Raw genomic sequence first — 57671 nt, forward strand, 5'->3', positions numbered from 1 at the left:
AACAACACATCAGCCTCAGCAGCGGCCACAGCCTGCTCGCGAGTGCACGCAAGGCGATACGCTTGTTTGCCTACAAAGCCGGGATGAAACTGATTGCAGCAAATGGGGATGTGGATATCAAGGCGCTACAACAAAACCTGCACCTGCTCGCCAAGCTAGACATCCACTACGACGCCGACCACATCCACATTACCGGCGCCAAACAAGTCTTGATCAACGGCGGCGGCAGTTACACCAAATTCGATACCAATATTGAGGACGGCACTACGGCCAGCAGGACGGTGCATGCAGCCAAACATCAGCGACTGGGACCGAATAATCAACCCATTCCAATTTCATCAAAACCAATATTGGAAATGAACCAGATGATATTTCAGGTTCACCACGCCGAGCAAAACTCAGCAGCTATCCCTGAGCCTTATCAGTTATACCGGGATGGCAAACTGATCGACAAAGGTGCAACCGATGCCTGGGGATGTTTGGTCGTCAAAAACCATATCGCCACGTCTCAATACGAAGTCGTTTTCGCCAACGGAGATCGTTTTGTTTTACCTGTACACCAGGAATCGCAAAACGCGCACCGGGTGGCAAATCAGGGGAAACGTGTCGCTATTGATTCCCCCTCCAAATCCTGACAACGCAAAAAAATTCTCCATTTACTTTCGGAATTCGAGCCACCATGAAACCTGATCTCGCGAAAATACTGATTCCATCCCGGCATCCTGTGGGCGAAGACAATTGCAGGGCTACGATTACACGTCAATGGTTACTGGAGCAACGTCATTTGTCGGGCGATCACGCTATTGTGCAGAACAGCCACCTGGATTTTTTCATTTGTGCTTCAGAAGCGTTCCCCGAGATTGAGGCTGACATCAGCCGCGCCACCAAAAGTGTTGATCTGATTTGCTTTGGCTTCGATCCAGCCATGGAAATCAGCCTCAGGCACGGCGCTACCTGGCCACGCGGCAAACGCTATGGAGACCTGTTACTGGAGGTAGCAAATCGCGGTGTCGTTGTGCGTTTGCTAGTCTGGTATGCGGGAGACGGTCATTTAATCGAAGCTGCTGGAAGAATGGCAAATAATCTGCCCGGCCACCCTGCCTGGTCGTCAGTGCAAGACAAAAAAAGTCCGGACTATGCAATCAGGCGTTATCGCGAAGACTGGTGGGACAATGCGATGCAAGCGTTGCCGCGTTCTTCATCCAATCCCTTCACCCGGTGTAGCAATCTGCATGTGCGCCACCGCGCCTTGCCCCTGATCGACACCATGCTCACGGTTGGCCCCAGCGACCTGACCAACATACAGAAGATGTCCCTGGTACGTGTCGGCACACATCACCAAAAACCAATATTGATCGACTACGAAGTACCCGAAGCCGCTGTCGGCTATGTGATGGGTTTGAATTCACTCACAGACTACTGGGATACGCCGCGTCATCGCTACGACGAACCACTGCGCGGTAAAGCATGGGAAGGTAGTGCCGATAAAAAGAATCCCATGCTAGGCCTGAAGCCTTACCGCGACTATGCCATCCGCGTTGAAGGGCCGGCCTTAGTCGATCTGAACCGTAATTTCACAGCCGCCTGGGATAGCGCAGAAAAAAACTGGAACCCACACCACCAGGACTTCGGTGCACCTGGCTCCCTGGTGGCGCATCGTATGTCCGTCAACAAAGAGCGCCTGGTGGCGCGCGCTGCACCGAATTGCAAACAAGTTCAGATCCTGCGCACCGATGCAATCAGTGGAGATCAAACCATACAGGAATTGTATTGGCTGGTCACGAATCAGGCACGTCAGTATCTCTACATAGAAAATCAGTACTTCCAGAACGACGAATGGGCTGCACTGTTGAAAGAGCGCAGACAAATCACACTGCGCGGGCTGAAAAATAACTGTGGCATGGCAAAAGAAGATATCCCACCTTTGCACGTATTTATCGTAATTCCTGAACCCGAACAAGATGGCATGATACCCGCCACCTATGACACGATAGCCGCACTCGGTCAGGGTCAGCAAATGGCCAAGTATGACGCGGGCGTCAAACAATTTCGTGAACTTACACCCGGGCCCGACGATAGGATGTTCGAACTTGCAAAAAAATACCTGCGCAGCATAGGAAAGCTAGACTCCCCTTTATTGAATGATATGAAGGATTCAGCAAAAAAACCTGTCGTCACGAAGGCAGATATGGACAAGCTGGGCATCAAAGTATTGATCGCAAAACTATACACCCAGGACCAGCGTACAGCAGCCACTCGTGAAATTTACATCCATAGCAAACTACTCATCGCTGACGATGTGTTCTTTACGCTGGGCAGCGCCAATCTGAATGTGCGCAGTATGTGCTGCGATGGTGAAATCAATATCGCAGGCACCGACCCTGCATGGATCAAGACCATGCGCAAGCGGGTCTGGTCCAATATTGCTGGTGAGCTGGATGGGGGTGATGGGAGTTTATATGCAATCCAACAAACACATAAAAATTGGATTAAAACGATGGACAAAAACGCCTCCGTCGTTACCGACAAAACAGGACGACTCGATGCTCACATCGTGACTTTTTCGGACGACAGAGGTGTCACCCTGTCTCCACGCATCAGTCAACGCGACGAAACACTCATTCCGGATACGGTGCAAGCATGACACTCCATTTTACACATCCTGCTTGGCAGACCACACGCCAGCTAAGCAAAGCTATCCTGGTTTCTTTCTTCTTACTCTTGAGTGCACACGCTATGGACATGTCACTGCCCCGCAATCATATGCCCGAATTATTTCATCCCCATCGCACCCAGTTTGCCTGTCTGCATGAAGCCGAGTTTGTCCCAGCAATAGATCCGCAAGCAGAACGCTGGTACCAGGAAGCCGAAGGCATGCGCGATCCGAAATTTTGGAACGATGAAATCGACTGGTCACGCGTTATCACCTTGTATCGCCAGGCGGCAGAGCGCAAACACTGGAAGGCTATGATCGATCTGGCGACCCTGTATCAGGATGGTATCTGGGATGGGGACAAGCCATTAGTCGAACGTCAGCCTCAGGCAGCTATGGCATTGACTGAAGAGGCAATGCGCTTAGGCATACCGCTGGCGTGGGCAGTGATGGGGAATTATTACCGCAGTGGCTTTCTGGTTCCCGTCAATCCCACCGCAGCCTGGGCTTTTTGGCAAAGAGCAGCCGACATGGGTAGCCCTTATGCACAAACACGGATTGGTAAATCCTTGCAAACTACCGTTGACCAACCAGAGAAACTATACTGGGCGAATAGAAAAATCGGTCTGCAAATGCTGGAATGCGCGTTCGCTCAGGGTGATGGCAATGCCGCCTACGAATTAGGGCTGCAATACGAAGCCATATTGAAAGATAATGCTAAAGCGCTGCACTACTATCACGAGGGCGTCAAAATGGGTAGTGCTGCTTGCGCCAATTCCTTATTCGTAGGTTTCAGTTCAGTGGGCAAGAATGCCATCATTCCTGGTGCTGGCATCGATAATGATCGTGCACAACGTTACAATCTGATTGGTGATGCCTTGGCATTCAACCCCGCCATCCGCTTACCAAATCTCGATAAAGTGCTGCCTCTGCCACCAGCTAAACTCCCGGTCTGGAACGGCGACAAGCATCAATTAATCAATGCCGCCAAAGCCGTCGTCACCCCACCGCCTAAACTGCCGCCACATCCTGGCAGCAGCCGCAACAATACCCGCTATTACGTGCCACCTGGTATGACCCTGCCAGCTGAGCCGATCGAGGTCTTGGCCTACTGGCCTTATAAAGCGCCGCGCAGTGGCTACTGGTTATTGCAGCTACCGCCTGATCCCGCCTTAGCGGACAAGCCATGGCAAATGCGCACCGTCCACGAGCTGAGTCAACATCTGGCACCACGTCATTATCTCGAACGTGAAGTGCTCGGCATGCCCAATGAATGGACCGACTGGGACAGCGACATGCAGCAAGCGATCATGGCGATGTTTTGGTGGGAGTTAAGCCCGAATCAACGTATCAACAGCCGCTGGTCATATTTGGGTAAGGCGATACCTTTGCAGCAGCCCGCATTGAGTCCGCTGGTCGCACGCCAGCTTGCGCTCTGTATCGCGCCACCGGAGCAACAACTGATGTGTGATGGGAATCAGACTTGTCCGCAAACCGGTATCTGGCAAAGCAGTCTGGCAGCCAGTCATCCATGCAGCAAACGCTGGGCGGCAATGAGTGTGACCGCGCAGCAGGCCTATGTGCAGGCCGGGCAGCGTTTTCCGGTGCCACCGCAAACCGGAACAGGAACTGGCGCAGAAACCGTCATTCCAGCGGGAGAGCTGCGTTGGCAATGGCTGGGAAGCGCTACCGCAAACCAGATGCATGTGGATGGCAGAATGCACATCAGTTTGCCGCCACAGTGGCAGGATGGACAGGGCTAAAAAGAAAAAAGAGTGAACAAAAGGGGAGGACTTAGTGATGTATATACACATGAATCACCGGCTTCCACATTTTGCTTGGCGGACCGCACGCCAGCTATGCAAAGCCATCCAGGTTTCTTTCTTTTTACTCTTGAGTGCACACGCTATGGACATGTCCCTGCCCCGCAATCATATGCCCGAATTATTTCATCCCCATCGCACCCAGTTTGCCTGTCTGCATGAAGCCGAGCTTGTCCCAGCAATAGATCCGCAAGCAGAACGCTGGTACCAGGAAGCCGAAGGCATGCGCGATCCGAAATTTTGGAACGATGAAATCGATTGGTCACGCGTCATCACCTTGTATCGCCAGGCGGCAGAGCGCAAACACTGGAAGGCTATGATCGATCTGGCGACCCTGTATCAGGACGGTATCTGGGATGGGGACAAGCCATTAGTCGAACGTCAGCCACAGGCAGCTATGGCATTGACTGAAGAGGCAATGCGCTTAGGCATACCGCTGGCGTGGGCAGTGATGGGGAATTATTACCGCAGTGGCTTTCTGGTTCCCGTCAATCCCACCGCAGCCTGGGCTTTTTGGCAAAAAGCAGCCGACATGGGTAGCCCCTATTCGCAAACTCTGATCGGAAAATCCTTACTTACCTCAAAAGATCAGCCGGACAAATTACTCTGGGCAAATGAAAAAATCGGTCTGCAAATGCTGGAATGCGCGTTCGCTCAGGGTGATGGCAATGCTGCCTATGAATTAGGACTTCAATACGAAGTCATATTTAAGAATAAAGCTAAAGCGCTGCGCTACTATCACGAGGGCGTCAAAATGGGTAGTGCTGCTTGCACCAATTCTTTATTCACAGGTTTCCATTCTTCAGGCAGGAATGCCATCATTCCTGGTGCTGGCATCGATAATGATCGTGCACAACGTTACAATCTGATTGGTGATGCCTTGGCATTCAACCCCGCCATCCGCTTACCAAATCTCGATAAAGTACTACCTCTGCCGCCAGCTAAACTCTCGGTCTGGAACGGTGACAAGCATCAATTGGTCAATGCCGCCAAAGCCGTCGTCACCCCACCGCCCAAACTGCCGCCACATCCTGGCAGCAATCAAAAAACTTCAACGCTGAATTGATCAGCCATCCACATCATCCACAATACGCTGACCTTCACGATCCAGCTCGTCAAACTGGCGGTGATTGATGGCCCACCAGAATACACCGCCAATTGCGAACACAAGAACGATACTCAAGGGAACCAGCAGATACAGGATATCCATACACAAATCACTCATCAGTAAGTGGGAACGCGGGTCTGGGCAGCAAATACAGTCGCAATGCATTCAATACAACCAGCAAAGAACTCAGGGACATGCCAAGTGCTGCGTGCCAGGGCTCCAGCCAGCCGACCACTGCGGCAGGAATAGCGATCAGATTATAAACGATCGCCCACATCAGATTTTCGCGGATCAGACGGAAAGCCTTCTCAGACACACTCAATCCGAACATCAAATCATTGAGGCGGTTCGACATCAATAACAAGTCGCTGCGGGTTTGCGAGATCGCAGCGCCCTGCCCCATCGCAATCGATACATCCGCAATCGAGAGTACAGGACCATCATTCATGCCATCACCTACCATGACGACCCGGGCGCCATTTGTCTGTAAGGCTTTGACCACATTGTGCTTATCCAGCGGGCTCATACGCGCACGTGCATCCTTAATGCCACAAAGTGCCGCCAGGTTCTGCACGGCGTCTTCCGCATCTCCAGATAGCAGCATTACCTGCTTCCCACTTTTTTGCAAAGACTGTATCAACTGAGGCGCATCATCACGCATCACATCATCCAGCAGCAGAATCAGATGTACCTGTTCCTGATCGGCCAGTACGGTGACACTTTTTCCTGTCAGCTCAGGTGGCAAAACAAATGGAGCCGGCAAAGCTTGAGTCGCATAAACTGGCTGCCCCAGGCGAAAAATCACGCCATTCAGTTCCGCCTCAATACCAGCGCCAGCCACTTCGCGTACATTCTGTAACTGCAAGTGAACGCCCTGCCCCTGCCAGCCACTCAGATAATTGGCAATCGCCTTAGAAACCGGATGGGCAGATTCCGATGCCAGGCGAAATGCTAACTGGCGGGCCAGCACAGATGAGGTCAAATCCCTGCACTCTGCGACTTGCATGCGGCCTGCGGTCAGGGTACCGGTCTTGTCAAAAACAAAGTGGGTGGCTTCCGCCAGGCCCTGAATCGCCTTGCCCGACTTAAGCAGCAAGCCATGCTGTGCCATTAAGCCTATAGCAGCCGCCATCACGCCGGGTGTCGCCAGCGACAAGGCACAAGGACAAGTCACAACGATGACGCTGATGGCGATCCACAGTGCACGCGATGGATCTATGCTGGCCCAGGCGATGCCGGCAAGCAGCGCGACCAGCATGATGATCAATAAAAAACGGCTGGCATGCTTATCCGCCAGCAGCACGATGGCAGGCTTTTCAGCCGCAGCACGCTCCATCATCCCTATCAGACTGGCCAAGCGTGTTTGCTGTCCGACCTGAGTCGCCCGAACGACCAGCTTTCCACTCATATTGACGGCACCGGCAATCACCGTGTCTCCCACTGCCTTAGGAATCGCCAGTGATTCTCCTGTCATCAATGATTCGTCGCACTCACTGCAACCTTCAACGACGATGCCATCCGCAGGTATTTGTGCGCCGGGTACAACCAACACGACTTCACCCTCAAGCAACTGTGAGGCATCCTTTTCCAGCACATCTTTTTTCTGAGGAAAACCTGGCAAGACCCGGGCAATCAGGGGCTGCAGCTGGGTCAGTATCTTGAGTGCTGCGCCGGTACGTTTCTGTACTTTCTGCTCTATCCAACGTGCGCCCAGCAATAAAAAAACAAACATGATGGCCGAGTCAAAGTACACCGCCCCACCCTGATAAGTCGCCCATACACTGGCAAAAAATGTCAGCAAAATACCGAGTGACACTGGCACATCCATGCCGATATGACGGTTTTTGATGTCACGCCAGGCAGACTGAAAAAAAGGCAGCGCTGAAAACCCGACCACAGGAATTGCCAACACCATGCTGGCGATTTTGAGTAATTTATCCAGATCCGGCGTCAGATCACCATCTGCCGTAGGCACTGGCACCAGATAGGCGGGGAATGCATACATCATGACCTGCATCATGGCGAAACCAGCCACAAAAATACGCCAAATCGCTAGCTTGTTTTGCTGACGCTCAAATTCATCGGGTGACTGATTCGCTGGCAGCGCGCCGTATCCGAGCTGCACGATGGCCTGAATAATCTGCGACAGTCCGGTCTGCGCAGCATCCCATTGCACTTCAGCCCTGTGGGTGGCTGGATTAATTACAAAAGCATGGATGCCGGGAATTTGTCTGACACGGAATTCGATCAATTGTATGCAGGCAGCGCAATGCATACCGGACAAGGCCAGCTTATCCTGCAGGAAGTGTTCTGGAGCGGCGTCTGTGGCCTTGGTAGTGCTGGTTCCGGAAGGAATAGACATGCGGATTTTCAGGATGGATTCAATTCTTCTCTGGCACGCAAGTAAGCCGCTGTCATCTGATTTTTTTCGACTGCCTGCAGAATAGCAAGACAACCATGACAGCAGACAGCCTGGCGCGCATTGTCAAACTGGGTGTATAAAGTCTGGCTTGGCCTGGAACACTCGCCACAATGAAAGCAGACAACACTCTTCTTTTCAGCTGAGGGCAGCTGTAGGCGTGAAAGAAAATTTGAGAGTGCGCTGATCATCGTTAACAGGAAACCATGCAATCCAGTCATCTTACCTGAAGTCAGACAAAACCACTTGATTTGGAACAATTGCTGTCAGCAAAAATCGGGGGAATCGGGAAGAGAAAGCAAAAAGACGGGAGCATTGCGCTTCCGCCTTTTTGGGTGTTGCCAGACTATTTTGTGAGGATTCTTAGAAACCTCGAAGCCGCCAGAGTACACGGCACATCACTGCACAAATTGTATACAACAACTTAATACTTACGAGTAACAACAAATACAACTTAATACAACATTTACTACTACCACGTACATAACCGGATCAGTACCGGAGCCCAAGAAGCATACTGAGATAATCTGCTTTGAATATCGACCTCCCGTTTGAGCCAGCTACGAGAACACTATAATCCAGAGCTTGAATGCCTCAAAGAAAATTAAATCTATGCAGTGATACTCCGGGATTTAAAAAATCAACTAAACAGTTTCCGGTTTCAGTGCAATGATGGACGTTTGGCTGACAATAAAGTTGAAATTGCCCCATTTCCCAGCGAAGCACCAAATTTTTTCAGCATACGCTCAGGCAGGCCTTCTTTCTGCGTATAGTCGATCACATTTTCAGCTTTAATCACATCCCTCGCGACCGAATCAACCGTACCCAACTCATCCGCCAGGCCCATTTCAACCGCTTTACTGCCAACCCAGAACAGACCTGAAAAAGTCTCAGGCGTCTCCTTCAAGCGTGTGCCACGACCTTTACGTACCACATCAATAAACTGGGCATGAATTTCGTTCAACATTGCCTGAGAATACGCTTTTTGCTTGCTGGTCTGCGGCGAATAAGGATCCATCATGCCCTTATTTTCACCGGCGGTCATCAGACGACGTTCTACGCCCAGCTTATCCATCAAACCAGTAAAGCCAAAGCCATCCATCAACACACCAATCGAACCTACTACACTGGCTTTATTGACATAAATCTTATCGGCGCCAGCAGCGATGTAGTAACCACCAGAAGCACAAATTTCCTCAACAACCACATAGACTGGCTTCTCCGGATACTCTGCACGCAGACGCTGAATTTCATCATTGATCATGCCCGCCTGCACCGGGCTGCCGCCCGGACTATTCATACGCAGTATCACACCGACCGAAGCATTATCAGAAAAGGCACGATTCAAGGCTGGAATCACATCATGCGCACTGGCGCCGCCTTCGGACTCAATTTCACCGGAAACATCAATCAATGCTGTATGCGGCCCCAGCTTTTCTGCCGCATCATCGGTGTAATCGGAAAAGCGGTAAATGGCAAACATGACCAAAGTCAGCGTAGCCAGTTTAAAAAATATACTCCAGCGGCGTCTGAGTCGCTGCTCCTGCAAGCTTTCAAATGCCAGACGCTCCAACACCGAGCGCTCCCATTGCACATCCCTTTCTGTAGCGGGAGTCGCGTTATTTTGTGGACCAAACTCCTGACTCATAGTCTCCCTCCTCAGTTATGCCAACACTGGACGCACATAATCATCTGGCGTCCAAATGACTTTACCATCGACCTCAGTCACTGCCAGCTTACGCAGGCGACTACCACGGCAAGGACCGCCCGAACAATGTCCTGTTTGCGGTTCGTAAATAGCGCCATGGGTCGCGCACATAATGTACAAACCACTGGATTCCAAAAACTCGCCCGGATTCCAATCCAGCTCAACCGGCACATGCGCACAGCGATTCAGGTAAGCATGCACCCCACCCGCATAGCGGATCACAAAACCTGTTGCCTCATCGCTACCCGCCATCACGGAAAAGCGCACGCCTTTTCCGCCCTCTTCCAGTGCGTCAGACTGACAAATAAAAACTGTTTCCATAGTCATTCAATCGAATAATGGGTGGAATGGTAAAACTTAGGCATTTTCCTGCAGCCATTGATGCAGTTCCAAAATCGATTTAGCAGAGAAAATCGGATTCAGACTGAGCAATGAGCCGGCATCGTGCGCCCCAAACTCCACTGCAATAGCAGCAGCGCCTGCGTTGCTTGCCATCTGCAAATCATGGGTGGTATCGCCTATCATGACGGTACGTTGCATTTCCTGCCCCAGCTCTCTTGTTAATTCTTGCAACATCGCCGGATGCGGCTTGGAAAACGTTTCATCAGAACAACGGGTTGCATCGAAAACGGCAGTCAGATCAGCCGTGTGAAGCGCACGACTGAGGCCAACCCGGCTTTTACCCGTTGCGACTGCCAGAAAGTAGCCTTGCTGCGACAAGTCAGTCAACATCTCGCGCACACCAGGGAATAAGGGTAGCTCATGATCCTTGGCCAGATAATGGTAGCGATAACGCTCCACCATACGTGGATAGTATTTAGGATCAACGCCAGGAACCGCGACTTGCATTGCATCTGCCAGCGACAGACCGATGACGTAAGCAGCCGCATTCTGATCCGGAACCGGCAAGCCTAAATCCTTGGCTGCTGCCTGTATGCATTTCACGATGGTCGCCGTGCTGTCCATCAGCGTACCATCCCAATCAAAAACGATAAGATCAAATTGTTTTTTTGCCATTTTTACTCTGCACGGTATCGCGTTCGGCGATACCGCTGTTTTATTCATCATTAAGCGATCATACCATTACTAAACAATTAATTTTTCTGACAAAAACTATGCGCTCTGCAAGCTTTGCAAAAAATTTAAGCATTCTGCTGGTAAAGGCGCCTTGGCCGTCGTTGGCTTGCCTGTCTCTGGGTGGGCGAAGGTAATTTGATGCGCATGGAGGAACATACGTTTCAGGGCACCACGTTCGGCATTGGCTTTTTGCAAGGCTTTATTGAGCGGAAAGTCACCATACTTATCATCTCCAGCAATTGGAAAACCGCTGGTGGACAAATGCACGCGAATCTGATGGGTACGGCCAGTTTTCAGCTCCGCCTCGAGCAAGGCAAAATCTTTAAATTTACGCTGCAGAGTAAACACTGTGTGTGAAGCCATACCGTCGGCCTGCACCCTGACCCTGCGCTCACCTTCTGGAGTCGAGTATTTATGCAAAGCCAGCTTAATATGCTGTCTGGCATTTTTCCAATCACCGTACACCAGCGTGAAATAGCGCTTATCGGTCACGCCATCGCGCATTTGTTCATGCAAATTGGTTAATGCCGAACGTTTCTTTGCAATCAACAAGATGCCTGAGGTTTCGCGGTCCAGCCTATGCACCAGCTCCAGAAACTTGGCATCGGGACGGGACGCACGCAATTGTTCAATCACGCCATAGCTGACACCTGAGCCACCATGCACCGCCACACCCGCCGGCTTATCAATAATCAGCAAGTAATTATCTTCAAACACAATCGGAAATTCGAGTTTGGGCACGACCTGCGCCACAGTTTCTGCCACCCGTATCGGCGGAATCCTGACCACATCACCTTCCACCAGGCGGTATAACTGGTCGATACGCCCTTTGTTGACGCGCACTTCGCCAGAGCGCAGCACACGGTAAATATGGCTCTTGGGCACTCCTTTGCAAATACGCAATAAGAAATTATCGATGCGCTGACCGGCCTCTTCTTCCGAAATTGTGATCAGTCTGACCTGGGGCATCGCGCTTGAAGGATCGTTCTGGGAAACTTTTTGCACCTGTTTTTGATGCAAATCCCGATTAATTGTCGCTAAGTCCTTCATTTTGAATATATAATCATTTTCGCCTCAGCAATTACGCTGTTGGCAGTGTAAGAGAAATAAACGACTATTTTACACAGGGGCAAGCCCATCAGCCTCGCCAGTTTGCAAATATGATGGGAAAGATGTGTATGCAGGCGTGTTTTCAGGTCAGGGTAACAACCAAATGTTGTTATCGGGCTCAGTAAAACAGGTCTGGCTCAGAGAATTTGAAAAAACAGGATAAGTTGCGCAAGAGACGATGACTTAATTGCTGGTCAGCGTGCTTACGCATAGTAGTTGCAGGAAGTTAGCGATTCCGTCAGACACAACACAATAAGATGGTCTGACATCAAAGTTGCTCATCGCCTGGCGTGGTCGATTGTTAATGCACAAATTTGACAATACAGGACAACGCGGGGGACGTGTGCACTCGGTCATTTCCAGCGATTTACCGCGCCAGGCGCGAAGCAGAATGATATTGAATTAATAATTGCGTATCGTAGTTCAGTACGCTGTGCATTCTGCTGCGCCAAAGGCATTCCCCATCCCTTCAGATTCTCCGTCCTCGCATACATCCCGTATCAGTACAGTTGTGAGCCTCACGACTTGAGGCAGCAACAAAAGATGACCAACAGGTCACGGAGTAAAACATGAAACGTATGCTGTTCAACGCAACGCAGCAAGAAGAATTGCGCGTTGCCATCGTTAATGGGCAAAAACTCATTGATATCGACATTGAGACTGCTGGTCGCGAACTACGTAAGTCCAATATCTACAAGGGTGTCATCACCCGCATCGAACCCTCCCTCGAAGCATGCTTCGTCAACTATGGCGAAGAACGTCACGGTTTCCTCCCTTTTAAAGAAGTCGCCCGCTCTTATTTCAAAGAAGGGATAGACGTCCGTAATGCCACCATCAAGGAAGCATTGCGCGAAGGCCAGGAAATCATGGTTCAGGTGGAAAAAGAAGAGCGCGGCAACAAAGGCGCGGCACTGACTTCTTTCATCTCTCTGGCCGGACGCTATCTGGTGCTGATGCCTAACAATCCACGCGGTGGTGGCGTATCCCGTCGAGTAGAAGGCGAAGACCGTCAGGAACTGCGTGAAACCATGGACAAACTGGACCTGCCAACCGGCATGTCAGTGATTGCCCGTACCGCAGGCATAGGCCGTAATGTCGATGAATTGCAATGGGATCTGAACTACCTGATGCAATTGTGGCGCGCAATTGAAGGCGCTGGCAAATCGGCTCCCGGCGCATTTCTGATTTACCAGGAATCCTCACTGGTGATCCGCGCTATCCGCGATTACTTCCAGCCAGACATCGGTGAAATCCTGATCGATACCGATGATATCTATGAGCAGGCTCAGCAGTTCATGAGCCATGTGATGCCAGACATGGTACACCGCGTCAAACGCTACAGTGATGACGTGCCGCTGTTCTCGCGCTTCCAGATCGAACATCAGATCGAAACCGCCTACAGCCGCACAGTACCGCTGCCATCCGGTGGTGCGATTGTGATAGATCACACTGAAGCACTGGTGTCTGTGGACGTTAACTCGGCCCGTTCCACCCGTGGTGGTGACATTGAAACAACGGCGTTTAACACCAATCTGGAAGCCGCAGAAGAAGTCGCGCGTCAGTTGCGCCTGCGCGATCTGGGCGGTCTGATCGTGATCGACTTCATCGACATGGAAAACGCGAAAAACCAGCGTGAAGTCGAGCAGCGCCTCAAAGATGCACTGCGCTATGACCGCGCACGGGTACAGATGGGTAAAATTTCCCGTTTCGGCCTGATGGAATTGTCGCGCCAGCGCCTGCGCCCTTCCCTGTCTGAAGGCAGCCATGTGACCTGCCCACGTTGTAACGGCACAGGCCACATCCGCGATACTGAATCGTCCGCTCTGCAAGTCCTGCGCATCATCCAGGAAGAGGCGATGAAAGAAAATTCCGCCGCGATCCATGTCCAGGTTCCGGTCGACGTAGCGGCCTTCCTGCTGAATGAAAAACGTGGCGAAATCCTGAAAATCGAAACCCGTCACCGCGTCACCGTGATCCTGATCCCGAACAAGCATCTGGAAACGCCGCACTACAAACTGGATCGCCTCAAGCATGACGACCCACGCCTGGAAGATCATCATGCCAGCTATGCCATGGCTGAACAGGCAGACACCGATATCGGCTACAACAAGCGTCAGAAAGAAGACGTCAAGCCGCGCCAGGAAGCCGTCGTCAAGAGCATTACGCCTGAACAGGCCCCTATCGTCGAGCGCAAGGAAGTGGCACCGGCACCGGTGGCCGCACCTGTCAGCACACCGACACCTGGCTTCTTCAGCAAAATCTTTGGTTTCCTGTTTGGTAAATCCGAGCCAGCTGCAGTCGTTACACCGGAAGTGACTGAGGAGAAATCCGCAGAACGTGAGCGTCAACGCAGTGGCCGCAACAACCAGCGCAACCGCAATCGCCGCAATCGCGAAGAGCGTGAAGAACGTCCGGCCAGCGCGCGCGCCGAAAAGGCAGAAGCACCGAAAACGGCTGCACCAGCTGAAAGCCGTCCACCTAAAGCTGCCAAACCTCCGCGTGAAGAACGTGAGCCACGTGAACAGCGTGAGCCTCAGGAAGGTCGCCGCGAACGTCAGCAGCGTCTGCGTGAAGAGCGTAAAGAAGCCTTGCTGACTGAGGCCAAGCAGGAAGAGCCAGTATTGCAGAAACATGCAGACCCGGTTCCGCTGGAACTGATCCCGGCCAATACTCCGGTCAGCAACCCGGAAAGTGCGGAAGGCGAGCAAAGCGAAGAACGCCGTCGCCGTCGCCGTCGCGGCGGTCGCAACCGTAACCGTCGTGAGCGCGAAGCAGGCGACCTGAACGAGCAAAACGAAGGAAGCGAAGGCAATGAAGGCGCAAGCTTTGTGCCAGTCGCTGACGTCGCCATCGAACAGCAAGCTGCAGCCCAGGCAAAGACTGAAGCTGCCACAGAAGCAACTCCAGTGGCAACTGCTGCTGTAACTGCAGCAGAAGCAGCAGTCAACGCGCCAGTTACTCCAGTGACATTTGCTCCAGCAGCGCAAGTGCATGAAGCAGCGGCAACTGTCGTTACTGAGATTGCACCGGTAGTTGCAACGACTGAAGTAACAGAAGCAGCAATTGTTCCTGCAGAGACAGCAGTTGCAGTGACTCCGCCTGAAGCTGTCATAACAGCGCCAGCCGCCGAAGTAGCATTGGCAGCAGCACCAGCGGCAGCAATAGCAGCAGTTGAAGCGCTTACGTCAGTTGCCGTAACACAGGCAACCCCGGCAGCGCCAACAACTCCAGTTGCGCCAGTTGAGCCTGCGCCAGTGGTACAGCCTGAAATCAAGGCAGCGACTGCAGCTCCAGTTAAACAGGTGGAATCTATGCCAGTGGCTGATCTGCAAGCGATGTTGAGCGCAGCTGGCCTGGTACTGGCCAGCACCGATCCTGAAAAGCATCGCGCAGCCCAACAGGCAGCGGCCAACATTGTTGCTGCACCACGCGTTCCACGTGAGCGTAAGCCTTTGCCTGCGGCTTCGAATGAACCGCTGATCCTGGTTGAAACACGCAAACCAGGCTGATAAGGGGTAAGCTGCCTGTTTCAGGCAGCATCAGTTAAAAGGCCGGCACATTTCGATGTGACCGGCCTTTTCTTTTATTAGCCCCCCTGCCCCAGACCAGCGAAACCACTTTCAATGCAACTGCCTGTGCATACGACGCAAACCAAGCCAGACTGCGACTGCGATCACCGGCACCAGCCAGGCGGAGAGCAGATCGGGATTCAAGGCCCATCCGTATGCCTTCAAGCCCTTACCCACATAAGAAAACAAACCGACCAGATAATACGAAATCGCTGCGACAGACAAACCTTCAACCGCTTGTTGCAGACGCAATTGCTGGGCTGCGCGAGCATTCATACTCTGTAAGATCTTCCTGTTTTGCTGCTCCTGCAAAATACCGACCCTGGTACGCAGTAAGTCATTGGTATGGGCAATTCTTGCCGCCAATGCCTGCTGTCGCCTGACTACGGACTCGCAGGTCTGCATGGCCGGTACCAGGCGGCGCTCCATAAACTCCGCTATCGTCGGCAAGCCTTCGATACGCTGTTCGCGCAACTCATCGATACGCGCATTCACCAATTGAAAGTACGCTTTTGAAGCCGAAAAACGGTAACTGTTTTGCAGAGACAGCTTCTCGACCCGGGCCGCCAGATCGATGATTTGCGTGAGCATTTGTTGTTCAGCATCGGTATCAGCACCTAGCTGCTGCACATCCGAACTGAGCGTCATACCATTCATCAAACTGACCAGTTCACCTTCAATCACACTCAGCACGGGCAATGCAGCCTGCGCCTGAGGCAAGCCAAGCAAAGCCATCATGCGGTAGGTCTCAATTTCCAGCAAACGCTGGACTGTGCGCCCCGACTGCTGCCCCAAAAACCCCTGATCCCTGACAATAAACCGGCTATAACCATCGGCATGAATCAGGAAGTCAGTCCAGATCTGACCCCGGTCCAACACTTCACTACCCACCAGTACTTTGCCCTGAAACAAACTATCCAATCTGGTACTTGACCAGGTCTCCATACCCTCTTTCATCAACTCTATGTGAGCGGCCACCATCACTCTGCCTGCCAAGCCTTCAATCCAGGTCTGAGGCACATGGTGCAACGGCGTCTCAGCAAACAACTCCTGAGATGTGAACGAAAACCCCGCAGGGGGCGTCTGAGCATTATCGACAAAGGTGTAGGTAGCGAATTCAGTATGGCATTCCCACTTCAGGCGGAAACGGCCGAAATCGTGGAAAAAATATTTGGCCTCAGCGGCGGGGTTCGCTACGCCAAAGTAAGCACATAAATCCGCCAGTATCTGTTGCTGCAATAACTGAGCATTACTGGCTTGCGGAAATTCCTGCCCTGCGAACACAGCCAGATGACTGATGCGCTCCGGCGAACTCAGATACAACGAAGGGCGGGAATGAATTTCCGCAGCTAATGGAATACGCAGACTATGATTCATAGACATGGCAGGACCTCATTTGAGCTTAGCAATCATCTGAACTGATGCAATAACTATGCCGGGTAGTTCACGTCCAAAATGGTCAACTCCTCAACCCGGGCTGGCGTCTTCAGCATGACTGTGTCACCAGTACGTGACTTGGTCAGTGCGCGTGCAACCGGCGATATCCAGCTAATGCGGCCATTGAGCGGATCGAATTCATCGATACCGACTATGGTCACGGTGATTTCCACCCCATCCTGATTTTCATACACAACCGTCGCACCAAAAAAAACCTGATCACTGCCATGATGCACACGCGGATCCACGACCTCTGCCACATCCAGCCGCTTACTCAGGAAGCGTATGCGACGGTCTATTTCACGCAGACGTCGTTTTCCATAAATGTAATCGCCATTCTCTGAGCGATCGCCATTCGACGCAGCCCACGAGACTATCTTCACGACTTCAGGGCGATCCACGTCGATCAGCCGCAAAAACTCATCTTTCATACGCTGATGCCCTTGTGGCGTCATATAGTTTTTTGAACCGGCAGGAATAGCGGGCGCACCAAAATCATCATCCTCGTCCTGCTCAGTTTCTTTCACAAATGCTTTACTCATCATTACCATGTATCGAACTAGATCAAATTTATTGTCGTCTTCTTACCGCAGCTTCTGCATCCCTTATAAAATACTAAGTGAATATCAAATGACTGCAAGTAGCGCAGTCAGCGCGGCAACAATCCGCCAGACCCCAGGAATTATTGTATCCCTCACGATTTTATGTGAAACCGTGCCAGGGATACCGACTTAGAAACGGAAATATGCATGACTGAACACGCAGCTATTAAATTGTTGATCGTTGACGACCATCCGGTAGTCCGCGAAGGGATCAAAAGCATAGTCGCTGCCACCAACGATATTGCAGTTGCCGGTGAATCAGCCTCAGGGCTGGATGCTATCCGCCTGTCACGACAACTTGATTACAAGGTCATGTTACTCGATATCGCACTGTCTGATAAAAACGGTATCGAAGTACTCAAGCAAATTAAGTCTGAAAAGCCCGATGTGCAGGTATTGATGTTTTCCATCCACAAAGAAGAGCAGTATGCCATCCGCTCGCTCAAGGCCGGAGCAGCTGGCTATCTTAACAAGCAATGCGCCACCACGGAGCTGCTGCAAGCCATACGTCAGGTCGCGAACGGACTGAAATACATTACGCCTCAACTGGCCCAGGAACTGGCCAATAACCTGAATCAGGAACACGAAGACGCGCTGCATAAAACCTTGTCAGACCGGGAATTTCAGACGCTAACCATGATCGCTTCCGGAAAATCGGTCAGTGATATTGCCAAAGACTTATCTTTGTCTGTAAAAACCATCAGTGAATATCGTTCAAGGATTTTGTTGAAGATGAAATTGCGGCACAATGCGGAGTTAACTCACTACGCGATTAAAAATCAACTGGTTGAGTAATACTGCCAGACCCTGCGCGTTCATGCCGCCTGCCCTGATTGGCCTGTGCCAATCAGGCTTTGCCAATTGATAAGCCGGCTCGCAGGCAACCTGGTCATCCGCGTGTAGATGGGGCAATATGTCAACAAAAAATAATAATCCGCAATTCAAAACGCCAACTGATATCGCACGTGAGACATTTCGCCAGCTTGCGATACAGAGGATTGCGCCAACCCCGGATGCCTATAGTCAGTTGTACCATGAAATTGCCGGTACAGAAGCACCTGCTGCTCAGCCCAAACCTGCTTCACCTGCAGAAATCAGCGCCGCCACACCAGATGCTGGCATTGAACATGCCAAAAAGTTGCTCAGCAGCTTTGCCGATTATTTGCAAAATTCTCAAAGTGACTACACGATTTACGGTCAACGTCTGAGCCGTGCGGTCAGCAATGACAACTGGGAAGCTTACGAGCGCGAGTTACGTGCTGTCACCGAGCGCATGACCACCAAACCTGCACCGCAAATCAGCCTGGTTGACGATCCCTTACCCGCGCCAGCAACAGTTGCAAGCAACATTCCACTGGTGGATGAAGTTACCGTTGCGGATAATCGCCCTAAACTGCTGAAAGACTTGCTATACCGCACCCTGACGCTGGCCTTGAGTTCACTGCTCAAACCCAATCCACCGCTGGCCAATGAATCCGATGCGCTGGGACTGGCGGTGCGCGATGCAGAAACTGAAAACGAACTGAATCAGATTGGGGCAAGACTCAAACATCTGTGTTTCCAGATCGAACTGCAAAGTGGTGATACAGCAGAACAACAGGAATTATTGCTGCGTCTATTCGACCTGCTGTTGACTAACATTCATGACTTGCTGGATAACGATAACTGGTTGCGTGGACAGATAGAAGTGGTACAGAATCTGATTGCAGGTCCGATAGATCATCGCGCCTTACAGGAAGCAACCCGCAGCCTGAAAGATGTCATCTACAAACAAGGCAGTCTGAAGAACAGCATCGCCGAGTCGAAATCCTCAGTCAAGAACATGATGGCTGCATTTATCGACCGTTTATCAGCGATGGCAGAAAGTACTGGCGCCTATCAGAACAAGATGGATCTGTATGCAAGTCAGATCAGCAATGCCAGGTCTTCAAATGAAGTGACCGGCGTGATCGGCCAGATTTTACTGGAAACTAAAGCAGTCCAGAGCGAAACCCTGCGCTCGCGCGACATCATCGTCGCGGCACAAAAAGAAGTCGAAGAGGCAGAGGCAAAAATCAAGGATTTGGAAAGCAAACTCGCACATATGAGTGAACTGGTGCGTGAAGATCAGCTCACCGGCAGCCTGAACCGTCGCGGCATGGATGATATTTTTGAGCGCGAAGCCGATCGTGCTGACCGTCGCAACGCACCACTCTGCGTTGCCCTGCTCGATCTGGATAATTTCAAAAAGCTGAATGACACACATGGCCATGCTGCTGGCGATGAGGCATTGGTACATCTGGTACGTATCGTAAAACAAACCCTGCGTTCGATTGATGTCATCGCGCGTTATGGTGGCGAAGAGTTCGTCATCATCATGCCAGAAACAGAAATTGAAGAAGCAGCTCAGGCGATGACGCGTGTACAACGCGAACTGACCAAACACTTCTTTACTTCCAACGATCAAAGACTGTTCATTACGTTCTCTGCGGGTGTGGCATTGCGTGGCTTACGTGAACCTCAGGAACAGGTCATTAAACGCGCAGACAAAGCCATGTATGAAGCAAAACAGACTGGCAAAAACCGGGTGGTGAAAGCAAGCTGAAGCAGCACTTCGGGCAAGCTTGCTGTTTTTGTGGTTTGCCCGAAAACTTATCGCTTAACACGGCGTGCCTGGCAGATGTCAGTTACAAACAAAGTTAGCAATGCAAAATGAAATTTCCGCAGCCCCCATTTTCTTGCAGTATCACATTGAGAGATACTACAGCCTGAAAATATCAGCCAGAATATTCTTTTCATTAGCACGCACCTCCAGCTTGCCTTTTTCTCCCGTAAATACCAGACAATCACCCGGCGTTTCCTGATTAATGATGCTGGTTCCCTGGCTGATCACGCTGTTTTTTCTGACCAGACTACGTCCTATCACCGCCGTATTCGGATACAGGATCACTCCCTCTTGCAGCACTGGGGCGACACCGTGGTTTTTCCCTACTGTTGAATTTTGATACAAGACCAGATAATTCGCGTAGCTTGCCTTCGCCAGCACAATACCAACGGAATGACCGATAAAGAAAATTTCCGGCAATTCGATCTCATAAAAACAGTCGATGCCATTGAGCGACTTATTCAAATAAAACAGCTTGGTGCACAGCTGTTTATCCTGCCGGTTACGCCATATGGTATTCGACAAAAAATATAAAAAAATCGTGTACTGACTGGAATGCAGGTAGTCGAATTCGCCTGGTCTCCACATCCTGACTGCATTGATACACACCTCCAGACGCGCCAGCGCCTGATCCAGATCTTTGTCTATTCTGACCGACAAGTCCTGCTGACCATCTGGAAAAAAATGTTCCAGCTGTCGCACCAGATATTTCATTAAACCGCTGCGCTCCATACCCGGCAGACTGATCATATTTTTCCTTTCAACATAGACGGTAACTGTTCGCATACACTGCTTGCAGTCCACCCGAATTCATCAAGCATCTTTGCTACTGAAATCTGCCCGGGCGGCACATATGCCTCACTATTGGCAATCGTGGCTGCTATCGTAACGCCTGTGATCTCCGTAATAGCATCAAACAATGCAGCATTACTGGTATTGGTACCGCTGGCGACGTTATAAATCCCACCCGTTTCCGACCCGGCCAAATGCAGCAATGCGGATACCACATCATCGATCACCACATAATCACGTACAAACTGGCGCGAAGACTCGATACGCAGCGGCTCACTAACTGGCTGCTGCACGACTTTCTGCAGCAGAGTTGCGAGAAAACCCTCTGCATCCAGATCCTGGCTAACCACGCAGGATAAACGCGCAACGCTGGCCTTGTTTTTTCCAAGTTGTAAACACAGGGACTCGCCCAATGCTTTGGACAAATCAAACAAGTGACGTGGATGATGCGGGTTCAGTTGCAAAGCATCGGATTCTGCTAACAAACCTGCTGCAGACTGGTCATACAAGCGGGTCGAGGACAGATACACCAGCTTACGGAATACACCCGCATGCAGTATCTGATTGAGGCAACTGACATGGGCATCCACACAATCAAACCCGCGCTGCGCGAAATCGGCTGTCACACCGGCACAATAAAACACTGTACCCAAATCGAGACGCAACAAACCAGGATCATTTTTCTCCGGTATCCAGCAATCCCAGCCATCTGCCACCAATCGGCGATGCAGATGCTGACCGATGAAGCCATGCCCGCCGACCAGAGTCGCAACCCGCTTTGATGTATTGCCCATGTGTTCGCATCCTTTCTGCCAGTTCTGTCAGGCCTCAGTCCTGATTACGCCTGCACACCACGCTCACCCAATTGCCGCAATGGGTTCCCGCCCTGTATCGTGTAGGCTGGCACCTCGCCACGCACGACCGAACCGGCGGCAATCACGCAGCCCCGGCGCAGCACTGCACCATCAAGCAAGACACAATTCGCGCCTATCCACACGTCATCCTCAATCACAATGCCACCTTTGCTGGGCAAAAAGCCCTGCTGATTAATTCGGACATCGCGCGCCATATAAGCATGATTCACAGGCGCGAAAGTGCAATTCGCAGCGATCGCCACATCGGCGCCAATACGGATGCCATTGCCGGTATACAGCACACAACCGGAATTGATCACACTGCGCTCACCGATCAACAGATCGCCACTGCCGCCCGCCGGTTTAATTTTGACAAAACTATCGATCACGGCGCGGGCAGCAAGTACGATACGGCTTCCTCTGACGGAATCTTCAATATCCGCCAGACGGGAAACCACAGCATCGGGATGAATTTCTATCATAGGCAGCCTCTTACACTATCTTCCATTCAGGAATCGCAAACACCAGGCGACCGCCCCAGTTGCGTATCATGTGTAAATCCGCACTGATTTCCTGCTCCAGATTCCAGGGCAATACCAACACAAAATCCGGCTGGTCTTGGATCAGATGATCCACATGGACGATAGGAATCCGGCTGCCCGGCATGCATTTCCCTTGCTTATGCGGATTGATATCCACTACATAGGACAGTAAATCGGCCCGTACACCAGCAAAATTGAGCAAGGTATTGCCTTTAGCCGCTGCACCATAGGCAGCAACTTTCAGACCTTGCTCACGACTGGCAAGCAAAAATTTAAGTAAGGCATATTTAGTTTGCTGAGCACGCTGTTGCGCATTGCGGTAGAAAGTCAGGCTATCGACGCCAGCTTCCCGCTCTTTCAGTAACAAAGCATCTACCCGCCCACTGCGCTCACGTTGGCCGGTATCTGAACGCTGCGCCAGCACACGCAAACTACCACCGTGGGTAGTCAGCTGCTCCACGTCAAAAACACTTAAGCCCTGACTATTGAAAATACGCTCTACCGCCAATAAGGAGAGATAAGAAAAATGCTCGTGGTAAGCCGTGTCAAACTGATTCAGGTTCACCATATTCAGCAAATGAGGAAACTCAAAACTGGCTACCCCATGAGGCTTGAGCAAGGTCGCAAATCCAGCCACAAAATCATTCATATCCGGCACATGCGCCAGCACATTATTTGCCACCGTCAGATCCGCTGATTTCCCTTCTGCAGCCAACTGCTTTGCCAGTGTCAGTCCAAAAAACTCTTCACGTATCGCCAGCCCTTTGTCACGCGCAGCAGCAGCCGTACTGGCGGTCGGCTCTATACCCAGACAAGGAATCCCCGCCTGCTGTACATACTGCAGCAGATAGCCATCATTAGCTGCCACCTCAACCACATGACTGTCTGCATTCAGTCCCAGACGCTGCTGCATATCCTGCACAAAACGCTTTGCATGCGCCAGCCAGCTCGACGAGCAAGAGCTGAAATACGCGTAATCGGCATCAAACAGATTTTCACGGCCAGTGAAGTCCAGGGTTTGTACCAGCCAGCACTGTTCACACACCATGAGCTTGAGAGGCAACCAGGTCTCGGCCTGCTGCAACTGCTGCGCAGACAAATAGGCATTCGAAGGAGGTGCACTACCGAGATCGAGAAAAGTATGCGTTAAAGCCTGGCCACAGTGTCGGCAATTCATCGCCCTACTCCCTGAAAATGTTGGTCTAAAAATGGAAATTGCTGATCGCGTTCTGATTGTCGGCCAATTGGCAATGGCCAATGGATTTGCAAACGGGGATCTTGCACATGGATGCCGAATTCGCTATCCGGCGCATAAGCCTGGCTATGACAGTACAGCATTTCTACGTCATCGCTGAGTGTCTGAAAGCCATGCGCGAAGCCCTCTGGTATCAGATATGAACAGGCTTTTTCAGCAATCAGATGCACCGCATGCCAATGCAGGAAGGTGGATGAACCTAGACGCAAATCCACCGCCACATCCCAGACTTCACCACGCAGACAGGTAATCAGCTTCGCCTCAGCATGCGGTGCTAATTGCATATGCAATCCACGCACACTGCCTTTCTCTTTGGTATAGGTATGATTGATCTGCTGTACAGGCTCACGCCAGCCAAACAAGGCAAGTTCTTCAGCGCAGAACAGGCGTTGAAAATAACCGCGCTCATCCCCCAGTGGCAGGCGCTGTATCAGATGTAAATCTCTGAGCGGGGTCTCTATCAATTCAAATCTCTGAGCCATGTCCTGTCCTTTCAGGCCTGCAAAAAATCCTGCAAATCGCGGTCACACAGCTGTGCCGCAGGCACACCTTGATAAAACTGCTGATACCAGGCCATGGTGCGCTGCACCGACTCGTCCAGTTGCCAACGGCCGTAGATATTCAGTTCAGCTCTCGCCTTGGCAACATCCAAAGCCAGCAAGCCAGCTTCATGCGGACCTTCTGGCTGGGTCGCAAAACGCAGATCACCATGACCAAATGCGGCATGCGCAGTCTGCACCACTTCCCGTACGCTAGCGGCACTGTCCGGTCCAAAATTCCAGGCATCTGCAAAGCGCGCATCAGCCCACAGTGACTCCGCCAGGCACAGGTAAGCACACAGTGGCTCCAGCACATGCTGCCAGGGGCGTACTGCATCAGGACGCCGTATCAAGACTTCCTGCCCCAGTTGCCAGGCTTTGGCTGCATCGGGTAATAATCGGTCCTGCGACCAGTCACCGCCACCGATCACATTGCCCGCCCTTGCTGATGCAACGCGGATATCCATCTCTTGCAGAAAAGCGCTGCGGTAACTGGCAATCACCAGTTCACAGGCTGCTTTACTCGCACTGTAAGGATCATGCCCTCCTAACTCAGCAGTTTCAGGATAAGACTGACCAGTCTCCAGATTTTTATACACTTTGTCAGTAGTGACCATGACACCAACCCGCACACCTGGCGTCAACCGCATCGCATCAAGCACATGCGCCGTTCCCATCACATTGCTGGACAAGGTTGCAAGCGGCGTCTGATACGCAGGTCTGACCAAGGCCTGGGCAGCCAGATGCAGCACAATTTCCGGCTGCGCTTGCCGGAAGCTGCGTTTGACCGTTTCGGCGTCACGGATATCTGTCAATTGATGACGGACACCCGATAATGACAGCGCTTCAAATAAGTTAGGTGTAGTGGCCGGAGCCAGCGCCAGCCCATGCACCTGCGCTCCCAGCGCAGACAACCAGTGTGCCAGCCAGGCCCCTTTAAAGCCGGTATGCCCGCTCAGTAAAACACGCTTACCCCGCCAAAACGCAGGGTCAGGCAGACGCGGTCTGGCTACCAGATTTTCCATGGCGCCCGTCCGGAATTCCACAATTCTTCCAGCATATTTTTTTCACGTAAGGTATCCATAGGCTGCCAGAAGCCACTGTGCTCGAAGGCCATCAGTTGCTGCTGACTGGCTAACTGATTCAGCGGATCGCTCTCCCAACTGCAGCTGTCATCTGGAATCAACTGCAACACTTCGGGCGACAATACAAAATAGCCGCCATTAATCCAGCCGCCATCGCCACGTGGTTTTTCTGTAAAACCTGCGACCTGTGTACCCTGACGTTCCAGCGCACCATAACGTCCCGGCGGCAATACGGCAGTGACGGTGGCAGACTTACCGTGTTCACGGTGAAAGCGTATAGACTCGGCGATATTCACATCCGAGACACCATCACCATACGTAAAGCAAAATGCTTCCTCATCCTGTATGTAACGGGCCACCCGCTTCAAACGCCCGCCTGTCATGGTTTCTTCACCGGTATCCACTAAGGTGACTTTCCAGGGTTCTGCATGCCGCTCATGCACTTCCATGCGATTGTTTTGCATATCGAAGGTCACATCCGACATATGCAGAAAGTAATTGGCGAAATACTCTTTGATCATGTAGCCCTTATAGCCACAGCAAATCACGAAATCATTCACGCCATGCGCGGAATAGCTTTTCATGATGTGCCACAAAATAGGGTGACCGCCAATTTCTATCATGGGCTTAGGCCGCAAATGGGTCTCTTCAGAAATCCGGGTACCGAGGCCACCCGCCAAAATCACCGCTTTCATACCTGATTATCCTCACAATAACGTAACCACATCTGACGTAAAGCAAGATCAAAGCTCTGCCCGAATGCCGGCTCATTCATCAGCAATGATTCGCGCATCGTCTGTCGCATCGTCTGGCGATAATGCACCAGCCTCTCTATGTCGTGCGCCAGTATCAGCGCCTTTTGCGCATATTCCATCTCTGTTTCTGCGATCCACTCCGGGAATCCGGCTGCGTGCAGAATACTGGCCCCCAGCCGCCCGACACTGGGCCTGTCCACTAATGTGATATAGGGTATGCCCATATACAGACTCTCAATTAAGGTAGTCCCTGAGTTATGTGGGAAGCAATCCAGACTGATATCGATTTTCTGCAAAGGCACCCAGGAAGGCGATGCATAGCCGATATCCAGACGCGAACGCTCTATGCCATAGGCTTCGAAGCGCTTCGCCATTTCATCTTGTATACCAGGATCATGGAAGTCTCCGCTATTAAGTACCAGACGTGAATTTGGCATCGCGTCAAGGATGGCCGCCCACACTTTAATCACTTTGTGATTGATACGATTGGCGCGCGACAAGCTGCCAAAGGTCACAATGCCGTCTTTCAGGCATGGAGGCTCACTCATTTCAGGTACGCCGGGATCAGGGCGGTATACGATAGTCGGCCCGTTCAGACGCCAAATCTTCTCTGAGAACAGATGATCGCAGTGATCGGTCACCGAGTACTGGTCAGTCACGTAGTAATCGATCGCCTTCAATCCCGTGGTATAGCCGAAATCCAGCCAGTGAAAGGAAACCGGCGCCGGCTTGCGTGCAAATACGCCAAGCCGGTTGTCGGTCGAATGTCCGCCAATATCAATCAGAATATCAATACCGTCATTACGTATCTGCGCAGCCAGTTCTGCATCTGATAAATGATTAGTTACTCTCCAATGATCAGTACATGCCTTATATTTATCTGTCACCACGTCTTCCATTGGCGGATCTGAATAGGCAAATACTTCGATATTGCTGCGATCCAGATGCTCCATCATAGGCAACAGGAAATAACGGCAGACCTGGTTGTAAAAAGCTTGTGAAACGATGCCGACTTTCAGCTTCTTGCCCGGATCGCGTTGATTCAAAAAAGGCTGCCATTCACCACGGAACGGCGCACCAAAACGCTGCTCGAATTCTTCATAGCCACCATAAATCACCTCTGCCGGTAAATCCGGATGGTAATTCAGCACAAATAACAAGGAACTATATATCTTACGACTGAATTTAGATTGCGGATCTTGCTCAAAGGCCAGGGCCTGCATATAAGCGTCCAGTGCTTTATCGGCCTTACTGGCTCTTTGCAAGGAATTGCCATAGGCAGCCCAAATTTTTGAATTACGTGGCTGATTCAGAATTTCAAGCTCAGCAAAATCAATCGCTTCCTTTGCCTTACCTTTAAGTGTCAGCACATCAATCAATGCCGGTACCGCGATAGGATTATCAGGCATGATTGCGATTGCTTTGCGATAGTAGTCTTCGGCCTTGTCGTATTCTTTCTGTGCCGTGTAGACCTCAGCGAGATTACTATAAAAGAAAGGCACTCCAGGCTTGATGCTGATTGCTCTCAAATAAGAAGCAATCGCCTCTTCCTGCTGACCATTGCCATTGAGGGCGTTACCCAGATTATTGTGCGCATTCGCCAGCCCTGGCTCCATCTGTATTGCCTTTTGCAAAGCCTGTATCGCTTCAGGGAAGCGCTGCAATCCATTGAGCGCGGCGCCCACATTCCCCTGAATGTGGGCATTCTGTGGCATCAGCGCCAATGCACGCTTACCAACTTCGAGTGCACGTTCAAAATCCTGCTGCTCAATGCGACTGATGGCGAGGTAATCCCAGCCATATGGGTCACGTGGCAAGACCGTCGTCAGCCAGGCACTGACTTTTTCGAGCAAACCAAAGTTCTTTACTTCAATCAGCGCGTTCATTAAGTCGTAACAGGCATCGGCATCGACCTTAGCCGCAACGCTGCCTTCAAAGGCTTGTTGCAATGCATGCCAGGCGGCTTCAAAGCTACTTTGCTGTATACCTATTTTTGCCAAGAGATAATGGGCATCCGCATTCAAGGGATAGCGTGCGGTAATTTGTTGGCAGAGCTCGGCGGCATGGACTACATCGCCATTTTTCAGACTTGCTTTGGCTTCAGACAGAAATTTCTGCGGATTAATTGCTTTCACTATAACTACCTCTTTCAAGTCCTGACACGGAAAATGTAGCAAAATTCCCTGCAACACCTATCATGCAACGTGGAAATCACAGCTGATATGCGCAAGAAGCCAATTTGACGCCCTCATTTTATCGAGAAAATTTCTTTTTAATCAGCAAAACAGAGGCAAGATTACAGTCTAAATTACCCTAAAGTATTTTAAAAAACTGTCGTAGAGCGGAAAATACAGAGAAACTTAAGCAAAAAAAATAATATTTATTTGCAGTAACTTCCTAAAAGTTTTCAAACCTTGACCGTTACCCTTCACAACGGCGGTGCAACAGTCAACAAGACAGACCAAAGTTTGAGGCTCAAACGCCGAATTGAATAACTTAGGTAAGGAGAATCAACATGGCTTCATATATCAATACCAATATTGCGTCCATCAATGCACAACGCAATCTGAACTCTTCTCAAGCGTCTTTGTCCACTGCGATGCAACGCCTGTCATCCGGTATGCGTATCAACAGCGCCAAAGATGATGCGGCGGGTCTGGCGATTTCCCAGCGTATGACTTCCCAGCTGAGCGGTCAAAATCAAGCGGCACGTAATGCGAATGACGGTATCTCTCTCGCACAAACCGCTGAGGGCGATTTACAGCAAATCGGCTCTAACTTGCAACGTATCCGTGATCTGGCTGTTCAGGCATCCAACGGTACCAACAGTGCATCTGACCGCGCAGCGTTGAACAACGAAGCCAGCCAGCTGATCTCTGAGATCAACCGTGTGGCCAGCACATCTAACTTCAACGGCGTGAACCTGCTGGACGGCTCTTTCTCTAACCAGACTTTCCAGGTTGGTGCAAACGGCACATCGAACGATCAGATCACGATCGGTGCGATTGCCAGCGCTAAATCCAGCTCTTTGGGTGTAGGCTCCAGCTCCAGCTACTCCGCTACATTGGCTGGCGCATCGAATACCAACGATGCAATCGGCGCAGGCTCCCTGGTCATTAACGGTGTAAGCATAGGCGCCTCCAGTGCTGACGGCGTTTCCTACAAAGATTCTCACGGCAGTGCGATTGCTAAAGCAGCAGCGATCAATGCAGCTTCTGGCAACACTGGGGTATCTGCAGTCGTCAATGCAAACAGCGTTGCCGGTACCGCAGTCAGCAGCGGCGGCTTGACTGCCATCACTTCTGGCTCTATCAAAATCAACGGCGTTGACATCGGCGCAGTTGCTTCTGCAAGTACAGCTGTAGAGCGCGGTTCCCAAATGACAGCAGCGATTAACGCTAAGTCCGCACAATCCGGCGTGTCCGCAACCTACGACACGTCCACTGGTGCAGTGAATCTGTCAGCTTCCGATGGTCGTAACATCACCATCGAAAGAACTGCAAATGCAGCTACCACTGATGCACTGACCGGTCTGACTGCAAGTACTGCCAGTGGCGCCACTACTTCGACCGTATCCGCCCAGGTCAGCCTGACTTCCAGCAGCTCCAAAGGTATTCAGGTCACCAATGGTTCGGAAACCAGCGTTACAGCGGGTGGTGCAGCGACTACATCCGGTTTGTCAGCCGGTGGCATCACGATCAACGGCTTTGATATCGGCGCGGTTGCCAGTGGTGCGACAGCAGCGATCGCCGGTCAGAACATCGCCGATGCTATCAATGCCTCTGCTGCAAAAACAGGTGTCACAGCAACTGCAAGCTCCAGCGGCACACTGAAATTGCAATCCCTCACAGGTGGCAACATTGTTGTTGCAGGTACAGCTGGTGGTCTGACAGCCTCTGGCCTGACAGCCGGTACAACCAGCGCTGCTGCGGGTGTAGGTGCAACTTCGGTTGGTCTGAGCACAACGGCAGTCTCTGCTTCTGTAACAGTTGGCGGCGGTTTGTCTTCACTGGATCTGACTTCCGCATCAAGTGCAACCTCAGCGCTGGCGACTATCGACTCCGCGCTGCAATCTGTGAACTCCTCCCGCGCTTCTTTGGGTGCATTCCAGAACCGTTTCACTTCTGCAGTGACCAGCCTGCAAACTTCGCAAGAAAACTTATCTTCTGCACGTAGCCGTATTCAAGATGCTGACTTCGCATCGGAAACAGCGAATATGACCCGCGCACAGGTATTGCAACAAGCTGGTACGGCGATTCTGGCGCAAGCTAACTCGGCACCTAACGGCGTGTTGGCTCTGCTGCGCGGCTAATCTCCAGCAGCAGGTACAATTAGTATGATGTAAATTTTCCCCCGGTCATCACGATCGGGGGATACTACTTTAAGGAAATGATCATGGACATCCGATCGATTGGCAGTTCAGTGCAATCAGGACAACTGATCAGTGAAAAAGTGAACATCAGTTCTGATGCGCAACGTGTCGGAAATACCAATGGACTCTCAGGCACTACAAACGCCAAAACTGAGTCCGGCACTGCACCAGACCTCAGCCAGGTCACTAAAGCTGTCGCTGACATCAATAAAACAATTCAATCTCTTTCTCAGGATTTGCAGTTCAGTGTCGATAAAGACAGTGACAAAGTGGTCGTTAAAATTATCGATCAGCAAACCAAGCAAGTATTACGTCAGATTCCGAGTGAAGAAGCACTTGAAATTTCGAAATCTCTGGATAAGTTACAAGGACTGCTGATTAAACAGCAGGCGTAATGGCTTTTTCAGAAATTGACCCATAAATACCCCTCTGTCATCCGGATTGGGTCGGTCGTTGATTTGATAAAGTGATGGCTAATTAAGGAGAATCACGTGGCTACAATTCAATCAACTGGCGTCGGATCTGGACTGGATGTGAGCGGCATCATCAGTAAGCTGATGCAGGCTGAGAGTACGCCTTTGGTCAACATTACCAAGAAGCAGGCTAGCTATCAGGCCGATCTGACTGCTTTCGGCACTGTTAATGGTGCGCTGAGTTCTTTACAAACCGCGCTTGCCACACTCAATAACGTCAACACATTTAAAAATCTGAATGCCGCTTCTTCAGATGCTTCGGTCGCCAGTGCATCCACTAACAGCACGGCAGTCGCAGGTAGCTACAACATCAATGTCAGCAAAATCGCGCAGGCACAAACAATTTCCAGTGCAGGCCAGGTGAGTACCACGACACCGATAGGATCTGGTGCCAGCACGACCATCAGTTTTCAGTTTGGCACCATTACAGGCACCGCTGCATCCGGCGTATACACCGGCGCGAGCTTTGATCAGGATGCGACACAGGCGACTGGCACGGTCACCATAGACAGCACCAATAATTCCTTGCAGGGTATACGTGATGCCATCAATGCTGCGAAAGTCGGTGTACAGGCTTCTATCGTTGGCGATGGCAGCGCCACCCCCTATCATCTGGTCCTCAATTCCAGCAAGACCGGTGCAACTTCCAGTATGAAAATCAGTACCACAGGTGATAGCGCTCTGGCTAACCTGATGAACTATGATCCGGCTGGTACGCAGAACTTTAAAGAAGTTGTGAATGCACAAAGCGCGAATCTGACGGTAAATGGGATTCCTGTCACCAGCGCCAGCAACAGTGTGTCAAGCGCGATTCAAGGTGTGACAATCACAGCGCAGAAAGTGGGCACCACCAACCTGAATCTGACTGCGAATACGACCCAGATACAAAGTGGCATTACTGCATTTGTGAATGCATACAATAGCCTGAATTCCACCATCGCCTCAGTGACCTCCTACAATCCGACGACTAAAGCTGCGGGCGCCTTGCTGGGTGATGCGACTGTGCAATCTGTACAAAATCAGATACGCAGTGTGATGACGAACTCAGTCGCCGGGCTGGGTGGCGGTCTGACCAATCTGGCGCAGATAGGCATCTCTTTCCAAAAAGACGGCTCGCTTGCAGTCGACTCCGGCAAATTACAATCGGCGCTGAGTGCCAATTTCAGCGATGTGGCAGGTTTGTTTGCGGCAGCTGGCAAAACAACCGATAGTCTGACCAGTTTTGTCGCCGCTGGCCCCAATACCAAACCTGGTTCTTATGCGGTCAACATTACACAATTGGCGACACAGGGAAACCTGACCGGCAGTCTCAACTTAAATAGTGGTTCAACAACAATTGCCAGTGGCACTACCCTGTCGTTTTCCGTCGATGGCGTCGCTGCTGATGTGAACCTGACCGCTGGTACTTATACCGCAACCCAGTTAGCCAGCATGATACAGTCCGCAGTCAATGGCACCGCTGGTTTTAGTGCTAAGGGCATCAGCATAAATGCCACAATTGACTCCAGTGGCTTCCTGAACATGACCTCGGGCAGCTATGGGTCAACTTCGAATATCAGCCTGACCAATAAGTCAGGAACAGGGCTCGACCAGCTGACTGGCGTTGTCACTTCGGGTACACCGGGGAAAAATGTAACAGGTACTCTAAACGGCGTTGCAGCAATAGGTACAGGACAAACCCTGACCGGCGCCAGTGGCTCTGATTCAGCCGGCATACAAGTGCTGATCAGTGGTGGCTCCACCGGCGACCGCGGCAGTGTAAATTTTTCACAAGGCTATGCATTTAATTTGAATGCGGCATTGAGTCGTTTTGTCGGTGCCAATGGCGCTATCACCAATGCCACCAATGGTATTAACAGCTCGATCAAAGACCTGCAAAAGCAGACCGAGACCATCAACAAACGTCTGGCTGTAACCCAGGCCAGATATCAGGCTCAGTTTTCAGCGCTGGATAAAATCGTGAGTTCTATGACAGCGACCCAGAACTTCCTGACCCAGCAAATAAACGTTTTAAACGGTACCACCAACAAGTAAAAGATTAAGCGAAGGAATTCCCATGTTTAGTTCATCATCAAATGGCGCGAATGCTTATACAAAAATAGGTGTTGAAACCGGTGTTATTGCGGCTTCGCCTCATAAACTGATCGTGATGCTGTTTGAAGGTGCCATTGTCGCGATTAATAATGCGCAGGTACAAATGCAAAGCGGCGATATTGCTGCTAAAGGTAAATCCATCTCCAAAGCGATTTCGATTATTGATAACGGCTTGCGAGCCAGCCTCGATAAACGGGTTGGTGGTGAGATCGCCTTGAATCTCGATGCCTTATATGAATACATGACCAGACAGTTGCTGCTGGCCAACCTGAATAACAGTGAAGATGCATTGATTGAAGTAACAAAATTATTGCGGGACCTGAAATCCGCCTGGGATGCGATTGCGCCACAGGCTACGACAGCCGATGCGCCACCCGTCATGCTGCATGACCCTTTACAACCACGTCCTACTCACGTTTTTGAGGCTTGATTCAGAATGGAAAGCTTAGAAATTATCTCCTTGTATGAAAATGTCGCGTCTCTGACCAATCAGATGCTCAATGCTGCGCGAGACCGGGACTGGGAACGCTTAAGCGTATTGGAAAGTGATTGCTCTTTGAAAGTTGAAGCAATAAAGACGGCGGATACGCCTGCCCCGCTCTCCCCTGAATTAAAAGAAAGAAAAATCCGGGTCATCAAAAAAATCCTAGCAGATGACAGGGAAATTCGCGATATCACTGAGCCCTGGATGGCAGAGTTATCGCAACTGATGCGTAGCTCTAATACCGCCTTGAAGGTCAATACTGCCTACGGGACAGGTAACGCGGCCTGAATATCATGCCTGGACGTCTCGACAGCTTGTACAAACCCATTTCGGCTGTCGAGGCGATCCGCTCTGCCCTGCCACTCAAAGCAGGTGATCAGAACACCTATCTGAAGTTTTCCCAACTGGCGCTGGGTCAGCCGTCTCAGGCGGAAGTCCTAGGCACAAATCCGGATAAGCTGACTACCATACGCATCGGTGATCTAAGTACTAGCTTAAGACTACCCGCCAGTTTTTCGGGTGCAGACAAGCTCATTTTTCGCCTGCTGGCACTGACCCCAACTATTCATATCAGCTTGCAAAATCCTGCTCAGCCGCTGGACGTTGCGCATTACACACTGAATTTGCATACCGACCTCAATAGCCAACAAACGCAGTGGGTCAGAATCAGCCCTGAACAACTGAGCGCAAGCCTGGGCTTACAGTTGGCTCAGACTGAAACCAGCAGCGTAACCCAACTCAGCCCGCTGAGTCAGATTCTGTTACGACTAACAGACAAGGGTAAACCCATGTCCGGAGCAGAGCTTCTTTCTGCCCAGCCCTTGTTGAGTAATGCTCAGGACTTAGCCAAACCAGCTGCATTGGCAGGGGTCATGGAAAAGGCGGTGTCGCAAAGTGGCTTATTTTATGAATCGCATATTGCAGCCTGGGCACAAGGACAGCTGGAACAGAAAGCTCTGGAGGCTGAGCCTCAGCACAATTTGCTGGCGGCTATTCCACATGCCAATGCTGAGCAAAGTGAATATACAGAGACATTGAAGCAAATAATCCAGAATCAGCTACAACTGCTTGAGCAAGATAAACTGCAATGGCGCGGTGAACTGTTTCCCGGCCAAAAGCTGGAATGGCAGATCACAAAAGACCCGCATCATCAGGCTGCTGCTGATACACCACAACCGGAGATTTGGCATACCCGCCTGCGCATGACATTACCCGGACTGGGTGAGCTGGACGCGAAAATACAATTACACCAGCAAACCGTACAGATTGCGATCTCTGCACCAGAATCATCGGCATTGACACTGGCGGCAAATGAGCGCAGTTTAACCTCTGCACTCGAAGCTGCAGGGATGAAAATATCCGGACTACAGGTTTCAGGGGCAGTGATGTCAGCAGCTGATAAACCTCAACCGACAGACTGATTGGGGGAGAAATTTGGATTTGCACTTAACATCAACCCGCTGGCAAATGACTTACAGGCTTAATATCCAGCGTCACCAGCCACCGCTGGCGTAATTTAATGACAAAAGACACACCGATACCATATGGATGACAAGTCCCAGCACTTGCCACTTAAGAATGCCGTGGCACTAGCCTACCAGGAAGGTGAAAGTGCGCCCAAAGTTGTCGCTAAGGGTAAGGGGCTAATTGCGGAACAGATCATACTCAAAGCCAGGGAGCATGGCGTACATGTGCATGAATCAAAAGAATTGACGAGTTTGCTGATGCGGGTGGAGCTGGATCAGGATATTCCGCCAGAGCTGTATCGCGCAGTTGCAGAACTGCTCGCTTGGCTTTACCATATCGAAGCCGAAAAGTCCGGAATCAACAAAAAGTAATATTTACCCGCGCTGACTTCGCACTGACTTTTGTACGCATTCATTTTACTGACAATAACAACACAAATATGCAACTTACCCCCACACTTGGGACAGAGAATCAAAGTCCCTATCAAGTCGAGTCCCGCAGGGAAATTATTTCACTGCTACGCGGGCTAAGTGACAGTAATCAGTTAATCAGCATGCTGATTAACGGGGGGGCTGAGGTTTTTATCACCTCTATTCTGCATATCGACGAAGCAGCCAATCTGGTCATCGTGGACAGTGCACCTGGTCAATTGGCGAACCAGCGTATTGCGGAAGCAAACCGTATCTCGTTTGAAGGCTTGCTGGACAAGATAGGCATACAATTCTCTGCAAACAAAGTCAGTATTTCGAGTTTTGAGAACCGGCCTTCTTTGCAATTTCCGATTCCTGCCACGTTGATACGCCTGCAAAGGCGCGAGTATTACCGCATCAATACGCCACTCTCCACTCCGATCAAGGCTAATTTCCCGGTTGAAGTGGACGGCCGGATAGAAACGCTGAAGCTGACGCTAGTGGACATCAGCTGTGGTGGCATTGCTGTGCTGGATGAGAAAAAACTATTGGATGTGACCGTAGGCACGACCTACGATCATTGCAAAGTAGAGTTGCCGACTATCGGCCTGGTTGATGTGAGTCTGCAGGTCAGAAACTCTCAGGAGCTGGTTTTGCTGAATGGAAAATCGAACCGCCGTGTAGGTTGCCAGTTCATCAACCTGTCCAATGCAGTACTGGCCAGCGTTCAACGTTACATTATGAAACTGGAGCGGGAGCGCAATTCCAAATTAACTGGCATACGCTGATCCGCCCTCGCCTTTCCTGTCAATTTCGCGATCATTCATATCTGCATACTCATGATGTCATGGTATGCAGTCACCAGTTTATTTCTGACCTGTACCGTAGTCTGAAACGAGATATTTGCTTTTTGCATAGAGATCATGACATCGGACAGGCTGACTTTATCGTCACCCAACGCAAATTTACGCCCGAGCTCCTGAGAACTCATTTGCACCTCATTCACCTGATCAAGCGACGCCTTTAAGGCATCCGCAAAATCCAGTTTTTGTGGCGCTGTCGTTGCCGCCGCCCCTGTCGCGGCGCCAGCCAGATTCACACCAGCGCCAGCCTCCATTTTCGCTGCTGCATTACGCAACTGTGCCACCATTGCATCAATGCGGCTGCTATCTATGCCTGCGAGTTTCATATCAACTCCTTTATTCAATCTGTCAGCTTACTCAGCTTAATCAACTCCGCCACAGGCAGTCACCGGATTACTGCATAAGCAAACAACCGGCATCCACGCTGATGAGCTGCTTCGCTGAGCGTCATTAAAGAATGTCCCATGCAATAAGTTACCAGCTTCCGTCTGCTGCATATGCCAGAGTAAGCAGGGAAAATCCCCTTTATTCGGGACATCATTTTTTTTCGGTTAACGCAAAATAGCTAACAGAGAAAAACCATCTTGGTTTGGTGCGCGAAGCGTAAAACCGCTGCCATCAACCATTAACGCTTAAGCTGACGAGTATCATGTACCCACAATTTATTGATTTTGCCGCGGTTGGAGTAAAGTATGGCCACAGCTGACACATTATTGAATCCGGAAGAGATCGTTGCTGAACCGCCACGCGTGTTCGGTATTCCACAAACGCCGGGCATACGCATCGCGATGCTATCCGGCGGTGCCGCCCTGATCATAGCCATCATGGCCGGATTGTGGCTTTGGGGACAGCAACCTGAATACAAGGTGCTGTTTTCCAACTTTAATGACCGTGATGGCGGTGCGATTGTGGCATCGCTGCAGCAGATGAATGTGCCCTATAAGTATTCGGATGGCGGTAATGCAATCCTGGTACCGGCCGCACAAGTACATGATGCACGTCTGAAGCTGGCGTCGCAGGGTCTGCCTAAGGGTGGCAATGTAGGCTTTGAACTGATGGAAAATCAAAAGCTGGGCATTTCTCAGTTTCTGGAACAAGTCAATTTCCAACGTGCTCTTGAAGGTGAACTGGCACGCTCTATCCAGGCGGTCTCCTCCGTACAGGCGGCGCGCGTGCATCTGGCCATTCCTAAGCAAAACGTCTTCATCCGCGACCAGCAAAAACCAACTGCGTCGGTATTACTGAACCTCTACCCGGGACGCAATCTCGACCAGCAGCAGGTCAGCGCGATTCTGCATCTGGTTGCCAGCAGCGTACCGGAACTCTCTACTAAGAACGTATCAATCGTTGATCAGAATGGCACCCTGCTATCTGATATGAACCGCCAGGGTATAGGTGCTAACCTGGACCCATCCCAACTGAAATACGTACAGGAATACCAGCAAAACATTATCAAGCGGGTGGAATCCATCATCGCCCCTATCGTTGGAGCGAACAATGTGCATGCGGAAGCAACCGCCGATATCGACTTCTCGAAAAGCGAGCAGGCAGCGGAAAGCTATCGCCCTAACTCGCCACCGGAAGCGTCGACCATACGCAGCCAGCAATCCAGCGAGACCTTTAACAAAAACAATAATCCATCCGGCGTTCCCGGTGCACTGACCAATCAGCCACCGGTACCGGCAACCGCTCCTCTTGTTACCAGCACCACCACTGGCGCCAGCCAGGCTGCAGCAGCTGGTTTGGTACAGAAGGATTCGACCATTAATTACGAAGTCGACAAGACCATACGCTACACACAGCAAGGCATGGGCGGCGTCAAGCGCCTGTCGGTTGCAGTCGTAGTCAACTACAAAAATGAAACCGACAAAAATGGCAAAGTCATCCCACGTGCGTTGACCGATGCAGAAAAAGCGCAGATTACCGATCTCGCACGGGAAGCAATGGGCTTTAATAAAGAACGCGGCGATACCTTAAGCGTTGCGAATAGTCCTTTTGTAGGTCCGGATAAAGAAAACCTGATTGATGCACCACTCTGGAAGCAACCAGAGAATATCCAGCTGGCCAAAGAACTGGGCCGTTACTTATTGCTTGCTGCAGTCATGGCTTACCTGTTCTTTGGCTACTTACGCCCTATCCTGTACAAGATCATGGGCAAAGACAAAGAGAAGGAAGAAGCCGAAGCCAAGGCAAAAGCAGAAGCCGAGGAAGCGGAACGCATCGCCGAGGAAGAACGTATCGCCGAAGAAGCCGCAGCCGCAGAAGAAGACGGTGCCGTGGTTCAGCTTTCCAGCGAGGAAGAACAACAAGTTGCTGGAAAACAAGCTACTATTTATGAGATGAATCTGGAACTTGCCCGTGAACTGGCCAAATCCGATCCAAGAATCGTCGCTAACGTGATTAAAAAGTGGGTGAACAATGAGTGATGACGGCGTACAGAAAGCAGCCACTTTTATGCTGGCTCTGGGTGAGGATGGCGCGGCTGAAGTAATGAAGTTTCTCGGCCCACGGGAAGTGCAAAAAATCGGTGCCGCGATGGCAACGATAGGCGCCATTCCGCATGAAAAAATTGCCAAGGTACTCGAAGAATTTAAAGCCGAAGCAGACGTCAGCTCTTCCGTTGGTCTGGATTCGGATGAGTATATCCGTAATGTCCTGACCAAAGCGCTGGGCGACGACAAGGCATCATCCCTGCTCAACCGCATCCTGGGCGGCAAAGACGCCAGCGGCATAGAAAGCCTGAAATGGATGGATTCACCCTCCGTCGCAGATCTGATCAAGAATGAGCATCCGCAAATTATCGCGACCATACTGGTGCATTTGGAAAGCGATCAGGCTTGCGAGATTCTGAACAATTTCTCTGAACGTCTGCGTAATGATGTGGTGCTGAGGATCGCCACCCTGGATGGTATTCAGCCGACGGCGCTGCGCGAACTCAATGATGTACTGACCAAACTGCTGACTGGTAATGAAAGTCTGAAGAAAAAATCCATCGGTGGTGTGCGTGCTGCTGCCGAAATCCTGAACTTCATGAGTGGTGAAAACGAAGCCTCTGTGATGGACAATCTGCGCAAATACGATGGCGATATGGCAGAAAAAATCATGGATGAAATGTTCGTCTTCGATAACATCATGGACATTGACGACAAAGGCATACAAATGCTGCTGCGTGAAGTCCAGTCCGACTCGCTGATCGTGGCGCTGAAAGGCGCTAATCCGGATATGCGTGAAAAGATCTTCCGCAATATGTCTGCGCGTGCGGCGGAAATGATGCGTGAAGATCTGGAATCCAAAGGCCCGGTACGTCTGTCTGAAGTTGAAACGCAGCAGAAACAAATCCTGCTGGTAGTCCGCCGTCTGGCCGATGAAGGTCAGATTATGCTGGGCTCTAAAGGCGATGACGCGTATGTCTAGTATTTTCCACAACCTCGATCCGGCCGCCTTCCGCCCTTGGGAGCTGACTTCGTTCGGGGATAAACATCCAAAAATAGAGCTGGATCCCATCCCGGCACCAGTTGCGGAAGTCCCGCTGGTTCCTATGCTGACAGAAGAAGAACTGGAAGCGGTGCGACAACAGGCGCGCCAGGAAGCTTATCAGGATGCGTATCAAAGCGCATTCGAACAAGGACTCCTGGATGGCAAAGAGCAGGCCTATGCCGAATCGCGTACAGAGATGCAGCAGGAATTACAGCATTTACAAGAGCTGGCCGCGAATTTCAGCACACAGCTGCAACACATGGGCAAGGAAACCGGTAAAGACTTGCTGGCTCTGGCCTTGGATCTGGCGCAAGCCATGCTCAGAACCCAAATTGAGATGCGGCCGGATGTCATATTGCGTATCGCTGAAGATGCGATTGCTCAACTGCCATCGCGCCAACAGGCAACCCAGATCCATGTACATCCTGATGATGCGGCTCAGGTACAGGAATTACTCACCCCTGCCCTGCAACAAATCGGCTGGCGCATCAGCCCCGACGAACAAATCACCCGTGGTGGCTGCATGATAGAGACGCCACAAAACGTGATTGATGCCAGTCTGGAAAACCGCTGGCAAAAACTAAGTGCGCACATCACCGAACAACTGCAGGCACCGGACTGAAACAGATGGAAGCTACCCTGACCCATGAGTGGCAATCGCTGCTGAAAACCAGCCAGTCCGGCATACGTCCGTCCGACGATCTGGTAATCGCCGGACGCGTCACTAAAGTGACCGGTCTGGTGATGGAAGCAGTTGGTTTGCGCCTGCCAGTCGGCAGCGCCTGTGCCATCCATCTGGCGAACGGCTCACACATTGATGCCGAAGTGGTAGGCTTTGATGGTGATCGTCTGTTCCTGATGCCGCATAGTGACCTGGATGGTGTGACGCCGGGTGCACCCGTCTATGCCGAAGTGCTGTCCGCAGCGCAGCAGGCGCAGCGCAGACCGAATGACCGTAGCCGCCAGTTACCAGTTGGCTATCAGTTGTTGGGCCGCGTGGTCGATGGCAATGGACGGCCACTTGACACCCTGGGGCCACTCAATACCCAAGTCAGTGCGCCACTGGGAGCCAGAATTTACAACCCGCTCGAACGTGCACCTATCAGCGACACGCTGGATGTAGGCGTGCGCGCCATTAATAGCATGCTCAGTGTAGGCCGCGGACAAAGGTTGGGTTTATTCGCCGGTTCCGGCGTCGGTAAAAGTGTGCTGCTCGGCATGATGGCGCGCTATACCACGGCTGATGTGATTGTGGTCGGCCTGATCGGCGAACGGGGTCGCGAGGTCAAGGAATTTATTGAACAGATTCTGGGTGAAGAAGGTCTGGCGCGCTCGGCAGTGGTCGCCGCCCCCGCAGATGCGCCACCGTTACTACGTTTGCAAGGTGCTGCCTACGCCACCACCATCGCTGAGTTTTTCCGCGATCAGGGCCATAACGTCTTGCTGATTATGGATTCCCTGACCCGTTACGCGATGGCCCAACGTGAAATTGCGCTGGCCATCGGTGAGCCGCCAGCGACCAAGGGCTATCCACCTTCAGTTTTCGCCAAGCTGCCGGTACTGGTTGAACGCGCAGGCAATGGCAAGGAAGGCGGCGGCTCTATCACGGCTTTCTATACTGTTTTGACTGAAGGCGATGATCAGCAAGATCCGATTGCGGATTCAGCCCGCGCGATTCTGGATGGCCATATCGTGCTCAACCGTACGCTGGCAGAAGCTGGACACTATCCGGCGATTGATATTGAACAATCGATCAGCCGTGCCATGCACAGCATCACCACGCCAGAACATCAGCAATTGTCGCGCAAGCTCAAACAGCTGTATTCGCGCTACGAACGCAGCCGGGATTTGATCAGTGTCGGCGCCTATGCGCCAGGCTCAGACCCTATGCTGGACGAAGCGATACGGCTGCACCCGCACATTACCGCATTTTTGCAACAGAATATTCTGGAAAAATGCAGCATATCCGAGAGCTTAGCGGGACTTCAGGCTCTGTTTAACGCTTAGATTTTCCTATGAGGCGACTATACTGAAATCATTATGGCAGCGAAGTCTCCACTACAAACTCTGATTGAAATTGCGGAACGTGATACCGATGAGGCGGCCAAAACGCTGGGAAAAGCGATACGCGCGCATGAAGATACGCTGAGCAAGCTGAATTTGCTGCTGCAATACCGGGATGATTACGATGCAAAATTCAGGGATGCCAGTGCGCGTGGCATCAATATTACGCAGTACGGCAACTTCATGAGTTTTCTGGCCAAACTGGATAGCGCAGTTGATGGGCAAAAGTTAGTGGTCAAAGACGCAGAGCGAAAAATTGAAATGGCGAAAATGAACTGGCAAGCCAATGAAAAAAAACGCTTGTCTTATAACACTCTGGATAAACGTGCCGCATCCATCAGACAGGCCAAAGAAAGTAAGCGGGACCAGAAACAAACCGATGATTTTGCAGCACGCACTTATTTTTATAAACAATAGTATTAGATTTGAATGAGCCGGATCATGCAAACCACGTTTATCAAGTCAGCCGCCGATTTACTACCCACGAATACCGCTGGGGGCAATAGCAAATCAGGCAGCAATCCGACCTCCTCTGCCACTTCATTTCAACAGCAATTCAGACAGGAATTAGCAAACCAGCAAACGGCCAAATCCACGCCTGTATCGCAGCCAGCGCCAGCCACAAACAATGCGCGCACAGCTACTGAAAATAAGGCAGAAAACGGCAACGCCAAACAGGTAGCGGATGAAGAACAAAAAGACGATACGCCACCAACACCACAAGCGACCGCCTTATCCAGTTTGCTGCAACAACTGATGCCTGCTGCTGAAGTACCCGGCACTGAAGCGCTGACACCGGCAACTGCACAAACCATGCGTGAACCCGGTAAGCTGATTGCAGATCCAGGCCAGCCAGATAACAGCGGTTCACTGGCATCCGTCTCTGCGTTGATACCGGCAACCACTCCAACGATGCGTGAACCCGGCAAGCTCATTGCTGATCCGGGCCAGCCAGAGAACAACCGTTCACTGGCATCCGTCTCTGGGCTGATACCGGCAACCACTCCAACGATGCGTGAACCCGGCAAGCTCATTGCTGATCCGGGCCAGCCAGACAAGAGCGATTCACTGACACCCATCTCAGCCCTGACACCGGCAACTGCGCAAGCTATGCGTGAACCAGGCAAACTGATCGCTGACCCTGGCAACCCTGATGCGGGCATTAATTCTGCGCTGGCCTTTCCGGGACAGGCATTGAGAACTGACATCAGCGATACCGCCAAACAGAATCAGGTGCTGACGGCGGCAGCATTGGCTGCAGCCGGACAGGCAAGCCAGCGACCTGACAACGTGACTGAAAAAGGTCTGGACGAGCCACTCCGCACAATGAAAAAAACTATCCCAGGCGATGCAAACTCACTGTCTGACCTGAAGCAGAATAAAGTCGATGACAAGTCAATTGCATTGCAAGCCGGCGCGGCGGGACAAAAAACTGAAGAACGCCTGTCCTTCGCCAATACTCTGCGCAGCATCAGCCAAGAGCAGAACACAACTACAATCCCGGCTACAGTGACCCAAGCCAGCCCAGGATTTGCATCGTATGTGCAGACGGAGCAAGCCGTCCGTCCAGTGCAAATTCCCGTTGGTGTGCATCAGTCTGGCTGGGACAAGGCAATCGGTGAGCATGTGATCAGCATGGCAGCCAGCAAGCTGCAACAGGCGGAGCTGTCTCTGAATCCACCTGAGCTGGGGCCGCTGAAAATCATACTCAGTCTGAATCAGGATCAGGCCAATGCCACTTTCATTACAGCCCAGCCTGAAGTCAGACAGGCTCTGGAAGCCTCTATGCCCAAGCTGCGCGACATGATGAATGATGCGGGTATGCAATTGGCGGGATTTAATGTGCAGACCCAGTCGTCGCCATCAAGCCAAGGACAGGGTCAACAGCAGGCAAATACTGGCTTCCAGCCAGAAAACAGCCCGCGCCGGAACTCTGAAATTGTGCGAAATGATGCAGAAACAACGCGTAGTACAACAACAGCTGGCAGAGCCAGAACCAATCCGGGAGCAGTAGATACCTTTGCCTGAGCAGCAAACTGGAAATATTGCCAGTGAAACAGGTAAAATAAGAACCTGAAGCGATACGCAGGCATACGAACCAGTCATCGGTAGCGGCAACAAACAGTCAACGCCAGGATAAGCCTGAGCTAAGGGAGTTTCCCCCCTCTGTTTCACCGTTCACGCATGCCTTCGATATCGGATAATAGAGAAAATCGTGGCACGTCTTGCCAGATGAGAGGAAGAACATGGCGAAAGCTCCTGCGAAAGCAGCACCGGATCACGGTGAACCCGCTGCTGGCGGCAAATCAAAGAAAAAACTGATCATCATCATTGCTGCTGCAGTCGTTTTGCTGGCAGGTGTAGGTGGTGGAGCTGCTTTCTTTTTGTCTAAAAAATCAGCCAATAAAGAAAAAGAACACAAAGTGGAAGCGGCCAAGCCACCGGTCTTCCTGCCTATGGAACCGTTTACTGTCAATCTGCAGTCGACTGAAGGTGATAAGTATCTGCAGGTGACCATGACACTGCAGGTTGAAGGCCAGGATCAGGCTGATCTGATCAAAGCAAATATGCCGCAAGTGCGTAGCCGCCTGCTGTTGCTGTTGTCGAGTAAAGAAGCAAGCGAAATCATTTCAACTGAGGGCAAAGAAAAACTGGTGGAAGAAATCGTTGAGAAAACTTCTCAGCCATTTACACCTAAGGGCGATCCGCAAAAAGTCGGCGGTGTGTTCTTCACTTCATTTGTCGTTCAATAAGCATCATGTCAGACAATTTTCTCTCCCAGGAAGAAGTTGATGCCCTTTTAAAGGGTGTCACGGGAGATCAGGATGACTCCCTCTCTCAGGAGGACACCTCTGGTGTCCGCCCATACAATCTCGCCACGCAAGAGCGTATCGTGCGTGGCCGTATGCCGACGCTGGAGATCATCAATGAACGTTTTGCACGTCTGTTACGCATAGGCTTATTTAATTTTTTACGTCGCAGTGCCGAGGTTTCCGTCGGCACAGTGCGCGTGTCGAAATACAGTGAATTCATCCGCAATCTGGTGGTACCAACCAATCTGAATCTGGTGCACATGAAGCCTTTGCGCGGCACTTCGCTGATCGTGCTCGACCCGGGACTGGTATTTTTATTGGTGGACAATCTGTTTGGCGGTGATGGACGCTTCCATACCAGGGTGGAAGGTCGCGACTTTACCCAGACAGAACAAAGGATCATTCACCGTATTCTGGAAATCATTTTTGAAACCTATTCCAAATCCTGGGAACCCGTATATCCGATTGAATTTGAATATATACGCTCAGAAATGAACACGCAGTTCGCCAACATTGCTACCCCAAATGAGGTAGTGGTCTCCACTACCTTCACGATAGAACTGGGGCCAGTCAGTGGCGAAATGCATATCTGCATGCCATACTCGACGATAGAGCCTATCCGCGATGTACTGACCAGCAGCCTGCAAGGTGAAACGCTGGAAGTGGATAAACGCTGGGTACGTCTGATGACGCAGCAGATACAGATTGCAGAAGTCGAACTGGTGGCAGATCTGGGTACCACCCGCGTCACACTGGGCGACATCCTGAATATGAAAGAGGGAGATGTGATACCGCTCAGCGTGCCTGAGATCATCTCAGCTAAAGTGGACGGCACCCCGGTCATGGAATGTAAGTATGGTGTTTTTAATGGTCAATATGCCTTACGCGTGGAAAAGCTGCTCAGCTCCAGCGTACAGGAAGTAGCACAAGGAGAAAATCATGGATGAAAGCGCAGACACACCCATCAGTGAAGACGATTGGGGCGCAGCCATTGCCGAGCAGGAAAAGGCTGAAGCTGCTGCAGCAGCATCCAGCGCAGCACCAAAAGCAGAACCCAGTGCCGCCATCTTCACCGAATTCAGCAATAAAAGCAGTGGTATAGAAACCCACAATGACATTGACTTCATTCTGGACATTCCGGTCCAGCTTACGGTTGAACTTGGACGCACCAAGATTGCGATTAAAAATTTGCTGCAATTGGCGCAAGGCTCAGTGGTTGAACTCGATGGCATGGCCGGTGAACCTATGGATGTACTGGTCAACGGCTGCCTGATCGCCCAGGGTGAAGTGGTGGTGGTGAATGATAAGTTCGGTATCCGTCTGACCGATATCGTAACGCCTGCTGAACGCATCAGAAAACTCAATAAATAATGCAGAAACTCTCCCCTTCCCTGCTGTCGATTCTGATGCTGCCAGCCCTGAGTCAGGCTGCCGACAATGCGGTTGTTGCGCCCACTACCGGTTTCCTGCAAATCATCCTGGCGCTGTTGTTTATTCTGGGCCTGATGTTTGCGGCCGCCTGGGCCTTTAAACGTATCACACCGGTTGGCCAGCAAAACCGGCTGGCTTTGAAAATTGTAGGTGGACTCAATCTTGGTCAGCGTGAACGCATTCTGGTGGTAGAGATAGGCGATCAATGGATGGTCCTCGGTGTCACCGCACACAGCATTAATCAGCTGGGCCAGGTCGCCAGACAGGAAGAGCTGTTACAGCATGGCAGCACCGACACGGGTGCCTTTCAAAACTGGCTGCAAAAAACCATCGCTAAGCGGAATGAAACCAGCTCCGCTGCTGAGTCACGCCCACCGCAAACATAATCTGCATGAAACTGCTACGCTATCCCGTACCACGTCTGAGTCTGTTTCTGAGTCTGTGTCTGAGTCTGTTTACGCTCTCATTCCTGCTACTCTTTCCGGACACGGTATTCGCCCAAAATAGTGGCGGGCTGCCCGCTATCAACTCCACACCAGCTGCCGGTGGCGGACAGAATTATTCATTGAGCCTGCAGACTCTTCTGTTCCTGACTTCGCTGAGTTTTTTACCTGCAGCTTTGCTGATGATGACCAGCTTCACCCGCATCATCATCGTGCTGTCGCTGTTACGTCAGGCACTGGGCACCCAATCTGCTCCGCCAAACCAGGTCATGGTCGGACTCGCCTTGTTTCTGACTTTATTTGTGATGGGACCGGTGCTGGACAAAGTGTATGCCGACGCCTATCAGCCTTTTTCAGAAAACAAAATCAGCATGTCTGAAGCTTTAGACAAAGGCGCCGCACCGCTCAAAGAGTTCATGATGAAACAAACCCGCCAGACCGATCTGGCGCTGTATGTGAAACTGGCTAACATCCCGGAATTACAAGGTCCGGAGCAAGTTCCGCTGCGCGTGCTGATTCCGGCTTTTGTCACCAGTGAATTAAAAACCGCATTTCAGATCAGCTTTGCGATCTTCATTCCTTTCCTGATCATCGACATGGTGGTGGCCAGTGTACTGATGTCGATGGGGATGATGATGGTCTCCCCTTCTATCGTCGCACTGCCGTTTAAGCTGATGCTATTTGTGCTGGTAGATGGCTGGGCGCTGCTGATAGGCTCGCTGGCACAAAGTTTTTACTAGAGGAAGTCATGTCTCCAGATACCGTCATGAATATGGGCCGGCATGCGATGGAAGTCATGCTGATGGTGTCCGCGCCGCTGTTACTGGTGGCGCTGGCGATAGGCCTGGTCGTCAGTATTTTTCAGGCGGCCACCCAGATTAATGAAACCACCTTATCTTTCATTCCTAAACTGGTCGGCATCTTCGTCACCCTGATCGTGGCTGGCCCTTGGATGCTGTCCATACTGCTCGATTACATGCGCGAAATGTTGACCAGCATCGCCACTATGGCAGCCTGAGCTGACAGAGAGACGGGATGATTAACTTCTCCAGTCAGCAGCTGATCGAGCTGATTACCGCTTTTCTATGGCCACTGACGCGCATACTCGGCTTAATTGCTGTTGCCCCGCCATTCGGCAATAGCGCGATACCCATGCAAATTAAACTCATGCTGGGTGTAGCACTCGCCATGATCGTCGCACCGACTATAGGCAAGCTGCCGGGGGCAGATCCGCTGTCATTAACCGGTATGTTGATACTGACGCAGCAGTTTGTGATCGGTCTGGCCATGGGTTTCGTGATGCGCATCCTGTTTGCCGGCATAGAAATGGCTGGCGAGGTCGCGGGTATGACGATGGGCCTGGGCTTTGCAACCTTCTTTGATCCGATGACGCAAGGGCGAAACTCAGCGATTTCGCAATTTCTGGTGCTCACCGCGACCTTATTATTTCTGGCGCTGAATGCGCATCTGGCCATGTTGTCCGCACTGGTGGAAAGTTTCAGCACAATTCCAATTGCGAGCGATCTGAAATCGGGCTTCAGCATGTATAGGCTGGTGATCTGGGGCGAGCAGATTTTCATTACCGGCCTCAAATTATCGCTGCCCATTGTTGCCGCACTGCTCATCACCAATATCGCACTGGGTATCCTGACCCGCGCAGCGCCTCAGCTGAACATTTTCGGGATAGGTTTTCCGATTACGATAGGGGTAGGTTTTCTGATGCTGACGCTGCTGATGCCCTATCTGGAAACGCCGATAGAAAAATTATTCCAGCAAGGTCTGAATGCTATGATGTACGGCGGAGATAAAGCCATCCCGCTGCCCAAACCGAAGTAAGGCCATCATGCAGGTGAAGCCTCAACAATCAGATCGTTTATTCAGCATCCAACAAATCCAGATGTTGGAGCGCAATGCCAAGGCCGACAGACACCAGCCGTCATTGATGGAATTGGCGGGCAAAGCGATCTTTAGCCAGGCACTGACACTCATCAAGCCCGGTCAAGGCCCGGTGCTGCTGATCGCCGGACCCGGCAATAACGGCGGCGACGCCATGGAAGCAGCTGCTCACCTCAGTGCTGCTGGTTACACCACAGATATGATCCGCATAGGCGAAGATGCCGCCCGCTCACCGGAGGCACAACTGGCACTGAACCAGGCCTTACACGCCCCGATACAACATCTGCCTGCCGATGTCTCCTTAGTGCCCTCAACCGACCAGCCGGCCTATCAGTTAATCGTGGATGGCCTGTTCGGCATAGGCTTGAATAAGCCCATCACTGACGCTGCAGCGCAACTGGTAGCCCAGATAAACAACTACACCGCGCAAACCGGCTGCCCAGTGCTGGCCATCGATGTGCCCAGTGGCCTACACGCAGAAACCGGTGCAATTGTAGGTGGCGCAGCTGGCTGCTGCATCGCTGCCACGCACACCTTAAGTCTGATTGGCAACAAGCCTGGCTTGCATACCGGTTATGGTAAGCAGCTGGCCGGTCAGGTATTGCTGGATGATCTGCAGCTTGCTGCTGTGGCCCACAGCGGGTATGTGGCCTGCCTGACTGATCCTGCACAAATCGAATGTCATGCATTGTCGCGTAAGGCTTATACCCATAAAGGCAGCTTTGGCGATGTGGCCATCATCGGTGCTGCGCCGGGTATGGCGGGCGCGGGCATCCTTGCTGCCAGAGCCGCGCTGTTTGCCGGTGCCGGGCGAATTTTTCTGGTGCAGCCGGATACGGAGCTCAGACTGGATATGCTACACCCGGAAATTATGTGCAGGGATGCCAGGCAATTTGAGTTCAATAAGCAGGTGATTGTGATCGGCCCGGGTTTGGGGCAAGAACAGCTTGCGGCAGATCTGCTGCGTGCCGCTTTACAGCATCCCTGTCCGGTAGTGATTGATGCCGATGCGCTGAATCTGCTGGCGACCAAGCCCGAATTAGCGGCGCTACTCCAGACCAGAACCGCAGCCGCCCTGCTCACGCCTCATCCTCTGGAAGCCGCACGGCTGCTTGCTCTCAGCACTGAACAGGTGCAGCAAAACCGTGCGATGTCAGCCAAAGAATTAGCACAGCGATTTGGCTGTCACATCATTTTAAAAGGCGCGGGCAGCATACTCTGTGGCCCACAGGACAGACATTACCGGATTAACCCCAGTGGCAATCCCGGACTTGCCTCGGGCGGCACCGGCGATGTATTGGCTGGATTGTGTGGCGCCCTGCTGGCGCAAGGCATGGAGGTGGGCGATGCCGCTGCATTCGCGTGCTGGGCGCATGGTGCCGCAGCCGATGAACTGGTGGCGGCAGGAAGCGGACCGATAGGATTACATGCGAGCGAATTACTGCCCGTCATCCGCTCCTTACTGAACCGCTTAGTAACTGGCCGGATTTAATCGACCAGACTGTTAATCTGGTCGGGATTGAGCTTTTCGCACTCAGTAATTTCGTCTATGCGTATTCCTGCACAGGCAATCGCCTTAGTCAGTTGCTCGATCTGTTCCTGTTGTGACACCGCATGATCGATCAGTTTATGCAGCACCTTAGAAACCGGATCGTCGCTGTTCGGCGTAACCCCATAGGCCGCAAATAATTGCGCACTGCCGGAATCTGCCGAGCCCGTCTCCTTCTTGATGATATGTGCAGGATTGCCGACTGCCGTTGCACCGGCCGGAACCGGCTTGACCACCACAGAGTTAGAACCTATCTTGGCACCGGCGCCGACAGTGAAACTACCAAGTACTTTGGCCCCCGCGCCGACGATGACGCCAGCCTCCAGCGTAGGGTGACGCTTGGCACCGCGTGTCAGAGAAGTGCCGCCCAGCGTCACGCCCTGATAGATCGTGCAGTCATCGCCGACTTCAGCAGTTTCACCGATCACCACACCGAAACCATGATCGATAAACACGCGGCGACCTATCGTGGCGCCAGGATGAATTTCGATAGCGGTCAGGATACGAGCCAGATGCGAGATAAAGCGGGCCAGCCATTTCAAACCACGCTGCCAGCACCAATTAGCCCAGCGATGCATGAGTATCGCCTGAAAACCCGGATAACAAGTCACCACATCCCAGGCATTACGGGCGGCGGGGTCTTTTTGTATGATACTGGCGATATCTTCGCGCAAACGGCTAAACATGGGACGGGGTAAGTTGGAGTGAAACAGGCAGGAATAGTAGCGCATCCTGAGAAAGTCCGCACAGCGCGGACTATCCCGATTCAGGAGCTGTTGATTAGGCTTTGACCGTGCGTTGACGGCGCGCTTCGTACAGACAAACACCGGACGCCACAGAGACGTTCAGGCTTTCGACCGAGCCCAGCATAGGAATGCTGACCAGATGGTCACAGGTTTCGCGGGTCAGGCGACGCATACCTTCACCTTCTGCACCCATCACCAGAGCGATACCGCCCGTCATATCAACGTCGTAGATGGTTTTATCTACTTCATCCGCAGTGCCAATCAGCCAGATATCACGTTCCTGCAATTCACGCAAAGTACGCGCGAGGTTAGTCACGGTGATATAAGGCACAGTCTCGGCAGCACCACTGGCGACCTTAGCCACAGTCGCATTCAAACCGACTGCACGGTCTTTCGGTGCGATCACCGCATGTGCACCGACACCATCGGCCACACGCAGGCAGGCTCCCAGGTTATGCGGATCGGTCACGCCATCCAATACCAGCAACAAAGGTGGCCCCTCAATCGCATCCAGCAATTCATCCAGATTGCGCGCCAGCGACAACTCACCCGCTTTCGCAACGACGCCCTGATGGCGGCGCGTGCCAACCATATTGGAGAGACGCTGGTCATCTGCATGAATGATACGGATACCGGCCGCCTTCACAGACTGCAGCAAATCATTCATACGGCGGTCATGCCGTTCAGCATCGACATACACTTCTTCCACCGAAGAAGCTTCGTGGCGAATACGGGAGGTCACGGCATGGAAGCCGAAAATCATTTTACTTTTCATAAACTCTTTTTTCTTAATTTTCTTACTTTTCTTAATGAAGACTGATGCAAGCTGTTACGGCCATTGAGTTCTGACAATCGCGATAACACCTTAGTGTATGTGAGGCATCCGTCTTTTTTTCTTAGACAGGGAGCGCAGTCAGGTCAGTGACAGAACTGCAGCTCCCTGAGTTACCACTAGCGTCGCTTCCGTGAGGATTTAGACGCAGATTTGCTGACTGCTGCTTTCTTTTTGCGCGCAACAGGATTGGCCTTAGGTGCTCTGCCTGCAGGCGCAGAACGCGCTTTGCGTACTTCCACCGGTTCAGCCGCATAAGCCGCTTTGGCTTTGGAAGGACGCTCAGATTTCTCTGCTGCAGATCCGGACTTGGTTTTGCCACGCACACCGGCCACACCTGCCTGCGAACCAGGCTGGACGATACTCAGATCTATCTTACGTGCATCCAGATCCACCCGGCTGACCTGTACTTTTACCTTATCCATCAACTGGTAGCGCTTACCAGTACGCTCACCGCGCAATTCATGGCGCGCCTCGTCGTACTGGAAGTAATCCGTACCAAGCTCGGTGATATGCACCAGGCCTTCGATATAGATATCATCAAGCTGAACAAAGATACCGAACTGGGTGACACCGGAAATCGTGCCGATAAACTCTTCACCCAGTTTGTTTTTGATGTAATAGCACTTCAGCCAGGCTTCCACATCGCGCGAAGCCTCATCCGCTCTGCGCTCATTGGCAGAGCAATGGGTACCCAGCATATCCCAGATACCTGGATCTTTTTCCACCTTTTGCTTACCTGCCGCTTTATCCGCCTGCAATTGCTTACGCGCTGCATTCGAAATGGTGGTGTTCAGCAAAGTCGTATCTATCCCTTTAGGCTCGTAGGTCTTACCTTGCAGGATGGCCTTGATCGCGCGGTGCGTGAGCAAATCAGGATAGCGCCGGATCGGGCTGGTGAAATGGGCATAGGCTTCATACGACAAGCCAAAATGGCCGATATTATCCGGGCTGTAGACCGCTTGCTGCATAGAACGCAACAGCATAGTCTGCAACAAGGCCGCATCTGGCCTGCCCTTCACCTTCTCCAACAAGGCTGCATAATCGCTGGCCTTAGGCGCATCACCACCACCCAGGAACAAACCAACTTGCTTGAGGAAGTTCCTGACCTGCGTCAGTTTTTCCTTAGTCGGTCCTGCATGGATACGGTAAGTACCGTGGTGTTTATAGGTTTCCAGCAAATTCGCGGCGCACACATTGGCGGCCAGCATGCATTCTTCGATGAGCTTATGCGCATCATTTCTGGTACGTGGGATAATCTTTTCTATTTTGCCCGCAGCATTGCAAACGATATAGGTTTCTGTGGTTTCGAAATCAATCGCACCGCGCACATGACGCGCTTTCAGCAAGGCCTGAAACACTTCATATAAGTGGCTCAGATGCGGCACCAGGGCCTGACGTTTAGCGGCTTCTGGCCCCTTGGTATTGCCAAGGATGGCGGCGACTTCAGTGTAGGTAAAGCGGGCCGCAGAATGGATCACTGCCGGGTAAAACTGATAGGCCTGGATCTCACCTTCCTTAGTGATGACCATATCGCATACCAGCGTCAGACGATCCACATCCGGATTCAGTGAGCACAGACCATTAGACAGCTTTTCCGGCAGCATAGGAATCACGCGGCGCGGAAAATATACCGAGGTGCTGCGCGCTAAAGCATCATGGTCCAATGCATCATTGGGCTTCACATAGTGACTCACGTCTGCGATTGCGACAATCAGGCGATAGCCTTTGCTGCGCCCGATTTTGACAGGTTCGCAATAGACCGCATCATCAAAATCCCGTGCATCTTCACCGTCTATGGTGACCAAATGCACATCGCGTAAGTCGACGCGTTCTGCCAGATCTTTTGCCAGCACTTCTGAAGGCAATTTCGCGGCAACTTTTAACGCGGCATCAGAGAAGATATGCGGCACACCAAACTTGCGAACTGCAATCTCAATTTCCATGCCGGGGTCATCAATCTCACCCAGCACTTCGACTATCTTCCCTACCGCTTGCGCATAACGGGTAGGCTGCTCGATTAATTCGACACTGACCACTTGTCCGGCTTTTACTTTTCCGGGGGCAGCAGCAAGCAGGATGTCCTGACTAAAGCGCTTGTCTTCAGGCGCAACTACCCATACGCCATTTTCATGCAGCAATCTGCCGATCACATGGGTATTAGCGCGCTCTGTAATTTCAACGATCCCACCCTCAAGCCGGCCACGGCGATCAGTACCAACGATCTTGGCCATGACACGGTCACCATGCAAGACTTTCTGCATTTCACGCTCAGGCAGGAATAAGTCTTCGCTGCCATCATCGGGGATCAGGAAGCCATAACCTTCACGGTGGCTACTGACTTTTCCCGAAATAAAACTGTCTTGATTAGCCAAAGTGTATTGGCCAGATTTACCCAGTTTGATTTGCCCGTCACGTTCCATTGCGTTCAGTCGTCGCGTCATGCCCTCGAACTCCTCTGGTTTTACATGCAGTTGATCCGCCAGCGCCTCAGCACTGAGCTTAGCCTTACTTGTACGAAGAATACCGAGAATTTCTTCCCGACTTGGAATGGGGTATAAATGTTTATTCAAATGTAATGAATTTCTAAAAATAAAATAAAATGCCTACAGCAACAATATACTGCAGTGCACCCAGACAGTTTACCGGAGCAACGCTTTTTTACCTAACTATTCTTGCATTTTTCAACGGACCGCCTTGACATCAATTCCAATTAATCTATAATCGCGGTCTTCCGTTGCCCACGTGGCGGAATTGGTAGACGCGCATGGTTCAGGTCCATGTGCCGCGAGGTGTGGGGGTTCGAGTCCCTCCGTGGGCACCAAGATTGCTAGGCCCGGTCAGTGAAAATTGACCGGGCCTTTTGCATTATTCCGACCACAATCTTCACAAAATCAACACGCATCACCAGACACCCTGCCACCGTGCAGCATAATTTTCCGTCACCCCCTGTGCAAACCACGCACATTACCCTATAATAGCTGTCTTCCGTTGCCCACGTGGCGGAATTGGTAGACGCGCATGGTTCAGGTCCATGTGCCGCGAGGTGTGGGGGTTCGAGTCCCTCCGTGGGCACCAAGATTGCTAGGCCCGGTCAGTGAAAATTGACCGGGCCTTTTGCATTATTTCGATCACAAATTTCGACCACAATCTTCACAAAATCAACACGCATCACCAGGCGCCCTGCCACCGCGCAGCAAAAATTTCCCTTACCCCCTGTGCAAACCACGCACATTACCCTATAATAGCTGTCTTCCGTTGCCCACGTGGCGGAATTGGTAGACGCGCATGGTTCAGGTCCATGTGCCGCGAGGTGTGGGGGTTCGAGTCCCTCCGTGGGCACCAAGATTGCCAGGCCCGGTCAGTGAAAATTGACCGGGCCTTTTGCATTCTGCGCCCGATACTCATCCCTGCACTCATCCTTGCACACACCTCATCAGCAACTGTCCGCGCCGAACCCCGTCACATCCTTTGCGTACACATAAAAAAACAGAAGCCTGAGCTTCTGTTTTTAAATGGAACCAGACTTACGCAGTCTCGCCTCTTTTCAGCCATGCATTCAGCTGGTGCGGACGGATACCGTCATATTCTTCAAACGGCTGATGTATCCATGGATTAGTCGGCAGGTGATCCACATAATAATCTGGCTCTACTGTAGAGCATGCTTTAAACCAGATTACCGCAGACTTTACCTCAGTCACGCCTGGGAAATTTTCACGCAGATGATGCAATACGCGCTCCAGGGTGACGCCGGAATCGACCAGGTCATCTACCACCAGAACACGCCCCTGCAAAGAACCCTTAGTCATCGAAATGTATTTACCGATATCGAGCGAGCCCTGCACAGTGCCCGCCTCTTCACGGTAAGAGCTGGTCGACAAAATAGCCAGCGGCACATCGAAGATACGCGAGAAAATATCACCAGGACGCAAACCGCCACGCGCCAGACACAGTACCTGATCAAACTTCCAGCCTGACTCATGCACCTTCAAAGCCAGCTGTTCGATAGAACGGTGATATGCGTCCCAGGAAACCCACAGGTGCTTATCGTCAGATTCAGGAGTATTCATATTTCTTATTTCTTTCTTAATTAAACGGATGACGCAGAACGATAGTTTCTTCGCGATCCGGGCCCGTAGAAACCATATCTACCGGCACACCAACCAACTCTTCAATACGTTTGATGTAATTGCGCGCATTCAGCGGCAACGCTTCCATCGTTTTAGCACCAACGGTGGACTCAGTCCAACCTGGCATTTCTTCATAGACAGCCACACAACGGGATGCCTCTTCCGCGCCGACCGGGAAAATGTCAACTGGTTTACCATCGATCAGATAACCCGTGCACAGCTTCAGACTTTCCAGGCCATCGAGCACATCCAGCTTAGTCAGACACATGCCGGACACACCGTTAATTTGCACCGAACGCTTGAGCAAAGCTGCATCAAACCAGCCGCAACGACGCGCACGGCCAGTCACAGTACCAAACTCATGACCAACGCTAGCCAAATGATGACCGACACCTGCATCGGTAGGCAATTCAGACGGGAAAGGACCGGAACCTACACGGGTTGTGTAAGCCTTAGTGATACCCAGGATGTAGTGCAACATGTTTGGACCAACACCGGCACCGGCTGCAGCATTGCCAGCCACACAGTTACTCGATGTGACAAAAGGATAGGTACCGTGATCGACGTCCAGCAAACTGCCTTGCGCACCTTCAAACAGCAGGCTGGCACCCGCTTTATGCGCGGCATACAATTCACTCGACACATCCGCCACCATAGGACGCAGGCGCGGAACCAGAGCCAGTGCATCATCCAGTGTTTTTTGGAAATCCACCGCAGGTGCATGCAGATAATTCGTCAGCACAAAGTTGTGATAATCCAGATTTTCTTTGAGCTTTTCTGCAAAGCGCTCAGCATTCAACAAGTCAGCCACGCGGATTGCACGGCGCGCTACTTTATCTTCGTAAGCTGGGCCTATGCCTTTGCCGGTAGTACCGATTTTTGCCGCGCCACGTGCCGCCTCACGCGCTGCATCCAATGCAGTGTGATAAGGCAGAATCACAGGGCAAGCCTCGGAAATCTTGAGACGAGAAGCGACTTCAACACCATTCGCTTGCAGCTTATCGATCTCTCGCAGCAGATCAGGCACCGATAACACCACACCATTACCGATGTAGCAGGCGGTACCTTCACGCATAATCCCGGAAGGGATTAATTGCAGTGCGGTTTTCTGGCCGCCGATAACCAGCGTATGGCCTGCATTATGACCGCCTTGAAAGCGCACTACGCCCTGCGCATGATCTGTCAGCCAGTCTACGATCTTACCTTTACCCTCATCACCCCACTGGGTACCGATAACTACGACATTTTTTGCGATTTTATTGTTCGACATCACTTAGTCCACATTTTGAAGAATCCAATTTTCACCATCGAAAACAACTACGCGATTGCAGTCGAATTCGTCTTGTTCATTCTCATGACCTGGCATGCTTTGTATAACTACTTCACCAGCATCACGCAATGCTTTAATTTTTTCACGCAGTGCGGAATCGCGGCTCCAGGGAGCGCGGATGGCGACTTTACGCCCCGCAGCCGGCATCAGTCTGGCCAGTTCACGCAAATCAAGTGAGAACCCAGTCGCCGGACGCGCCCGGCCAAACGCCTCACCCACATGATCGTAGCGACCACCACGTGCCACTGCATTCGGCAAGCCGCTGACAAAGGCACTGAACATCACACCACTGTGATAGTGGTAGCCCCGCAAATCGGCCAGATCGATAATGACATGATCTGCGCCAACCAGATTAGACAATACTTCGAGTTCACTCAATGCTTTTTCTATACCCGCCACTTGCGGCAGACGCATACGCGCAGTTTTGAGTATGCTCACATCGCCATATAGCGAAGGCAAGGCCAGCAAAGCAGACCGCACTACCGGTGCATAGGCAGCACTGATCGCGTCTATACCAGGCACATCCTTCGCTTCCAGCAAGGCATACAGCTTATCTTCGTCAGCCTTGGCGCGCGCATCCAGCTCCAGGATGGAGCGCAACACACCAACATGGCACAGATCCAGGCGCACATTATTAACACCGACCGCCTGCAGACAACCAATCACGATTTCATGAATTTCCGCATCCGCTTCCAAGCCAGCATGACCATAGATTTCAGCACCGATCTGTACTGGCTCACGGGTTGCATGCAAACCCGAAGGACGGGTATGCAATACACTGCCCGCATAGCACAGGCGAGTCACATAATTGCGATTCAACAAATG

The 57671-nt window shown here is 51.6% G+C and carries 53 protein-coding genes and 3 tRNA genes (1 of these 56 running past the window's edge); 32 read left to right on the top strand and 24 right to left on the bottom strand.

What is annotated here, in order from left to right:
* The 4 genes from H8K43_RS13470 to H8K43_RS13485 form a co-directional block, all read left to right on the top strand.
* Positions 1-635: DUF2345 domain-containing protein (locus tag H8K43_RS13470; protein ID WP_186904342.1), on the top strand; the 635-nt coding region annotated here is incomplete at its 5' end.
* A gap of 44 nt (positions 636-679) precedes the next feature.
* Entirely contained in the window at positions 680-2644 is a 1965-nt protein-coding gene (locus tag H8K43_RS13475; protein ID WP_186904343.1) for a phospholipase D-like domain-containing protein, read from the top strand.
* A gap of 119 nt (positions 2645-2763) precedes the next feature.
* Positions 2764-4416 carry an SEL1-like repeat protein gene (locus H8K43_RS13480; RefSeq protein ID WP_186904344.1) on the top strand — a complete coding sequence of 551 codons (1653 nt, stop codon included), beginning with the start codon at positions 2764-2766 and terminating at the stop codon, positions 4414-4416.
* Between the two features lie 172 nt (positions 4417-4588).
* A complete protein-coding gene (locus tag H8K43_RS13485; RefSeq protein ID WP_186904345.1) occupies positions 4589-5542 on the top strand; it encodes an SEL1-like repeat protein in 954 nt (317 codons plus the stop codon).
* On the opposite strand, the gene ccoS is transcribed toward H8K43_RS13485, so the two are convergent.
* From ccoS to H8K43_RS13520, 7 genes are all read right to left on the bottom strand, one after another.
* Positions 5543-5686 carry a cbb3-type cytochrome oxidase assembly protein CcoS gene (gene ccoS / locus H8K43_RS13490; RefSeq protein WP_162020909.1) on the bottom strand — a complete coding sequence of 48 codons (144 nt, stop codon included), beginning with the start codon at positions 5684-5686 and terminating at the stop codon, positions 5543-5545.
* A gap of 7 nt (positions 5687-5693) precedes the next feature.
* Complete coding sequence (locus tag H8K43_RS13495; protein ID WP_186904346.1) at positions 5694-7946, bottom strand: heavy metal translocating P-type ATPase; 2253 nt, start codon at positions 7944-7946, stop codon at positions 5694-5696.
* Positions 7947-7954: 8 nt separating this feature from the next.
* Complete coding sequence (locus H8K43_RS19275; protein ID WP_186904347.1) at positions 7955-8224, bottom strand: heavy metal translocating P-type ATPase metal-binding domain-containing protein; 270 nt, start codon at positions 8222-8224, stop codon at positions 7955-7957.
* A 440-nt stretch (positions 8225-8664) separates the two neighbouring features.
* The gene (locus H8K43_RS13505) at positions 8665-9651 is read right to left on the bottom strand and encodes a S49 family peptidase (protein ID WP_186904348.1); all 987 of its coding nucleotides are present in this window, start codon (positions 9649-9651) and stop codon (positions 8665-8667) included.
* A 15-nt stretch (positions 9652-9666) separates the two neighbouring features.
* Entirely contained in the window at positions 9667-10038 is a 372-nt protein-coding gene (locus H8K43_RS13510) for a Rieske (2Fe-2S) protein (protein WP_186904349.1), read from the bottom strand.
* A 30-nt stretch (positions 10039-10068) separates the two neighbouring features.
* The gene (locus H8K43_RS13515) at positions 10069-10728 is read right to left on the bottom strand and encodes an HAD-IIIA family hydrolase (RefSeq protein WP_186904350.1); all 660 of its coding nucleotides are present in this window, start codon (positions 10726-10728) and stop codon (positions 10069-10071) included.
* 96 nt (positions 10729-10824) lie between these two features.
* Entirely contained in the window at positions 10825-11838 is a 1014-nt protein-coding gene (locus tag H8K43_RS13520; protein WP_186904351.1) for an RluA family pseudouridine synthase, read from the bottom strand.
* Positions 11839-12467: 629 nt separating this feature from the next.
* Here H8K43_RS13520 and H8K43_RS13525 point away from each other — a divergent pair.
* Positions 12468-15407 carry an Rne/Rng family ribonuclease gene (locus tag H8K43_RS13525; protein ID WP_186904352.1) on the top strand — a complete coding sequence of 980 codons (2940 nt, stop codon included), beginning with the start codon at positions 12468-12470 and terminating at the stop codon, positions 15405-15407.
* A gap of 111 nt (positions 15408-15518) precedes the next feature.
* On the opposite strand, the gene H8K43_RS13530 is transcribed toward H8K43_RS13525, so the two are convergent.
* Together H8K43_RS13530 and greB are read right to left on the bottom strand one after the other, a co-directional pair.
* Positions 15519-16844 (bottom strand): DUF3422 family protein, encoded by a 1326-nt coding sequence (locus tag H8K43_RS13530; RefSeq protein WP_186904548.1) that lies wholly within the window; start codon positions 16842-16844, stop codon positions 15519-15521.
* 53 nt (positions 16845-16897) lie between these two features.
* Positions 16898-17446 (bottom strand): transcription elongation factor GreB, encoded by a 549-nt coding sequence (greB, locus tag H8K43_RS13535; protein ID WP_186904549.1) that lies wholly within the window; start codon positions 17444-17446, stop codon positions 16898-16900.
* A gap of 207 nt (positions 17447-17653) precedes the next feature.
* Between greB and H8K43_RS13540 the strand changes: the two genes are divergently transcribed.
* Together H8K43_RS13540 and H8K43_RS13545 are read left to right on the top strand one after the other, a co-directional pair.
* Positions 17654-18301 (top strand): response regulator, encoded by a 648-nt coding sequence (locus tag H8K43_RS13540; RefSeq protein WP_186904353.1) that lies wholly within the window; start codon positions 17654-17656, stop codon positions 18299-18301.
* A gap of 118 nt (positions 18302-18419) precedes the next feature.
* On the top strand, positions 18420-20090 hold the full coding sequence (locus tag H8K43_RS13545) for a GGDEF domain-containing protein (RefSeq protein WP_186904354.1): 1671 nt from the start codon (positions 18420-18422) through the stop codon (positions 20088-20090).
* A gap of 156 nt (positions 20091-20246) precedes the next feature.
* Here the strand turns inward: H8K43_RS13545 and H8K43_RS13550 are convergent, their stop codons facing one another.
* Genes H8K43_RS13550 through H8K43_RS13585 form a run of 8 tightly spaced genes read right to left on the bottom strand, consistent with a single transcriptional unit; the run spans position 20247 to position 28107 of the window.
* Positions 20247-20900 (bottom strand): LbetaH domain-containing protein, encoded by a 654-nt coding sequence (locus H8K43_RS13550; protein ID WP_230403952.1) that lies wholly within the window; start codon positions 20898-20900, stop codon positions 20247-20249.
* Positions 20897-21736: an NAD-dependent epimerase/dehydratase family protein gene (locus H8K43_RS13555; protein ID WP_186904355.1), complete on the bottom strand. Its 840-nt coding sequence runs from the start codon at positions 21734-21736 to the stop codon at positions 20897-20899. The genes H8K43_RS13550 and H8K43_RS13555 overlap by 4 nt, the downstream gene beginning before the upstream one ends.
* A 44-nt stretch (positions 21737-21780) precedes the next feature.
* Positions 21781-22278 carry an acyltransferase gene (locus tag H8K43_RS13560; RefSeq protein ID WP_186904356.1) on the bottom strand — a complete coding sequence of 166 codons (498 nt, stop codon included), beginning with the start codon at positions 22276-22278 and terminating at the stop codon, positions 21781-21783.
* Positions 22279-22288: 10 nt separating this feature from the next.
* A complete protein-coding gene (locus tag H8K43_RS13565; protein ID WP_186904357.1) occupies positions 22289-23515 on the bottom strand; it encodes a class I SAM-dependent methyltransferase in 1227 nt (408 codons plus the stop codon).
* Positions 23512-24075, bottom strand: a complete 564-nt coding sequence (locus H8K43_RS13570; protein ID WP_186904358.1) for a dTDP-4-dehydrorhamnose 3,5-epimerase family protein — start codon at positions 24073-24075, stop codon at positions 23512-23514. Before H8K43_RS13570 ends, H8K43_RS13565 begins: the two co-directional genes overlap by 4 nt.
* Before the next feature lie 11 nt (positions 24076-24086).
* Positions 24087-25157 (bottom strand): CDP-glucose 4,6-dehydratase, encoded by a 1071-nt coding sequence (gene rfbG / locus H8K43_RS13575; RefSeq protein WP_186904359.1) that lies wholly within the window; start codon positions 25155-25157, stop codon positions 24087-24089.
* Positions 25142-25912, bottom strand: coding sequence for a glucose-1-phosphate cytidylyltransferase (rfbF, locus tag H8K43_RS13580; protein ID WP_186904360.1), 771 nt, complete (start codon positions 25910-25912; stop codon positions 25142-25144). Before rfbF ends, rfbG begins: the two co-directional genes overlap by 16 nt.
* Entirely contained in the window at positions 25909-28107 is a 2199-nt protein-coding gene (locus H8K43_RS13585; protein WP_186904361.1) for an O-linked N-acetylglucosamine transferase, SPINDLY family protein, read from the bottom strand. Before H8K43_RS13585 ends, rfbF begins: the two co-directional genes overlap by 4 nt.
* 380 nt (positions 28108-28487) lie before the next feature.
* On the opposite strand from H8K43_RS13585, the gene H8K43_RS13590 reads away from it, so the two are divergent.
* The 8 genes from H8K43_RS13590 (at position 28488) to H8K43_RS13625 (ending at position 36060) form a co-directional block, all read left to right on the top strand.
* Positions 28488-30284: a flagellin N-terminal helical domain-containing protein gene (locus H8K43_RS13590; protein ID WP_186904362.1), complete on the top strand. Its 1797-nt coding sequence runs from the start codon at positions 28488-28490 to the stop codon at positions 30282-30284.
* An 83-nt stretch (positions 30285-30367) separates the two neighbouring features.
* Entirely contained in the window at positions 30368-30739 is a 372-nt protein-coding gene (locus H8K43_RS13595; RefSeq protein ID WP_186904363.1) for a flagellar protein FlaG, read from the top strand.
* A 96-nt stretch (positions 30740-30835) separates the two neighbouring features.
* The gene (gene fliD, locus H8K43_RS13600; RefSeq protein WP_186904364.1) at positions 30836-32851 is read left to right on the top strand and encodes a flagellar filament capping protein FliD; all 2016 of its coding nucleotides are present in this window, start codon (positions 30836-30838) and stop codon (positions 32849-32851) included.
* Between the two features lie 22 nt (positions 32852-32873).
* Positions 32874-33341: a flagellar export chaperone FliS gene (fliS, locus tag H8K43_RS13605; protein WP_186904365.1), complete on the top strand. Its 468-nt coding sequence runs from the start codon at positions 32874-32876 to the stop codon at positions 33339-33341.
* 6 nt (positions 33342-33347) lie between these two features.
* Positions 33348-33683: a flagellar protein FliT gene (locus H8K43_RS13610; protein ID WP_186904366.1), complete on the top strand. Its 336-nt coding sequence runs from the start codon at positions 33348-33350 to the stop codon at positions 33681-33683.
* 5 nt (positions 33684-33688) lie between these two features.
* Positions 33689-34816, top strand: a complete 1128-nt coding sequence (gene fliK / locus H8K43_RS13615; protein ID WP_186904367.1) for a flagellar hook-length control protein FliK — start codon at positions 33689-33691, stop codon at positions 34814-34816.
* A gap of 123 nt (positions 34817-34939) precedes the next feature.
* The gene (locus H8K43_RS13620) at positions 34940-35233 is read left to right on the top strand and encodes an EscU/YscU/HrcU family type III secretion system export apparatus switch protein (protein WP_186904368.1); all 294 of its coding nucleotides are present in this window, start codon (positions 34940-34942) and stop codon (positions 35231-35233) included.
* Between the two features lie 68 nt (positions 35234-35301).
* Complete coding sequence (locus H8K43_RS13625) at positions 35302-36060, top strand: flagellar brake protein (protein ID WP_186904369.1); 759 nt, start codon at positions 35302-35304, stop codon at positions 36058-36060.
* Between the two features lie 35 nt (positions 36061-36095).
* On the opposite strand, the gene fliE is transcribed toward H8K43_RS13625, so the two are convergent.
* Positions 36096-36461: a flagellar hook-basal body complex protein FliE gene (fliE, locus tag H8K43_RS13630; RefSeq protein ID WP_186904370.1), complete on the bottom strand. Its 366-nt coding sequence runs from the start codon at positions 36459-36461 to the stop codon at positions 36096-36098.
* 366 nt (positions 36462-36827) lie between these two features.
* Between fliE and fliF the strand changes: the two genes are divergently transcribed.
* From fliF to H8K43_RS13700, 14 genes are all read left to right on the top strand, one after another.
* Complete coding sequence (fliF, locus tag H8K43_RS13635) at positions 36828-38561, top strand: flagellar basal-body MS-ring/collar protein FliF (protein ID WP_186904371.1); 1734 nt, start codon at positions 36828-36830, stop codon at positions 38559-38561.
* Entirely contained in the window at positions 38554-39549 is a 996-nt protein-coding gene (gene fliG, locus H8K43_RS13640) for a flagellar motor switch protein FliG (protein WP_162020936.1), read from the top strand. Before fliF ends, fliG begins: the two co-directional genes overlap by 8 nt.
* A complete protein-coding gene (locus H8K43_RS13645) occupies positions 39542-40234 on the top strand; it encodes a FliH/SctL family protein (RefSeq protein WP_186904372.1) in 693 nt (230 codons plus the stop codon). Before fliG ends, H8K43_RS13645 begins: the two co-directional genes overlap by 8 nt.
* 5 nt (positions 40235-40239) lie before the next feature.
* Positions 40240-41619, top strand: coding sequence for a flagellar protein export ATPase FliI (gene fliI, locus H8K43_RS13650; protein WP_162020938.1), 1380 nt, complete (start codon positions 40240-40242; stop codon positions 41617-41619).
* 33 nt (positions 41620-41652) lie between these two features.
* Entirely contained in the window at positions 41653-42093 is a 441-nt protein-coding gene (gene fliJ, locus H8K43_RS13655; protein WP_186904373.1) for a flagellar export protein FliJ, read from the top strand.
* 24 nt (positions 42094-42117) lie between these two features.
* On the top strand, positions 42118-43704 hold the full coding sequence (locus H8K43_RS13660) for a flagellar hook-length control protein FliK (protein WP_230403954.1): 1587 nt from the start codon (positions 42118-42120) through the stop codon (positions 43702-43704).
* Positions 43705-43922: 218 nt separating this feature from the next.
* Entirely contained in the window at positions 43923-44429 is a 507-nt protein-coding gene (fliL, locus tag H8K43_RS13665; protein WP_186904374.1) for a flagellar basal body-associated protein FliL, read from the top strand.
* A gap of 5 nt (positions 44430-44434) precedes the next feature.
* Positions 44435-45436, top strand: coding sequence for a flagellar motor switch protein FliM (fliM, locus tag H8K43_RS13670; RefSeq protein WP_186904375.1), 1002 nt, complete (start codon positions 44435-44437; stop codon positions 45434-45436).
* Positions 45429-45860: a flagellar motor switch protein FliN gene (fliN, locus tag H8K43_RS13675; protein WP_186904376.1), complete on the top strand. Its 432-nt coding sequence runs from the start codon at positions 45429-45431 to the stop codon at positions 45858-45860. Before fliM ends, fliN begins: the two co-directional genes overlap by 8 nt.
* Complete coding sequence (fliO, locus tag H8K43_RS13680) at positions 45860-46306, top strand: flagellar biosynthetic protein FliO (RefSeq protein WP_186904377.1); 447 nt, start codon at positions 45860-45862, stop codon at positions 46304-46306. Before fliN ends, fliO begins: the two co-directional genes overlap by 1 nt.
* 5 nt (positions 46307-46311) lie before the next feature.
* Positions 46312-47103 carry a flagellar type III secretion system pore protein FliP gene (gene fliP / locus H8K43_RS13685; RefSeq protein WP_186904378.1) on the top strand — a complete coding sequence of 264 codons (792 nt, stop codon included), beginning with the start codon at positions 46312-46314 and terminating at the stop codon, positions 47101-47103.
* A gap of 8 nt (positions 47104-47111) precedes the next feature.
* The gene (gene fliQ, locus H8K43_RS13690; protein ID WP_162020946.1) at positions 47112-47381 is read left to right on the top strand and encodes a flagellar biosynthesis protein FliQ; all 270 of its coding nucleotides are present in this window, start codon (positions 47112-47114) and stop codon (positions 47379-47381) included.
* A gap of 17 nt (positions 47382-47398) precedes the next feature.
* Positions 47399-48199 (top strand): flagellar biosynthetic protein FliR, encoded by an 801-nt coding sequence (gene fliR / locus H8K43_RS13695; protein ID WP_186904379.1) that lies wholly within the window; start codon positions 47399-47401, stop codon positions 48197-48199.
* A 13-nt stretch (positions 48200-48212) separates the two neighbouring features.
* Complete coding sequence (locus H8K43_RS13700) at positions 48213-49751, top strand: NAD(P)H-hydrate dehydratase (protein ID WP_186904380.1); 1539 nt, start codon at positions 48213-48215, stop codon at positions 49749-49751.
* On the opposite strand, the gene cysE is transcribed toward H8K43_RS13700, so the two are convergent.
* The 3 genes from cysE to rnr form a co-directional block, all read right to left on the bottom strand.
* Positions 49748-50494, bottom strand: coding sequence for a serine O-acetyltransferase (gene cysE / locus H8K43_RS13705; protein WP_186904552.1), 747 nt, complete (start codon positions 50492-50494; stop codon positions 49748-49750). The two genes, H8K43_RS13700 and cysE, sit on opposite strands and share 4 nt — an antisense overlap.
* A gap of 94 nt (positions 50495-50588) precedes the next feature.
* Positions 50589-51329, bottom strand: coding sequence for a 23S rRNA (guanosine(2251)-2'-O)-methyltransferase RlmB (rlmB, locus tag H8K43_RS13710; protein WP_186904381.1), 741 nt, complete (start codon positions 51327-51329; stop codon positions 50589-50591).
* A gap of 176 nt (positions 51330-51505) precedes the next feature.
* Positions 51506-53959: a ribonuclease R gene (gene rnr / locus H8K43_RS13715; protein WP_186904382.1), complete on the bottom strand. Its 2454-nt coding sequence runs from the start codon at positions 53957-53959 to the stop codon at positions 51506-51508.
* A 166-nt stretch (positions 53960-54125) separates the two neighbouring features.
* Between rnr and H8K43_RS13720 the strand changes: the two genes are divergently transcribed.
* The 3 genes from H8K43_RS13720 (at position 54126) to H8K43_RS13730 (ending at position 54731) form a co-directional block, all read left to right on the top strand.
* Positions 54126-54210 (top strand) — tRNA-Leu (locus tag H8K43_RS13720).
* 169 nt (positions 54211-54379) lie between these two features.
* Positions 54380-54464, top strand: a tRNA-Leu gene (locus H8K43_RS13725).
* A gap of 182 nt (positions 54465-54646) precedes the next feature.
* A tRNA-Leu gene (locus tag H8K43_RS13730) sits at positions 54647-54731 on the top strand.
* A gap of 182 nt (positions 54732-54913) precedes the next feature.
* On the opposite strand, the gene H8K43_RS13735 is transcribed toward H8K43_RS13730, so the two are convergent.
* The 3 genes in view from H8K43_RS13735 to H8K43_RS13745 are tightly spaced (at most 16 nt apart) and all read right to left on the bottom strand, a layout consistent with a single transcriptional unit that may run on beyond the window.
* Positions 54914-55456 (bottom strand): phosphoribosyltransferase, encoded by a 543-nt coding sequence (locus tag H8K43_RS13735; protein WP_162020951.1) that lies wholly within the window; start codon positions 55454-55456, stop codon positions 54914-54916.
* 16 nt (positions 55457-55472) lie between these two features.
* The gene (locus tag H8K43_RS13740) at positions 55473-56786 is read right to left on the bottom strand and encodes an adenylosuccinate synthase (protein ID WP_162020952.1); all 1314 of its coding nucleotides are present in this window, start codon (positions 56784-56786) and stop codon (positions 55473-55475) included.
* Positions 56787-56789: 3 nt separating this feature from the next.
* Positions 56790-57671, bottom strand: partial view of an ATP phosphoribosyltransferase regulatory subunit gene (locus H8K43_RS13745; RefSeq protein WP_162020953.1) — the 3' portion only. 270 nt of this gene lie beyond the right edge of the window; only the last 882 of its 1152 coding nucleotides appear in the window; the start codon falls outside the window, past its right edge; the stop codon is at positions 56790-56792.

This window comes from Cognatundibacterium curvum (genome assembly GCF_014284235.1).
GTDB lineage: Bacteria > Pseudomonadota > Gammaproteobacteria > Burkholderiales > Burkholderiaceae_D > Undibacterium > Undibacterium curvum.

Coding starts and splice junctions, on each gene's coding strand:
- H8K43_RS13595 (WP_186904363.1), top strand. CDS start 30,368: ATGGACATCCGATCGATTGGCAGTTCAGTGCAATCAGGACAACTGATC.
- fliK (WP_186904367.1), top strand. CDS start 33,689: ATGCCTGGACGTCTCGACAGCTTGTACAAACCCATTTCGGCTGTCGAG.
- ccoS (WP_162020909.1), bottom strand. CDS start 5,686: ATGGATATCCTGTATCTGCTGGTTCCCTTGAGTATCGTTCTTGTGTTC.
- H8K43_RS13610 (WP_186904366.1), top strand. CDS start 33,348: ATGGAAAGCTTAGAAATTATCTCCTTGTATGAAAATGTCGCGTCTCTG.
- H8K43_RS13545 (WP_186904354.1), top strand. CDS start 18,420: ATGTCAACAAAAAATAATAATCCGCAATTCAAAACGCCAACTGATATC.
- fliQ (WP_162020946.1), top strand. CDS start 47,112: ATGTCTCCAGATACCGTCATGAATATGGGCCGGCATGCGATGGAAGTC.
- H8K43_RS13565 (WP_186904357.1), bottom strand. CDS start 23,515: ATGAATTGCCGACACTGTGGCCAGGCTTTAACGCATACTTTTCTCGAT.
- H8K43_RS13475 (WP_186904343.1), top strand. CDS start 680: ATGAAACCTGATCTCGCGAAAATACTGATTCCATCCCGGCATCCTGTG.
- greB (WP_186904549.1), bottom strand. CDS start 17,446: ATGAGTAAAGCATTTGTGAAAGAAACTGAGCAGGACGAGGATGATGAT.
- H8K43_RS13740 (WP_162020952.1), bottom strand. CDS start 56,786: ATGTCGAACAATAAAATCGCAAAAAATGTCGTAGTTATCGGTACCCAG.
- fliN (WP_186904376.1), top strand. CDS start 45,429: ATGGATGAAAGCGCAGACACACCCATCAGTGAAGACGATTGGGGCGCA.
- H8K43_RS13510 (WP_186904349.1), bottom strand. CDS start 10,038: ATGACTATGGAAACAGTTTTTATTTGTCAGTCTGACGCACTGGAAGAG.
- rfbF (WP_186904360.1), bottom strand. CDS start 25,912: ATGAAAGCGGTGATTTTGGCGGGTGGCCTCGGTACCCGGATTTCTGAA.
- fliE (WP_186904370.1), bottom strand. CDS start 36,461: ATGAAACTCGCAGGCATAGATAGCAGCCGCATTGATGCAATGGTGGCA.
- H8K43_RS13530 (WP_186904548.1), bottom strand. CDS start 16,844: ATGAATCATAGTCTGCGTATTCCATTAGCTGCGGAAATTCATTCCCGC.
- rfbG (WP_186904359.1), bottom strand. CDS start 25,157: ATGGAAAATCTGGTAGCCAGACCGCGTCTGCCTGACCCTGCGTTTTGG.
- H8K43_RS13495 (WP_186904346.1), bottom strand. CDS start 7,946: ATGTCTATTCCTTCCGGAACCAGCACTACCAAGGCCACAGACGCCGCT.
- H8K43_RS13540 (WP_186904353.1), top strand. CDS start 17,654: ATGACTGAACACGCAGCTATTAAATTGTTGATCGTTGACGACCATCCG.
- H8K43_RS13480 (WP_186904344.1), top strand. CDS start 2,764: ATGCCCGAATTATTTCATCCCCATCGCACCCAGTTTGCCTGTCTGCAT.
- fliL (WP_186904374.1), top strand. CDS start 43,923: ATGGCGAAAGCTCCTGCGAAAGCAGCACCGGATCACGGTGAACCCGCT.
- fliM (WP_186904375.1), top strand. CDS start 44,435: ATGTCAGACAATTTTCTCTCCCAGGAAGAAGTTGATGCCCTTTTAAAG.
- H8K43_RS13620 (WP_186904368.1), top strand. CDS start 34,940: ATGGATGACAAGTCCCAGCACTTGCCACTTAAGAATGCCGTGGCACTA.
- H8K43_RS13520 (WP_186904351.1), bottom strand. CDS start 11,838: ATGAAGGACTTAGCGACAATTAATCGGGATTTGCATCAAAAACAGGTG.
- H8K43_RS13625 (WP_186904369.1), top strand. CDS start 35,302: ATGCAACTTACCCCCACACTTGGGACAGAGAATCAAAGTCCCTATCAA.
- fliI (WP_162020938.1), top strand. CDS start 40,240: ATGGAAGCTACCCTGACCCATGAGTGGCAATCGCTGCTGAAAACCAGC.
- H8K43_RS13550 (WP_230403952.1), bottom strand. CDS start 20,900: ATGATCAGTCTGCCGGGTATGGAGCGCAGCGGTTTAATGAAATATCTG.
- H8K43_RS13555 (WP_186904355.1), bottom strand. CDS start 21,736: ATGGGCAATACATCAAAGCGGGTTGCGACTCTGGTCGGCGGGCATGGC.
- fliO (WP_186904377.1), top strand. CDS start 45,860: ATGCAGAAACTCTCCCCTTCCCTGCTGTCGATTCTGATGCTGCCAGCC.
- fliJ (WP_186904373.1), top strand. CDS start 41,653: ATGGCAGCGAAGTCTCCACTACAAACTCTGATTGAAATTGCGGAACGT.
- H8K43_RS13660 (WP_230403954.1), top strand. CDS start 42,118: ATGCAAACCACGTTTATCAAGTCAGCCGCCGATTTACTACCCACGAAT.
- H8K43_RS13570 (WP_186904358.1), bottom strand. CDS start 24,075: ATGGCTCAGAGATTTGAATTGATAGAGACCCCGCTCAGAGATTTACAT.
- H8K43_RS19275 (WP_186904347.1), bottom strand. CDS start 8,224: ATGACTGGATTGCATGGTTTCCTGTTAACGATGATCAGCGCACTCTCA.
- H8K43_RS13560 (WP_186904356.1), bottom strand. CDS start 22,278: ATGATAGAAATTCATCCCGATGCTGTGGTTTCCCGTCTGGCGGATATT.
- H8K43_RS13515 (WP_186904350.1), bottom strand. CDS start 10,728: ATGGCAAAAAAACAATTTGATCTTATCGTTTTTGATTGGGATGGTACG.
- H8K43_RS13645 (WP_186904372.1), top strand. CDS start 39,542: ATGTCTAGTATTTTCCACAACCTCGATCCGGCCGCCTTCCGCCCTTGG.
- H8K43_RS13485 (WP_186904345.1), top strand. CDS start 4,589: ATGCCCGAATTATTTCATCCCCATCGCACCCAGTTTGCCTGTCTGCAT.
- fliS (WP_186904365.1), top strand. CDS start 32,874: ATGTTTAGTTCATCATCAAATGGCGCGAATGCTTATACAAAAATAGGT.
- cysE (WP_186904552.1), bottom strand. CDS start 50,494: ATGTTTAGCCGTTTGCGCGAAGATATCGCCAGTATCATACAAAAAGAC.
- fliF (WP_186904371.1), top strand. CDS start 36,828: ATGGCCACAGCTGACACATTATTGAATCCGGAAGAGATCGTTGCTGAA.
- H8K43_RS13505 (WP_186904348.1), bottom strand. CDS start 9,651: ATGAGTCAGGAGTTTGGTCCACAAAATAACGCGACTCCCGCTACAGAA.
- H8K43_RS13525 (WP_186904352.1), top strand. CDS start 12,468: ATGAAACGTATGCTGTTCAACGCAACGCAGCAAGAAGAATTGCGCGTT.
- H8K43_RS13735 (WP_162020951.1), bottom strand. CDS start 55,456: ATGAATACTCCTGAATCTGACGATAAGCACCTGTGGGTTTCCTGGGAC.
- H8K43_RS13590 (WP_186904362.1), top strand. CDS start 28,488: ATGGCTTCATATATCAATACCAATATTGCGTCCATCAATGCACAACGC.
- rlmB (WP_186904381.1), bottom strand. CDS start 51,329: ATGAAAAGTAAAATGATTTTCGGCTTCCATGCCGTGACCTCCCGTATT.
- fliP (WP_186904378.1), top strand. CDS start 46,312: ATGAAACTGCTACGCTATCCCGTACCACGTCTGAGTCTGTTTCTGAGT.
- fliR (WP_186904379.1), top strand. CDS start 47,399: ATGATTAACTTCTCCAGTCAGCAGCTGATCGAGCTGATTACCGCTTTT.
- fliG (WP_162020936.1), top strand. CDS start 38,554: ATGAGTGATGACGGCGTACAGAAAGCAGCCACTTTTATGCTGGCTCTG.